Origin of the sequence: Actinophytocola gossypii, assembly GCF_025165815.1 — a bacterium.
Lineage (GTDB): Bacteria > Actinomycetota > Actinomycetes > Mycobacteriales > Pseudonocardiaceae > Actinophytocola > Actinophytocola gossypii.
Genome location: NZ_JAFFZE010000029.1, coordinates 1 through 57,671 on the forward strand (window position 1 = coordinate 1; position 57,671 = coordinate 57,671).

Here is a 57,671-nt window from a genome sequence, read left to right on the forward strand (position 1 = left end):
TCCGCCGTCCGCACCGCGCCACCCGGCACCTCAGCCGCCTCCAACACCAGCACATCCCACCCCGCGTCAGCCAGCACATTCGCCGCCACCAACCCGTTCGGACCCGCACCCACCACCACCGCGTCCGCCACCTCGGTACGTGTCATCTGCTCGGCATACCCGGCCGGACCGGGACCAACCGCACCCGATCTTCACCACCACTTGCCTATGGTTCTATAGTACTAGGCAACTAGGTAAATGGAGGAAGTCGTGATCGAGTTCCATCTGGACGGCGGGTCCGGCCTGTCGCCGTACCAGCAGTTGGTCCGACAGGTGCGGCACGCGTTGCGGTTGGGTCTGCTGCACGAGGGCGACCAGCTGCCGAAGGTCAAGGACGTGGTGGCCGCCCTCGCCATCAACCCCAACACGGTGCTCAAGGCCTACCGGGAGCTGGAGCACGACGGGCTCGTCACCGCGCGGCCCGGCGTCGGCACGTTCGTGACGGCCACGCTCGCCGGCGGCTCGCTGCCCGCGCTCGGGCCACTGCGCCAGGACCTGCGCCGTTGGCTCGGCAAGGCCCGCCGCGCCGGGCTCGACGAGGAGAGCATCGAGGCGCTGTTCATGACCACGTTTCGCTCCTCGGCCAGAGAGGACATAGCGTGACCGTGCTGCGCGCCCAGGGTCTGGGCAAGAAGTACAAGCGCCGCTGGGCACTGAGCGGTTGTGCCCTCGACATCCCCGCCGGCCATGTGAGCGGCCTCGTCGGCCCGAACGGTGCCGGCAAGTCGACCCTGCTGAACCTCGCCGCCGGCATGCTCACGCCGACGGCCGGCACCATCGAGGTGTGCGGCGGCGTGCCGGGCAGCGGCCCGGGACAGCTGGCCAAGGTCGGTTTCGTCGCGCAGAACACGCCCGTCTACCCCGGCCTGACCGTCGCCGAGCACCTGCGCCTCGGCGCGCACCTCAACCCGCGCTGGGACGACGCGCTCGCCCGCGACCGGGTCGACCGGCTCGGGCTCGACCCGGCCCAGCACGCCGGCAAGCTCTCCGGCGGCCAGCGCGCCCAGCTCGCGCTCACCATCGGGCTCGCGAAACGCCCCGAGCTGCTGCTGCTCGACGAGCCGGTGGCCGCGCTCGACCCGCTCGCCCGACGGGAGTTCCTGGCCGACCTGATGGAGGCCGTCGCCGAACACGGGCTGTCGGTCGTGCTGTCCTCGCACCTGGTCAGCGACCTGGAACGGGTCTGCGACCACCTCATCGTGCTGGTGGACTCCCAGGTGCGGGTCGTGGGCGAGGTCGAGGACCTGCTGGACAGCCACCTCCGGCTCACCGGCCCGCGCCGCGACCTCGACACGCTGCCGGCCGACCAGCACGTCGTCTCCGCGAGTCACACCGACCGCCAGACCACCGTCCTGGTCCGCGCCGAGGCACCCGTGCTCGATCCCACGTGGACGGTCGGCCGGCTGACGCTGGAGGACCTGGTCCTGGCGTACATGAGCAACCCGACCGCCGCCCGCCCCGCCCTGGAGGTGCTCCGATGACCTGGCTGACCTGGCGCCAGTTCCGCGTGCAGGCGCTGTCGGTGTTCGCCGCCCTGGCCGCGGTCGTCGTGGTGCTCGCGATCACCGGCCCCGACCTGGTCGGGCGCACCAGCTTCACCGACGTGGACTTCCTCTTCGGCGGCACCATGCTGCTGATGTACCTGCTGCCGGCCGCCCTCGGGGCCTTCTGGGGCGTGCCGATGGTCGCCCGCGAGCTGGAGACCGGGACGCACAGCCTGGTCTGGAACCAGACCGTCACCCGGCGACGGTGGCTCGCGACCAAGCTCGGCACCGGCGTGCTGGCCGCCACCGTCGCGGCGGCACTGCTGAGCGTCGCGGTGACCTGGTGGGCGAGCCCGATCGACGCGCTGGCGAGCGCGGAGCGCCAGTCCTCGATGCTGAACCGCATGGCACCCCCGGTGTTCGGCGCGCGCGGCATCGTGCCGGTCGGGTACGCCGTGTTCGCGTTCGTACTCGGGGTCGCGGCCGGGATCGTGCTGCGCCGCACCATGGCCGCGATGGCGGTCACCCTCGTCGCGTTCGCCGCCGTGCTGCTGGCGGTCCCGTTCCTGGTCCGCCCGTACGTGCTGCCCCCGACCGACGAGACGGTGCCGATCACCGAGCAGAACCTCAAACAGATCATCGGCGACGAGTCGGGCGTGCTCGAGGCGGTGACGGTCGAGGAGCCGGCCGGCGCGTGGGTCCTGACGAACGAGACGGTCGACGCGTCCGGCGACCCGGTACGTCCGCTGCCCGCCGAGGTGCAGCACTGCATACCGGCGCCGGGCGAGGGCGAACCGCCGGACCGGCAGAGCGTCGTCACGTGCGTCTCCCAGCTGGGCGACCTCGGTTACCAGCAGCAGCTGACCTACCAGCCGGGCAGCCGGTTCTGGCCCCTGCAGTGGATGGAGACCGGGCTCTACCTCCTGCTGTCGGCCGCACTGAGCTGGTTCTGCTTCCGCCACCTCCGCCGACTGTCCTGAGGAGACACCGTTGCGCACGCTCGCTCTCGCCACGCACTGACCGTCGCGCTGTCGTCGACGCCGGCCGTCGCCGAGACCCCGGTGCCACACCTGCCCGACCCGACCGGGCGACACGAGGTCGGCGTCACCTCGGTCTACCTGAACGACACCTCCCGACCGGACCCCTGGATGTCCGATGTGGACTCGAGGGAGCTGATGGTCTCCCTGTTCTACCCGACGGCGTCCACGGCCGGGCCGGTCAAGAAGTACCTGACCCCGGCGGAGTCCCGCGCGCTGCTGGCCGACGGCGGGATCACCACCGTGCCGCCGGACGCGCTGAGCACGGTGCGGACCAACGCCGTCGTCGACGCCCGGCCGTCGGGCCGGCCGCGCAGCCGCCCGCTGGTGGTGCTGTCGCCGGGGTTCAAGAAGCCCCGGGCCACGCTCAGCTCGATCGCCGAGGACCTGGCGAGCCACGGCTACGTCGTCGCGGTCGTCGACCACACCTACGAGAACGTGGTCACCACGTTCCCCGACGGCCGGGTCACCGATTGCGCCGCGTGCGGGCAGTACGACCTCCCGTTCTGGCGGAAGCTGTCCCGCGGCCGGGCCGCCGACGTGTCGTTCGTCCTCGACGAACTGACCGGCCCGCACCCGCGATGGCGCGGCGCTCACCTGATCGACCCGAGGCACATCGCCATGGGCGGCCACTCCGTCGGCGGAGCCAGCACGATCGACGCCATGCTCGCCGACCACCGGATCCGGGCCGGCGTCGACATCGACGGCACGCTCGACGCGCCGATCCCCGATTCCGGTCTCGACCGCCCGTTCATGTTCCTCGGCCGGGCGAACACCTACACGCCCGGCACCCCGGGAGGGGCGGCCGAGTCGTGGGAGCAGAGCTGGCCGCGGCTGACCGGGTGGCGACGCTGGCTGGTGGTGGCGGGCATGGAACACGCGTCGTTCACCGACATCGGGGTGCTCGCCGAGCAGTTCGGGCTCGACCTGGGCGCGGACACCGGGGGCGACCGCGGCGCGGCCATCACCCGCCGGTACGTCCGGGCCTTCTTCGACCTGCACCTGCGCGGCGAGCGTCAGCCGTTGCTGGAGCGGCCGTCGTCGCGGTTCCCCGAGGTGAGCGTCGTGGGGTGAGGTAGGTGGACGGTGAACGTGGTGGGGGTGCTGGTGACCTCGACGGTCCCATGGTGGGCTTCGACGATGTGCCTGGTGATCGCCAGGCCGAGGCCGGTGCCGGTGGGATGGGCGCGGTAGTGGCGGTCGAACACATGCGGCAGGTGCTCGGGGGCGATGCCGGGGCCGGTGTCGGTGACGGTCACCGAGACGGGGTCGGCGGTGACCGTCACCTCGACGATGCCGCCGGGGGCGTGGCGGAGGGCGTTGGCCACGAGGTTGCCCAGTGCCTGCCGCAGCCGGGCGGGGTCGGCGCGGACCGGGACCGGACCGGGGACGGTGAGCCGTAGGTCCACTTCGGACGCTTCGGCACGGGCGCGGTGGGCGGACACGGTCCGGGCGGCGAGGTCGGCGAGGTCGCTGTCCTCGAGGTGGACGGGGAGGGTGCCGGACTCCGCCGCGGAGAGGTCGTGCAGGTCGGTGACGAGCCGGTCGAGGAGGATCGACTCCTCGATCAGGGAACGCACCAGGGCGGGGTCCATGGGGAGCACACCGTCCTGGGCGGCTTCCAGGTGGGTGCGGACGTTCGTCAGCGGGGTGCGCAGCTCGTGCGCCACGTCGCCGAGCAGGGCGGTGCGGTGGCGGGTGCGCTCCTCGATCGCGGCGGCCATGGTGTTGAAGGTGACGGCGAGGCGGGTGACCTCGTCGTCGCCCCGGACGGACACGCGGGGGGCGTGGTCGCCGGACGCGAGGCGGCGGGCGGCCGCGGTGACGGCCCGGACCGGGCGGAGCAGCCGGCGGGTCGCGGGGACGGTGACGGCCGCCGCCAGCAGGAGGATCGCGGCCATCGTGGCGAGGGTGTGCCAACGGGTGTCGGGGGCGAGGGGGTCGAACCGGTCGCCGACGCCCAGCCACAGGTCGGCCGGTGGGGCCACATAGGACTGTCGGGCCGACTGGACGCACTGGGCGTCCTGGCAGGCGGCGACCTCGGCGGCGAGGCGACGGCCGGCCGCGGACGGGGCGTGCAGCTCGGACGGAACACAGGGGTCCCCCGACGGACGGGCCGCGGCGGTCGGCCGGTGGTGGACGCGGGTGGGGGTGGTTCCGTCGCGGCGTAGGCAGTCCGCTGCCTCGGCGGCCAGGGTCTCGCGGTGGCGGCGCTCCTCGTCGGTGAGTTGCCAGACATAGAAGCCGAGCTGGAACCCGGCGGAACGGGCGACGACGGTGGGGCGCGGGGTGACGTCCCGGCCCGGCGGCGCGGAGGCGTCGATGCGGGCAGCCGGCGTCGAGGGCAGTGCGGCGACCGGGGCGGAGTCGGCGATCCGTTCCCCGTCCGGGGTGGTGAGGGCGATTCGGCGGCCGGTGCGGTCGGCCAGCGCGCGGACCAGGGGCTCGACGCCGTTCCAGCTCCGGTGCTCGTTCGCGTGGGTGAACAGCGCGTCCCGGATCTCGGCGTCGGTGGACAGGAGTGGGGTGTCGTCGCCGGGATCGCGGGTGGTCAGCAGGGCGGTGCCGACGGCCGCGATGGCCGCCACCGCGAGTGACCGGCCGAGCAGCCGCGGCAGCAGGCTACGACGCACCGGACACCCCGTCCCCCAGCTTGTAGCCGACGCCGTACACGGTGAGCACGTACCTCGGCCTGGCCGGCACCGGCTCGATCTTGCGGCGCAGGTTCAGCACGTGCGTGTCGATCGTGCGGCGGGTGACCTCGCGGTCGAAGCCGCCGAGACGTTCCAGCAGCAACTGCCGGGTGAACACCCGGCCAGGCGCGGCTGCCAGGCACGCGAGCAGGGCGAACTCGGCGGGTGTGGTGCGCACCGGCTCACCGCTGACCTCGACCTCGTGCCGGGCGGTGTCGACGAGCAGGCCGCCGATCCGGTACCGCTCCGGACCGACGCGGCCGGACCTGCGCAGCACCGCCTGGACCCTGGCCAGCAGCTCGCGCGGGCGGTACGGCTTGGTCACGTAGTCGTCGGCGCCCGTGGTCAGACCGAGGACCAGGTCGTCCTCGCCGGCGCGGGCGGTGAGCACGACGATCGGCAGGTCGCGCTCGGACCGCAGGGTTCGGCACACGTCCAGGCCGTTCACCGCCGGCAGGGTCAGGTCGAGCACCAGCAGGTCGGGCGCGCACCGCCGGGCGTGCTCGATGGCGGCCCGGCCGTCGTGCACGACGGTGGCCAGGTGGCCGTCGCGTTCCAGGTAGCGGCGGATCAGGTCCGCCTGCTTGCGGTCGTCCTCGGCGACCAGGATTCGGGCTGGCATGCCGGGAAGTCTCACGCACGTACCTGAGAATCAGCCGTGAGAGCCGCGTTCCTGACCAGATCCTGACCTGCCGCGGACAGCCTCGCTCCTGTCCGGAACCCGAGGAACAGGAGCCGAACCCATGACCGAACACCACCGTCCGTCCCGGCGGACCGTCCTCGCCGCGCTCGGCGCCGCCCCGCTCGCCGGCGGCGTGCTTGGCGCGTCCGACGCCGCGGCAACGACCGGGCGGATTCCCGACGAGCTGCGGCCCGGCGGCGAGTTCGACCGGTACCTCGCCGAGCTGGCCGCCGAGGACCGGTTCGCCGGCACGGTGCTGCTGACCCACCGGGACCGGCCGGTGCTGGCGCGCTCCCACGGGTTCGCCGACCGGGCGCGGCGGATCCCCAACGGGCCGGAGACCCGATTCATCCTCGGCTCGATCACGAAGGTGTTCACCGCGCTCGCGATCGCCCAGCTCGCCGAGCGCGGCGAGGTCGGATTCGGCGAGCGGGTCGGCGCCTATCTCGACGGGTTCGCTCCCGAGGTCGCCGACCACGTGACCGTGCACCAGCTGCTCACGCACACCTCCGGGCTCGGCGACTTCCACAGCCAGGAGTACCTGGAACAGTCCCGGCACTGGGACAGCGTCGAGGAGTTCTGGGACAACACGCTGGAGTTCGTCCGCCGCTGCGAACTCCAGGCGCCGCCGGGAAACGCCTCGATCTACAGCAACGCCGGGTACTTCATCCTGGGCGCGATCGTGGCGAAGGTCGCGCGGCGGTCCTACTACGACCACGTCCGCGAGCACGTCTTCGAACGCGCCGGAATGACGAGCTCCGACTTCTACACCAAGCCGAGGTGGCGTGCCGACCGCGGGTTCGCGCACCCCTACCACCGCGACGAGTCCGGCGCGCTGGTCGACGGCCTCGAGCTCGCGCCGTTCGTCGGCGCGCCGCCCGGCGGGTCGTTCGCCGACGCGGCGGACCTGGCCCGGTTCGCGAAGCTGATGGGAGGCAATCGTTTGCTCGGCGTGGAATTCCGGCATCTCGCCGGCAGCCCGAAGGTGCCGCTGTCGCCGGACAACACCAGGTTCCACAGCTACCTGACCGCGGTGGAGCGGCTGAACGGCGAGTGGATGGTCGGGCACAGCGGCGGTGCCACCTACGGCGTCTCCTGCAACCTGGACTGGTTCCCCGAGTCCGACTGGGTGGCCGTGATCCTCGGCAATTACGGAGATCGGAGCACCAAGCCGATCGCGGAGAAGGCGCACGAACTGATCAGCCGGCACGCGCGCGGCTGATCAGTTCGACAGCACCTCCCGGTCCTGTCGGCAAGATTTTCACCCGACGGCCGGACGAAATCGCCGCGATTTATCGCGCGCTGACTGTTCCCACGCGAGCACGGGAGGTCACTTGTCGGATTTCGCGTAACGCGGCGGGATTTTCCGCGATGCACTCGGACGTCATATGTTCCGCGCATTCCTGGAGTGTTTCGTGGTCGAGAACTCGTCGGTTGGTTTGGTCATGGTGGGGTCCGAGGCGCAGGTCACCGTCACCGGGGAGAACCAGCACCAGGCGGCGCTGGCCCGGTACCGTCCCGGGGCGACGGTCGCCGTGGAGCTGGGCTGGTGCACGATCCGGTCCGGGAAGTACCGCGGGGAGCGGGCGATCGAGGTCCGGCTCGACGGCCAGCGGGTCGGGGAGCTGACCCACCTGATGACCCAGCGGTACGGGTCACTGGTGTCGCGGGTGGCCGCGGGCGGCGGTCGACCCGGGGCGGAGGCGACGATCCACTCCGGCGCCCGCGGGCTGGAGATCACCCTCCGGATGCCGAAGGACCCGGACGCGTTGCCGGTGACGCCGGCCGACGAGCCCACGGTGGTCCTGGGTGCGGTGCGGCCACCCGTCCCGGCCGCGCCGGGGCGGAAGGTCGGGCGGCCGCTCTGGATCGGGGCCGCGGTCTTCGTGCTCGTCGTGTTCTTCGCGGCGCTCGGCGGCGGTGAGGACGAGGAGGCCCCGTCATCGGGCGTCGCGGCCGACAGTACGACGACCGCACCGGTCACCACCACCACGACCACGCCACCGCCGACCACGACGACCACCACGCCGAAGCCCAAGCCGAAGCCGAGGACCACCGACCAGCCGGCTCCGCCGCCGGAGCCGAAGCCGAAGCCCGAGCCGGAGCCCGCCCCCGAACCCGAGCCGGAGCCCGAACCGGCCTGCGATCCCAACTACAGCGGGTGCGTCCCGATCGCCAGTGACGTCGACTGCGCGGGCGGCAGCGGCAACGGTCCCGCCTACGCCAACGGCCCGGTCCAGGTCGTCGGCGAGGACGTCTACGGCCTCGACCGGGACGGCGACGGCACCGCCTGCGACGGCTAGGACCGGCGGCGGCGGAACGGGCCGGTGACCGCCCGGTAGGCGGCGCGCACGAGCCACACCACGAACGCGATCTGCAGCCCACGCAGGATCAGCCCCAGGATCGCCGCCATCACGCCCGCGCCCGCCATCCACACCCGGCCCGGCGCGAACGCGGCGAACATCAGCGCGAGGGTGAACACCACCAGCACCACACCGAGCAGCCGTTGCGGCCAGCTCATCCGTCCGGGCAGGCCACGCAGGTGCCGGCGCGCCCCGGCCGGCAGGTGCCGCAGCGTCAGCCACGCCACGAACGTGTACGCACCGAGCTGCACCACTCCGACCGACGCGCGCACCCACCAGGTGTCGACCTCGCTCGCGAGGAACACCACCATCGGCAGGACCCCGGTCACCAGCACGACCACCAGCAGCCGGCCCATCAGCCGCAGCGCCACCGCGTCCAGGTTCCGCCGGAGCGTCTCCTCGGTCGGGTTCAGCCGCAGGCCCGCCGTCACCGCCCGGGCCGCGCGGCCGAGCCGGGCGCGGTCGATGTCCATGGCGGCCAGGTTGTTCAGCGCGTCCGAGGACTCCGGGTCCAGCCGCAGCGCCTCCTGGTAGGCGGCCCGCTCCTCGGACCTGCGCCGCCGGGCCCGCGCGGCCACCCCGAGCATGAGGTGCGCGTCGGCCTCGTGCGGCGCCAGCTCGACCGCGCGCCGGGCCGCGTCGTGGCCGCCGCGGGCGTCCCCCGCGGCCAGCAGCGTCCGGGCGTGCACGTAGTGGTTCAGCCACTCCTGTGCGTCGGTGCGGACCGCCTCGACCGCGGTCGCCGCCGCGTCCCGGTGGTCGCCCCGGGTGGACAGGGCGAGTGCGCGCAGGCGCAACGCCCAGCCGGACTCGGGCTCGGTGGCGAGTGCGCGGTCGGCCGCGTCCACCGCCGCGTCGGCGTCGCCCAGGCGCAGCTCGCAGCGGGCGAGCAGGCACAGCGCGGTCACCGAGTCCGGCTCGCCGGCCAGGTAGCCGGTGATCTCGGTGCGGGCCTCGGCGTGCCGGCCAAGGTCGATCAGGGCGTTGGCCTTCGCCAGGGTGGCCACCTACGCCAGCCGGTTCTTCTTCAGGTACCGGAGCAGCTCGTCGTACTCGCCGCCCTCGTTGGCGAACAGCGCCACGTTGCGGGCCGAGTCGAACCACGGCCGCGCCGACGGCCGCACCTCGCCGAGCGCGGCCTCGAGGTCGCGCATCTCGATCATGCGGGCGTTCCCGCTGCGCACCGAGTCGAGCAGTGCGTGCTCGGCCGCGGTCTCGCAGACGTGTGCCAGGTCGGCGCCGGTGAATCCGTCGGTGCGCTTGGCGAGGCCGCCGACGTCGATGCCCGACACCGGCCGGTGCCGCAGGTGGTAGCGCAGGATCGCCTCGCGCGCCTGCCGGTCCGGCGGGAGGACCAGCAGCGTGCGGTCCAGCCGGCCGGGGCGGCGCAGCGCGACGTCGACATCCCATGGCGCGTTGGTGGCGGCCAGGACGAACACGCCCTCGTTGCCGGCGGTCACCCCGTCCAGCTCGGAGAGCAGCTGGTTGACCGTGGAGCGCATGGCGCTGTTGCGCAGGTTGGTCCGCTTCTGCCCGATCGCGTCCACCTCGTCGAGGAACAACACGCACGGCGCGTTGCGGCGGGCCAGCTCGAACAGGTCCCGCAGGTTGCGTTCGCTCTTGCCGATCCACATCTCCAGCACGTCGGCGAGCGAGACGGAGATGAACCGGGCACCGAGCTCGCCGGCAACGGCCTTGGCCAGGAAGGTCTTGCCGCAGCCGGGTGGGCCGTAGAGCATCAGGCCGCCCTTGAGGCTCTTGCCGTAGAGCCTGCGCAGCTCGGGGTTGCGCATGGGCGCGAGGAACGCCGCCTCGAGCCGTGCCTTGACCTCCGCGAGGCCGCCGATGTCGGCCAGCGTCACGGTCGAGCGTTCGACCTCGTGGGCCGGCTCGTCGGTGCTCTCGGCGTCCTCGTCGACGAACATCGGCGGCGTGACGTCGCCCAGGTCCTCCTCCGCCCGGCGCCAGTCGAACCCGGGCGGTTCCGGCGAAGGAGCGGGCGGTGCGGGCGGTGCGGGCGGTGCGGGCGGTGCGGCACCGACCGCCCCCACCATCAGCGCGCGGGCCCGCTCGTTGCCCGGCTCGGCGGCGAGCACCACGGCGAGGTGCGCCACCGCCTCCTCACCCAGGCCCTGGTCGACCAGCAGGCCGGACAGGTGCAGCCGCAGGGGCAGGTCGTCCGGGGCGGCCTCCACGGCTCGCCGCAGGCTCGCGAGCAGGGCATCGGTCACGGCGCTCTCCCCCGTTCGGCTACGCCGCGAATCCTAGGGAGGGTGTCAGCAGGTCTCGTAGAGGTACCCGTCGGCGTCGTCGGGTACGACGTACTCGTCGCGCCGGACGGTGCTCAGCTCGTCGCCCCAGCCGTCGCAGGCCCTGGTCAGTCCCGCTCCGGTGGTGGCGGTTCGACCACGGCGCCGGACGCGGTCACCGCGGACGACACGGTCGTTGCGGCCAGCACAAGGACACCGACGAGGATTCCCCTGCTCACCCTCGACCGGCCCTGACCTCGATGAACGCCCGGATACCCGCCACGATGCCGTCCAGCGGCACGGGCATCGTGGTGTTGGCCGCGATGTCGGCGAGCACCGTGGCCGGCAGCTCCGGCGCCCCGGTGAGGTCGGCGGCCACCCAGGCGACCGTCCGGCTGGTCACCTTCGGTAGCCGGGTGAGACCCTCGGCGATCGCGGCCAGCTCACCGCTGGCGATCGCGGCCTCCGACGCAGCCTCCTCGCCGCCCCGGCGCGGGCGGCTGATCCGGTCGTCGGCCTGCTTGCGGAGCACCACACCCTTGGCCGCCGGCAGCGCCACGATCGGCTCCGCGCACACCGAGCAGCCGGTGGCGACCCGGCCGAACGGGCCCCGGACCACGCAGCTGGTGCGGTCCGGCGCGGTGCTGAGGAACCAGAACGACCAGCAGGACTGGCAGCAGAACACGTCGGTGCTCGCGCCGTCCCACCGCTTGGCCGCCTCCAGCTCGGCGGCGGCCAGCTCGGCGGCCTCCCGGTCGGCCTCCAGCCGGGCGGCGTCGGTGGCCTCGGCGACCTCGGCACGCAGCGACTCGTTGGCCATGGTCAGCTCGGCGTTGGCCGCGATCAGCTCGTCGACCCGCGCGCGCAGCTCCTCGGCCCGCTCGTCGGCCCGGCGCAGCGCGCTCCGGTGCCGCTCCCGCTGCCTGGTCAGCGCGTCCTCGGTGGTGTCCATGACGTGGTCCACCGCGACCTTCACCTCGCGCCGCACCGCCTCCTGGGTAGGAGCGAACTCCAGCAACCACATCCAGACCCGCCCAGCCATGGCGCAACGGTAGCGCGCCCGTCTCGCAATGTGAGCGGGTAACGGCTCCCGATTACGGTCCGATACCATCGGGAGACGGGTCGAGAGGCGCTGCAACGGACGCGGCACCGGGGCCGGGTCCGCCACGCTCGATCCGAAATCCAGTACTTCTACAAGGGCGCCTCCCATGATGAGACTCTGGGAGGTACCGCATGACCAGCGACCGTCACCAGGCCCTTCGGGCACTGTTCGACCAGCGGATCGGGGTGCTCGACGGCGCATGGGGAACCATGCTCCAGGGTGCGGGCCTCACCCCAGAGGACTACCGCGGCGACCGGTTCACCGACCACACCCACGACGTCACCGGCGACCCCGACCTGCTGAACCTGACCCGCCCGGACGTCGTGCTCGACGTGCACCGGCAGTACCTCGAGGCCGGCGCGGACATCACCACGACCAACACGTTCACCGCGACCTCGATCGGGCAGGCCGACTACGGTCTGCAACACCTCGTGCGCGAGATGAACGTGGAAGGTGCCCGGCTGGCCAGGCAGGCCGCCGACCAGTTCGACAACCGGTTCGTCGCCGGTTCGATCGGACCGCTGAACGTCACCCTCTCGCTGTCGCCGAAGGTGGAGGACCCGGCGTACCGCGCGGTGTCGTTCGACCAGGTCCGGGAGTCCTACGCGGAGCAGATCGCCGGGCTCGCCGAGGGCGGGGTCGACCTGCTGCTGATCGAGACGATCTTCGACACGCTCAACGCCAAGGCCGCGATCGCCGCCGCCCGCGAGGTCGCCCCCGAGCTGCCGCTGTGGATCTCGGTCACCATCGTCGACCTGTCCGGACGCACCCTGTCCGGGCAGACCGTCGAGGCGTTCTGGCGGTCGATCGCGCACGCCGAGCCGCTGGTCGTCGGCGTGAACTGCTCGCTTGGTGCGGAGGAGATGCGCCCGCACGTCACCGAGCTGGCCCAGCTCGCCGGCACCTACACCGCCTGCCACCCCAACGCCGGCCTGCCGAACGCGTTCGGCGGCTACGACCAGACCCCGGACGAGACCGGCGCGCTGCTGCGTGAGTTCGCCGACGCGGACCTGGTGAACGTCGTCGGCGGCTGCTGCGGCACCGGCCCGGCGCACATCGCCGCGATCGCGGAGTCGGTCCGGGGCATCGCGCCGCGGCCGGTGCCCTCGCCCGAGGCCGCGTCCCGGTTCTCCGGCCTTGAGCCGTTCGAGATCGGCGCGGACACCGGGTTCGTGATGATCGGCGAGCGGACCAACGTCACCGGGTCGGCGAAGTTCCGCCGGCTGATCGAGGGCGGCGACCACCAGGCCGCCCTGGACGTGGCGCTGGAGCAGGTGCGCGGCGGCGCGAACCTGCTCGACGTCAACATGGACGCCGACCTGCTCGACAGCGAGCAGGCGATGACCACGTTCCTGAACCTGGTCGCGACCGAGCCCGAGGTCGCCCGCATCCCGATCATGATCGACAGTTCCAAGTGGACCGTCCTCGAGGCCGGGCTGAAGTGCGTGCAGGGCAAGGGAGTCGTCAACTCCATCTCGATGAAGGAGGGCGAGGAGCAGTTCCTCGCCCAGGCACGCAAGATCCGTGACTACGGCGCGGGCGTGGTCGTGATGGCCTTCGACGAGCAGGGCCAGGCCGACACCACCGACCGCAAGGTCGAGATCTGCGCCCGCGCCTACGACCTGCTGACCCGGGAGGTCGGGTTCCCGGCCGAGGACATCATCTTCGACCCGAACGTGCTCGCCGTGGCCACTGGCATCGCCGAGCACAACGGGTACGCCAAGGCGTTCATCGACGCGCTCCCCCGGATCAAGGAGCGCTGCCCAGGAGCGCACATCTCCGGCGGCATCTCGAACCTGTCGTTCTCCTTCCGCGGCAACAACGTCGTGCGCGAGGCGATGCACTCGGCGTTCCTGCTGCACGCGGTGCGCGCCGGCCTGGACATGGGCATCGTGAACGCCGGCCAGCTCGCGGTCTACGAGGACATCCCGAAGGACCTGCTCGAGCTGGTCGAGGACGTGCTGTTCGACCGGCGCGAGGACGCCACCGACCGGCTGGTGGAGTTCGCGGAGACGGTGAAGGGCTCCGGCACCAAGCGGACCGTCGACCTGTCCTGGCGCGAGGGCACCGTCGAGGAGCGGCTGTCGCACGCGCTGGTGCACGGGATCGTGGACTTCATCGAGGACGACACCGAGGAGGCCCGGCAGAAGCTGCCCCGGCCGCTGGAGGTCATCGAGGGTCCGCTGATGGACGGCATGAAGATCGTCGGCGACCTGTTCGGCTCCGGCAAGATGTTCCTGCCGCAGGTGGTGAAGAGCGCGCGGGTGATGAAGCGCTCGGTGGCCTACCTGGAGCCGTTCATGGAGGAGGAGAAGGAGCGGCTGAAGGCCGAGGGCAAGATCGACACCGGTCGCGGCCAGGGCAAGGTCGTGCTCGCCACGGTCAAGGGCGACGTGCACGACATCGGCAAGAACATCGTCGGCGTCGTGCTGGGCTGCAACAACTACGAGGTGATCGACCTCGGTGTGATGGTGCCGGCGGCGAAGATCCTGGACACCGCGCTGGCCGAGGGCGCCGACGCGGTCGGCCTGTCCGGGCTGATCACGCCGTCGCTGGACGAGATGGTCACGGTGGCCACCGAGATGCAGCGGCGCGGGATGGACCTGCCGCTGCTGATCGGCGGCGCCACCACGTCCCGCCAGCACACCGCGGTGCGGATCGCGCCGAGCTACGAGCAGACGACGGTGCACGTGCTGGACGCCTCGCGCGTGGTGGGCGTGGTGTCGAACCTGCTCGACGCCGACCGCGCGCAGGAGCTGGCGGTGGCGAACCGGGCCGAGCAGGCGAAGCTGCGGGAGGCGCACGAGCACAAGCAGCGCACGCCGCTGCTGTCGATCGAGCAGGCCCGCGCGAACCGCGAGCAGGTGTCCTTCGACGACCTGCCGACGCCCGAGTTCACCGGCCTGCGTTCGGTCACGCCGACGCTGCCCGAGCTGCGCGAGATGATCGACTGGCAGTTCCTGTTCCTGGCCTGGGAGCTGCGCGGGAAGTTCCCGGCGATCCTGGACCAGCCGGTGGCCCGCGAGCTGTACGACGACGCGAACGCGATGCTCGACGAGATCATCGCGAACAACAGCTTCCAGGCGCACGGCGTGTACGGCTTCTGGCCGGCGCACTCCGACGGCGACGACATCGTGCTGGAGGACGGCACCCGGTTCGCGATGCTGCGCCAACAGACGAAGAAGCCGGCCGGTCGCCCGAACCGCTGCCTGGCCGACTACGTCGCCCCGGCCGGCGACCACCTCGGCGGGTTCGCGGTCGCGATCCACGGCGCCGAGGAGCTGGCCGCGCGGTACGAGGCGGCGAACGACGACTACAAGTCGATCATGGTGAAGGCGCTGGCGGACCGGATGGCGGAGGCGTTCGCCGAGTACATCCACCTGGCCGCGCGCCGGGCGTGGTTCGAACCGGACGCCCAGCCGGAGCTGGCGGACCTGCACGCGGAGCGGTTCCGCGGCATCCGCCCGGCGCTCGGCTACCCGGCCAGCCCGGACCACAGCGAGAAGGACATGCTGTTCGACCTGTTGCGGGCCAAGGAACTCGGCCTCGACCTGACCGAGTCGTACGCGATGACCCCGGCGGCGAGCGTCAGCGGGCTGATCTTCGCGCACCCGGAGTCGCGGTACTTCACCGTCGGCCGGGTCGGCCGCGACCAGATCGAGGACTACACGGTCCGGCGCGGCCTCGACCGGTCCGAGGTGGAGCGCTGGCTGCGGCCGAACCTGGCCTACGACCCGGAGTAGGCCAGCGACACCGGCGTCGTCTGGTCCGGCCACGTACCGGTCAGCACGGCGCCGGTCGCCTCGGTCTCGACACCGGCTCCGGCGCCGAGGCGGCGGCGGACGACCAGCTCGACGGTGTCCGTCCTGATCCGCGCCGGGTCGGCGTCGGTGACCTCCAGGACGGCGTTGACCGTGGGCGCGTCCCCGCGCCCGGTGCTGGCCACGTCCATGGTGAGCGGGTTGACCTCGAACCGGCCGTCGACCTCCCGGAGCTCCTCGGCCTGGCCGGTGTTCGCGAGGACCGCGGCGGCCAGTGCCGGCGGGTACACCGGGTCGCCGAGCGCGTCGTAGACCCAGCGCTTGCCCAGCACCGAGTGCTCGGCGGTGCCGATCAGCCACTCGTCACCGCCGGCGAGCGGCTCGGCGCGGTAGGTGAGGGGCACCTGGAACACCGTGCCGTCGGCGGTCCGGACGAGGAGGGTCTCGATGCCGACCTCACCGGCCGGGTCGTCGAACCGGTAGCCCGCCACCTTCGTCAACTCGCCGACCGGGCCGGTGCACCAGCCGCGGCTCGGCAGCCACTTCGTCAGGAGTTCGAGCTTGGTCGGCTGGATCGTCGCCCGGTGGATCAGTGCCATGGCGTCACCCTAGCCGCGAGCCGGCGCGGGCGGCCCAGTGTGCCGGCCGGTCCACCGCGGCCGGCAGCAGGGTGGCGGTGTCGCCGCGAGTCGCGTTGGCCTGGAACTGGGTGAGGAACAGGGCGGTGGACAGGTCCGCGCCGCACACGGTCGCGCCGCGCAGGTCGGCGCCCGTCACGTCGGCGAGGCGCAGGTCGGCGCGGGTGAGGTCGGCGCCGATCAGCACGGCCCCGCGCAGGTTCGCGCGGCGCAGGTCGGCGCCGGCGAGGTCGCGGCCGGCGAGGTCGGCGCCTCGGTGGTGCGGGCCGCGGCGGCCGCGCACGGCCTCGCTGGCGCGGGTGAGCAGCGCGTTCACCCGGCCGCGGTGCGCGTGCACGTCGACGGCCGCGAGCGCGTCGGGGTCCTGGCCGGCGAGCCGGTCGGTCTCGGCGTACGCCGCTCGCAGGTCAGCGCGCAGGGCCGCCGGGGCGCGGTCCAGTGCTTCGGCGAGGTACCAGAGCAGTTCGTGCAGGTCCCGCACGACCGGGAACGCGGCGAACATCGGCCGGGCGACCGCCGGCTCGGTTCGCCAGTCCCGGCCGTCGAAGGTCTCCCGCGTCACCCGCTGCCCGGCACCGAAGCAGTCGAACACCGCGCACCCGCGGAACCCCTTGTCCCGCAACGAGTCGTGGATCCCGCAGCGGTGGTCGGCGAGCAGGTTCGCGCACGGCGTGCCGGCCGGCTTGTCCACCGCGAAGTCGGCCGACGCCGCGAACGCCGGCGCCACGCAGCACAACCCGACACAGCTCCCGCAGTCCGCCCGCAACTCCCGCACCCGGCCACGATATGCCCCCGAAAAGGTGACCTTCGAGACGCCCGGCGTCCCGAAGGTCACCTTCTGGACGGTTACCCGACCACCGTGCAGGTCGCCGTGGACGTCCTGGTCGGGTCGCTCTCGGACGTGGCCGTGAGGGTGACGTTGGCCCAGTTCGGGCCGGCGCCGTCCTTGCGCGCGTGGACCGGCACCCGCACGTACTGCCCGAACCGCGCGGTGGCCAGGTGGTTGGGCACCTTGACCGCCCAGCCGTCGGTGGCGGTGGCCTCCACCCGGTACACGTCGCTGTTCAGGTGCTTGCGCACGTCCTCCGGGTGCTCCCCGAACGCCGGGGTCCGCTCGCCGGTGTTGCCGAGCTGGAACCGGCACGTCGCCAGCCCGTCCCGGTTCGGCACCGCCGAGGTCGGCAGCACCCGCACCCCGCGCCGCTGCGGGCCCGGCCCGTCGAGCGAGCGGACCGCGACCGTGTAGCTCAGCTCGCCGTGGGCGTTGCGGCGGAGGTTCAGCACGTAGAAGTGCAGCCGGTTGGCCTCGTCGACGTACTCGTACTCGCTGCCGGAGTCCGCGCCGGCGTGGAACAGCGCGTCGGACAGCTGCCGGTAGTCGCCGATCGTGATGGGTACCTCGGTGCCGTCCGGCAGGACGTAGTCGGTCATGCCGATGTCCTGCGGGTTGGCGTCGATCACCCACTCGAACGGCGCCCGGTCCTCGTTCTTCGTCTTGGCCAGCAGCACGCCGGCGTCCGGGGTGAACGAGTCCGCGCCCATCCGGTCCACGACCTCGACCGTGTAGTTGTCGTAGTTCCCGCCGTCGCAGAACGGGTCGGTCCTCGGGTCGCAGGCGGGCGCGAGGTCACCGCCGTCGAGCTGGATGTTGATGCCGGACAGCCCGTTGCGGCCCGGCTGGACCACCCGCGCGGTCACGTCCGCGACCACCAGCCCGGAGTCGGCGAGCGCGTCCCTGGACAACCGGAGCACGTTCCGCTCGTCGACCATCTCCAGCTTGATCTTGTTGCGCAGCATGTGTTGCGCGCCCATCGACGAGCCGCCGGTCGCCGGGATCGCCCAGCGGCTGTGCGGTCCGCCCGGCCCGTTGAACGTGCCTCGGGAGAGCATCTCCCAGATCCCGGAGTACGACCGGCGCGGCGGGTTGCCGTACGGGTTGTTGTAGTTGTCCCCGATGCCGAGGATGTGGCTCAGCTCGTGGGCGTAGGTGCTCATGCCGGAGCTCTCGGCCTGGGTGGACGACCCGCCGCCGGCGTTTGGCCAGATGGTCGCGGCCGACGCCCACGAGGTCCAGTCGACGTACCGGGTGTCCGCCCAGTTCGGCAGGCTCACGTCCGGCGGCCCGAACTCGTCGGTGACGTCCTCGGGGGTCGGGAACTTCATCATCCCGAACTCCTGCCAGGTGGCCGACTCGTCCTGCCCGGCGGAGAGGAAGAAGACGAAGTCGAAGCCCGCCGGCACCTCCTGGCCGACGTCGGCGACCCACGCGGCGCGCCCGTCCGTGCGGATGTTCCGGTCGCAGTTGTCGCCGGCGGGGCAGGCGTCGTCGCCCTGGAACTCCATCGCGTACTCGTGCGACTTGCCCGGCATCTGGTAGGGCCCGAACGCGGTCAGGTCGACGCCGTAGCGGCCGCCGGAGTCCTCCATCCACCACTCGTGGATGGTGTGGCCGCGGTTCAGCTCACCGGGCACGTTGAGGAAGTCGTGGTAGAAGTCGGCGACCTCCTCGCGGGGGACGTCGTGTGCCTCCGCGCTCGGGTTGCCGAACACGGTGGAGTTCTGCGGCTGGGTCACCGCGAACGGCTGGTTCGGGTAGTCGAGCAGGACGAGCGCGCCCTTGAAGTCCCGCACCGACCCGTCGACGTTCGGGTCGGCCCAGTTCGTGTTCGGCGGCTTGCGGTAGTCCGCCCACGTCATGTGGTCGGGGTTCTCCCAGTCCTGCGGGTCGATCGGCGCCGGGAAACCGGCCTGGGTCGCACGCCGCGCCTCGAACGGCTGGGCGTCCGGCGCGGCCTGCTGCCACGGCTGCTGCCGGGGCCAGTGGTCGTACTGCCAGGGGTGCTCGGGGGCGGCTGGGGTGTCCGGGGGCGCGGCGGAAGCGGGGCTGGTGGCAACCCCGGCGACGAGCGCCGCGGCCGACAACAGCGCCGCCGCCAGCAGGGAATGGCGGGTCACGGATCGACGCTAGCCCGGCCGTGGACCTACATCAAGACCGTTCGGCATCGGCTGGGTTTCCCGAGTGAGCGCGTCGGGCCACGTTCCTCTCCCGGCAGGCAGGCCAGGTACCTGCTGGCCGACAGCTACCGCCTGCTCGGCGACTCCCGCACGGCGCTGCGCGAGTACCGGGTGCTCGCCGACGGTGACGGCGCGGCCGTGAGGATCAGGGCAGCCCGTCGAGGAACGGGGCGTGGCTGTTCTGGAACTCCCAGCCGTAGTAGCGGTCCCAGTTGATCGACCAGGTCATCAGGCCGCGGATGGCCGGGGACGCGCCGCCGCGCAGGGTGTAGCCGCCGCAGTCGGTGTTGCGGGCCAGGCAGTCGAGGGCCTGGTGGACCTGGGCGGGCGGGGTGTACCCGTTGCCGGCGCTGACCGCGGCCGGGGCGCCGAACGCGATCTGGTCCTCGCGCAGGCCGGGGAACGTGTGGCCGGTGTTCCCGACCGGGAAGCCGGCCTTGACCATGTCGGTCATCGCGATGTGGAAGTCGGCGCCGCCCATGGTGTGGTACTGGTTGTCCAGGCCCATCACCGGGCCGGAGTTGTAGTCCTGGACGTGCAGCACGGTCAGCGCGTCCCGCAGCGCGTGGATCACCGGCAGGTACGAGCCCCGGCGGTTGTCGCCGCCGTTGCCCGCGCCGTAGAACTGGTAGCCGACCTGGACGAAGAACGTCTCCGGGGCCATGCTGAGGATGAAGTCGTCGCCGTAGCGGGACTTCAGGGCGCGCAGCGCGTCGATCAGGTTGACGATCACCGGGGTCGTGGGGTTGCGGAAGTCGGTGTCGCCGGGGTCCAGGTACAGCGAGTGGCCCTCGAAGTCGATGTCCAGGCCGTCGAGGCCGTACCGGTCGATGATCGCCGACACCGACGAGACGAACCGGTCCCGCGCGGCGGTCGTGGTGAGCTGAACCTGGCCTCCTGCGCCGCCGATGGAGATCAGCACCTTCTTGCCCTGGGCCTGCTTCGCCTGGATCGCGGCGGCGAACTCGGCTTCCGACTCGACGTTCGGGCACTCGGCGGCCGGGCAGAGCTGGAAGCGGATGTCGCCGGAGGTCGGGGTGGTCGGCTCGCCGAAGGCCAGGTTGACCACGTCCCACTCGGCCGGCACGTCGGCCATCCGCAGGTAGCCGGACCCGTTGGCGAAGCTGGTGTGCAGGTAACCGATCAGCGCGTGCCGGGGCAGGTCGGCGGCCTGGCAGCCGGCGGTCGTCGCGGTCACCGGGGCGCTGCGGGCCGACTCGCCGGCGGCGTTGTGCGCCACCACCGCGTAGGTGTGGGTGGAGCAGGCGGCGAGCCCGGTGAGGACGGTCGAGGTGCCGGACACGCTGGCGCGCGAGGACGTTCCCTCGTACACGCGGTAGCCGTCCGCGCCGGACACCGCGGGCCAGGACAGCGCCACCGACGACTCGGTCACCGCGCCGACGGTCGGGGCTCCCGGGGCCGCGGGCGTGCCGGGTTCGCTGCCGCCCGGACCGTCGAGGGCCACGTCGTCGGCGTGGTAGGTGCCGGCGCCGTACCAGCCGTGCAGGTACAGCTCCGCCGACGTCTGGTCGGCGCCGCTGGTGAAGGTCAGCGACAGCTCGGTGTACGCGGTCGCCGCGGTCCAGGTCGACGGCCCGCCGGCGACGCCGAGGTACACCGGGTTCCCGCGCACCCAGGCGGAGACGGAGTACGTCGTGTTCGGTCGGACGGCCACGGTCTGGGCGCAGCGGGCGTGGTCCGAGGCGGTCGCGGTGGCGGCGAGCGCGTGACCGCCCGAGCGGACCGGGCCGGTCACCACCGATCCGCCCGAGCACGTCCAGCCCGCGAGCGTCCCGGTCTCGAAGCCGGGGTTGGTCACCAGGTTCGCCGCCGAGACGGGGGTGGCGAGCCCGAACAGGACACCGAGGGCGGCGAGAACCGCGAGTACTCGCCGCCTCATGGCAGCGTGTCCAGGTGCGGCGCGACCGTGCGGGCGAAGTTGTTGCCGTTGGTGACGTCCCAGTTGATCGACCACGTCATCGCGCCTCGGATGCCCGGATAGGTCCTGGGTGGTTGGAACGAGCCGCAGTTCGTGCCGCGGGCCAGGCAGTCCAGCGCGTCGGTCACTACCGAGGGCGCCACGACCCCGCCGCCGGCCGCGCCCGGTCCGGCTGGCAGGCCGACCGCGACCTGGTCGGGTCGCAGCCCGTTCTCGAGCTGGATGCAGGCGAGCGCGGTGATGAAGTCGACGCTGCCCTGGTGGTAGGCCTGCGCCTGGTCGCAGCCGAGCATCGAGCCGGAGTTGTAGAACTGCGTGTGCACCACGGTCAGGATGTCGCGGATCTCCAGCGCCAGGGCGAAGTACGAGCCGCTGGTGGACTGCATGTCGATGGTCTGCGGGGCCATCGTGATGATCAGGTCGGAGCCGACCTGACCGCGCAGGTCGCGCAGTGCCTGGGCCATGTAGGTCGGGTTCAGGCCGTTCTCCAGGTCGATGTCGACCCCGTCGAAGCCGTACTCGGCCATGATCGAACGCACGCTGTTGGCGAAGTTCGTGGCCGAGGCGGAGTCGCCGACGCTCACCCGGCCCGCCTCGCCGCCGACCGACAGGATCACCTTCTTGCCGCGCGCCTGCAACGCGGCGACGTCGGCCTTGAGCTGGGCGTTCGTGTACCCGCCGAGCGCGGTCGACAGCTCGGGGTCGACCCCGAACGTGACCTGCCCCGGCGTCGAGGTCGCCTCGGCGAACGCGACCGCGATCAGGTCGTAGGAGTCGGGCACGTCCGACAGGCGCAGCTCGGTGGCCGGGTTGACGAAGTTGTGCCAGTACCCGGTGAGGAAGTGGCGGGGCAGGTCGGCCTGCGGGCAGCCGGCCGTGGTGGCCGTGACCGGCGCGCTGCGGGCGGACTCCCCGACGTCGTTGAAGGCGGCGACCGTGTAGGTGCGGGAGGTGCACGCCGCCAGCCCGGAGACGGTGACCGAGGTGCCGGTGACCGTGGCGCGCACGGTGTCGCCCTCGTACAGCCGGTACCCGCTGGCCCCGGCGACCGCGTCCCAGCCCAGGGTGATGGCCGACGTGGTGGTCCCGGTCACCCGAACGGTGCCCGGCGTGGCCGGAACGCCCGGTTCCGGATCGGTCCCGCCACCGCACGACTGCCCGTTGACCAGGCAGTTCGTCGGCGCGCCCGGTCCGGAGCCGATGAACCCGAAGCTCACCGAGGCGCCGGGCGCGATGGTGCCGTTGTACTCGCGGTTGGTGAAGGTGTGGTGGTTGCCGTTCGAGGTCAGCAGGGCGTCCCAGTAGGTGCCCAGCGAGGTGCCGGCGGGTAGGTCGAACTCGACCCGCCAGCCGTTGATGGTGCTGGTACCGCCGTTGGTGACGGTGATCCGGCCTTCCCAGCCCGACCCCCAGTCGGACGTCTTGACGAAGGCCGCCCGCTCCCCGGCCGCGCTCGCGACCGGCGCGACGGTACCGAGACAGGCGAGAACCATGGCGAGAACCAGAACGAGGGGACGCTTCATCGCTGACCTCCACGAGTACGCGCGGCGAGCAGGGAGGCACCGCACGTTAGCTAAATGTCTAGACCAATGACCGGCCGTTGTCTAGTCCAATTTGCCCCGGGAATGCCGGACTCGGGATGCTTGTTGACGGGGGTAGTTGAAGACGCAACTAGTTGAGGGTGATGAGAGTGATGCAGTTCGGGATCTTCACGGTCGGGGACGTGACCACGGATCCGACGACCGGGCGGACGGTCAGCGAGTACGAGCGGATCAAGTCGATGGTGACGATCGCCCTCAAGGCGGAGGAGGTCGGGCTGGACGTGTTCGCGACCGGCGAGCACCACAATCCGCCGTTCGTGCCGTCGTCGCCGACGACGATGCTCGGGTACGTCGCGGCGCGGACCGAGCGGCTGATCCTGTCCACCTCGACCACGCTGATCACCACGAACGACCCGGTCAAGATCGCCGAGGACTTCGCGATGTTGCAGCACCTCGCCGACGGGCGGGTGGACGTGATGATGGGGCGGGGGAACACCGGGCCCGTCTACCCCTGGTTCGGGCAGGACATCCGGCAGGGGATCCCGCTGGCGATCGAGAACTACGCGCTGCTGCACGAGCTGTGGCGCAAGGACGTCGTCGACTGGGAGGGGCGGTTCCGGACCCCGCTGCAGGGCTTCACCTCGACTCCGCGCCCGCTCGACGGCGTGCCGCCGTTCGTGTGGCACGGGTCGATTCGCAGCCCGGAGATCGCCGAGCAGGCCGCCTACTACGGCGACGGGTTCTTCGCCAACAACATCTTCTGGCCCAAGGAGCACTACATGCGCCTGATCGGGCTGTACCGGCAGCGCTACGCCCACTACGGGCACGGCACCCCGGAACAGGCCATCGTCGGGCTCGGTGGGCAGGTGTTCATGCGGAAGAACTCCCAGGACGCGGTGAACGAGTTCCGGCCGTACTTCGACAACGCGCCGGTGTACGGGCACGGACCATCACTGGAGGACTTCATGGCGCAGACGCCGCTGACCGTCGGCAGCCCGCAGCAGGTGATCGACCGGACGCTCGGGTTCCGCGAGCACTTCGGCGACTACCAGCGGCAGCTGTTCCTGATGGACCACGCCGGGCTGCCGCTGAAGACCGTGCTGGAGCAGCTGGACATCCTCGGCGAGGAGGTCGTCCCGGTGCTGCGCGAGGAGTTCGCCGTCGGGCGGCCGGCCGAGGTGCCGGACGCGCCGACGCACGCCTCGCTGAAGGCCGCCGCGCGGGAGGTGTCGGTCGGATGAGGACGCTCGCCGTGGTGTCGGCCGGCGTGACCGTGCCGTCGTCGACCAGGCTGCTCGCCGACCGCCTCGCCGCGGCGGTCGGTGGGCAGACCGAGGTGTCGGTGGAGGTGGTGGAGCTGCGTGAGCTGGCCACCGACATCGCGCAGAACATGGTCACCGGGTTCCCGAGCCCTCGGCTCGCGGCCGCCATCGAGCAGGTGACCGGGGCGGACGGGGTGATCGCGGCCACCCCGATCTTCACCGCCTCGTACTCGGGGCTGTTCAAGTCGTTCTTCGACGTGGTCGAGCACGACGCGCTGGTGGGCAAGCCGGTGCTGATCGCGGCGACCGGTGGCACGGCCCGGCACTCGCTGGCGCTGGAGCACGCGCTGCGGCCGATGTTCACCTACCTGCGCGCGGTCGTGGTGCCGACGGCGGTGTACGCCGCGTCGGAGGACTGGGCGTCCGCGGGCGGCGACGACCTGGCGCACCGGATCGCCCGCGCGGCCGGCGAGCTGGTCGAGCTGATGACCGGGCGCCCGCCGTCCGCCGCCCCGCCGGAGGAGCAGGTGATCCCGTTCGAACAGCAGTTGGCCGCCCTGCGGCTGCCGCGCGAGCGGGAGTGACGGAGGCCGGGGCGGGCGCCGCCCCGGTCTCGAACACGGTCAGAAACTGGTCTCGCCGGGCAGGCCGAAGTAGTCGTGCCACTTGGCGCCGCCGAGGAAGCCGGTGCCGTTGGAACGCGCCGTGTAGACGTCGGCCAGGTCGTTGTGGGTGAACGTCACGATGTCGTCCAGGCCGTCGCCGTCGAAGTCACCGGTGTACGGGAACTCGCCGGCCAGGCCGAAGAAGTCGTTCCACTTCTGCTCGGTGCCGGTGAAGCCGGAACCGTTCGACATGGCCACGTACACGTCCGCCGCCGCGTTCGTGGTGAATGTGGCGATGTCGGCCATGCCGTCGCCGTTGAAGTCGCCGACCCTGGGCTGCTCGCCGCCGACGGCGAACCAGTCGTGCCACTTGGCGCTGCCGCCGAAGCCCGTTCCGGTCGACAGGGCCACGTAGACGTCGGCGAGCGTGCCGCGGGTGAAGACCACGATGTCGTCCCGGCCGTCGCCGTTGACGTCGGCCACGCCCGGGTACTCGCCGGCGATGCCGAAGAAGTCGTGCCACTTCACCCCGGGGCCGAACGACGTGCCGTTGGACAGGGCCACGTACACGTCGGCCGCCGCGTTGCGGGTGAACGTGACGATGTCGTCCAGGCCGTCGCCGTTGACGTCACCGACCGACGGGACCTCGCCGTTCAGCGAGAAGTAGTCGTGCCACTTGACGCCCGGCCCGAACGACGAGCCGTTCGACAGCGCGACGTAGACGTCCGCGAGCGAGCCGTGGGTGAACGTGACGATGTCGTCCATGCCGTCGCCGTTGAAGTCCCCGGTCAACGGGGTCTCGCCGGACAGCGCGAACCGGTCGTGCCACTTCACCGACGTGCCGGAGAAGCCCGAGCCCGACGACAGGGCGACGTAGACGTCGTCCAGCGGGCCGTGGGTGAACGTGACGATGTCGTCCATGCCGTCACCGTTGAAGTCCGTCGACGATCCCGTGTAGACACCGGACGACGAGCTGCCGCCGTTCACCAGGTCCAGGTAGTAGTCCCAGTTCCAGTGCGGGCCAGGGTCGGTGTGGTCGTTGCCCGGCACCTCGTTGTGGCCGACGATCCCCTGGCGGTTCTTCGGGATCCCGTGCCGGTCGGCGAGCCAGCGGGACAGCGCCGCCGACGACCGGTACATCGAGTCGGTGAACCACGACGGGTTGTCGACGAAGCCCTCGTGCTCGATGCCGAGCGTTCTCGGGTTCGCCGAGCGCGCGTGGTACGCGGTGTCGCCGTCGCGCACCATCTGGGTGACCTCGCCGTTGGACGACTTCACCACGTAGTGCGCGCTGACCCCGGACGCCGGGTTCTGGAACCAGCTGATCGTGCCGGCGTACGAGCCCTGGGTCACGTGCACCACGATCTGGTCGATCGCCGCCGACCGGCCGTTGGCGTAGTTGCCGCTGTGCGCGGGGATCCACCGGGAGTCCGGGTAGTCCATGCCCTGCGCCGACACGTCCTCGCGGGCCGCCGGGGCGGGCAGCCCGGGGTGCGCCGGCACGCCGACCAGCTCGCCGTCGGGCGTGCGGGTCTGCAGGCCGGCGCGGAGCAGGTCGTACACGGTGCCGGCGTACATCGCGGCCACCGAGTCGTCGGCGGCGCCGCTGTAGTCCTCGACCACCGGGAGCCACGCGGCCAGGTCGTCGCGGTCGGCGCCGGACATGCCGGCGTCGTCGGCGAGCGAGCGCAGCACGGCGGCGCCGCCGCGCACGTTGGCCGCCCGGTCGGCCTTCAGCTCGGCGACCGGCTCGCCGGTCAGCTCAGCGGCCAGTTCGAGGGTCTGCCGCTTCGGGTTGCTCACCAGGTGCATCACGCCGTACCCGTTGTCCTGACTGGGTTTCCCGGCGTGTCCGTCCAGGTGCGTCTCGCCGTGGCCGACGGCGACGAGCAGGTCGCGCGGGACGTCGAACTCCTCGGCGGCGCCGGCGAACGCGGCGTTCAGGCCGTCGGCTTCAGCGGCCTGGGCTGGCCAGGCGGCCAGGCCGAGCGTGGTCAGGGTCGCCGCGCCGAGCGCGAGCAATCGTCTGCTCATGGGAACCTCTCTCAGAAGCTGGTCTCACCAGCGAGGCCGAAGAAGTCGTGCCACTTGGCGCCGCCGAGGAAGCCGGTGCCGGTGGAGCGCGCGGTGTAGACGTCGGCGAGGCTGTTGTGGGTGAACGTGACGATGTCGTCCAGGCCGTCGCCGTCGAAGTCGCCGGTGTAGGGGAACTCGCCGGCGAGCGCGAAGAAGTCGTTCCACTTCTGCTCGGTGCCGGTGAAGCCCGAGCCGTTCGACAGCGCGACGAACACGTCGGCTGCGGCGTTCGTGGTGAACGTGGCGATGTCGGCCATGCCGTCGCCGTTGAAGTCGCCGATCCGCGGCAGCTCCCCGCCGACCGCGAACCAGTCGTGCCACTTGGCGCTGCCACCGAACCCGCTGCCGTTCGACAGCGCCACGTACACGTCGGCGAGGTCGCCCCGGGTGAACACCACGATGTCGTCCCGGCCGTCGCCGTTCACGTCGGCCACGCCCGGGTACTCGCCGGCCAGGCCGAAGAAGTCGTGCCACTTGATCCCCGGCCCGAACCCGGAGCCGGTGGACAGCGCCACGTAGACGTCGGCCGCCGCGTTGCGGGTGAACGTGACGATGTCGTCCAGGCCGTCGCCGTTGACGTCACCGACCGACGGGACCTCGCCGTTCAGCGAGAAGTAGTCGTGCCACTTGACGCCCGGCCCGAACGACGAGCCGTTCGACAGCGCGACGTAGACGTCCGCGAGCGAGCCGTGGGTGAACGTGACGATGTCGTCCTTGCCGTCGCCGTTGAAGTCCCCGGTCAGCGGGGTCTCGCCGGTGAGGGCGAACCGGTCGTGCCACTTCACCGAGGTGCCGTCGAACCCGGCTCCGGTGGACAGGGCGACGTAGACGTCGTCGAGCGGGCCGTGGGTGAAGGTCACGATGTCGTCCCGGCCGTCGCCGTCGAAGTCGGTCGACGAGCCGGTGAACACCCTCGGGCTGATCATGCCGGCCGCCTCGGCCAGCATCGCACGAGCCTTGCCCTCGGCCTGGTCGTAGCGCTCCGGGCAGCACGAGCGCTGCACGCTCTGCGCGAGCTGGCCGGCGGTGTAGTGCGGGTACTTCGGCTCGTTGGCCTGGGCCTGGATGAAGAACTGGGTGGCCGCGTACGGCACCTGCATGATCTGCTCCGGCGTGCCCCAGCCCTGGCTTGGCCGCTGCTGGAACACGCCGAGCGAGTCCTTGTCGCCGCACGGCAGGTTGTTCATGTGCGACTCGACCCAGCCCGCCTCGAACGCGGCCAGCATGACCTTGTCCGAGACGTTCCGGTCGAGCCCCACCTGGTAGACGGTGCGGATGACGTTCGGATCGTGGTTGGGCGGGATGCTGGGGCAGGCATGAGGGTTCACGCTCAGCGGCACGTGGTCGCCGGTCGGGGGCGCCGGCGGTGGTGCGGCGGTCGCGGGGGCGGTGAGCATGCCGAGGACCAGTGCCGCGGCCGCCAGCGCGGTCACCGCTCCCCGGACGGGTCTGTACCTGGACATGTGCAGGGTGTCCTTCCAGGAAATCGTTTACGTCAGAAGGAGCGTTCGCCGGGCAGACCGAAGAAGTCGTGCCATTTCTGTTCGGTGCCGACGAACTCGGACCCGTTCGACAGCGCCACGTACACGTCCGCGGAGGCGGTGTGGGTGAACGTCACGATGTCGTAGAGCCCGTCGCCGTTGAAGTCACCCGTGTACGGGAACTCCCCGGCGAGCGCGAAGAAGTCGTGCCACTTCCGTTCCGTGCCGACGAACTCGGACCCGTTCGACAGCGCCACGTACACGTCGGCCGCGGCGTTCGTGGTGAACGTGGCGATGTCCGCGCGGCCGTCGCCGTCGAAGTCGCCGACGCGGGGTTGTTCGCCGCCGACCGAGAACCAGTCGTGCCACTTGACGCCCGGCCCGAACCCGGTGCCGGTGGACAGCGCGACGTACACGTCGCCGGTGGTGCCCCGGGTGAAGGTGATCAGGTCGTCGCGGCCGTCGCCGTCGACGTCGCCGAGGGCGGGGAATTCCTCGCCGATCGCGAAGAAGTCGTGCCACTTCTGTCCGGCCCCGAACGACGTGCCGGTGGACAGCCCGACCCACACGTCGCCCGCCGCACCCCGGGTGAACGTCACGATGTCGTCGAGGCCGTCGCCGTTCACGTCGCCGACGGCGGGGATCTCGCCGGTGAGCGCGAACCGGTCGTGCCACTTGGCCGACGGTCCGAACCGCAGACCGTCGGACGCCGCCACGTACACGTCGTCCAGCGGGCCGTGGGTGAACGTGACGATGTCGTCCCGGCCGTCGCCGGTGAAGTCCCCGGTCAGCGGGGTCTCGCCGGCCAGGCCGAAGAAGTCGTGGGCTTTGACGCTGGCGCCGAACCCGGTGCCGGTCGACGGCGCGGTGTAGACGTCGGCGAGTTGGTTGACGGTGAACGTGACGATGTCGTCCTTGCCGTCGCCGGTGACGTCGGTCGGCGAGCCGCCGAACAGCCCGCTGCCGCCACCGCCGCAGTTCCCGCTGGTGTGGTAGCGGATCGCACCGCTGTAGGGCAGCGCGACACCGTCGATCACGATCGGCTGGTTGGCGCCGTCGGCCTCCTGCTCGTAGTGCAGGTGCGGGCCGGTGGAGTTGCCCGTGCTGCCGACCTTGCCGAGTTCGGTACCGGCCGCCACGTACTGGCCTCGGGACACCGAGAACGCGGACAGGTGCGCGACCATGCTGGTCCAGCCCCCGCCGTGGTCGACCCGGACGTAGTTGCCGTAGCCGGCGTGGTTGGGCACCACGTCGATCACGGTGCCCGGCGCGGACGCGAGCGCCGGCGTGCCGAGGTCCTCACCGCCGGCGATGTTGAAGTCGAGCGCGTTCACCACCTCGCTGGAGTGGTGGTAGTACTGCCGCTGCTCGCCGCACGGCCAGGGCGCGCGGAAGTTCGGCCGCGGCCCCGCCTGGATCGTCGCGGGCGGTGTGTCGTCGACGATCCGGGGCTGGGCCGCCTCGGCGGCCGGACCGTCCTTCGGGGTGGCGGTGGCTGTTGCGGTGGCTGTTGCGGTGGCGGTGGGGACGACGACGGCCGAGGTGACCGCCGCCGCGATGACGAGTCTTCGCCAGCGGGTCATGGTCGTCCTGCTCTCAGATCAGGCTGGGTCGGGGGATGGCGGTGCCGGCCGCGAGCTGGTCGTGCCACTTCGCGGAGGTACCGAAGGACGACGCGGTCGAGGTCGCCACCCACACGTCGGCGGCGGCGCCTCGGGTGAAGGTGAGGACGTCGGTACGACCGTCGCCGTTCACGTCGCCGAGGCCGGGCGCCTCGCCGGCGGTCGCGAAGAAGTCGTGCCAGCGCCAGGCGTTCTGCACGAACCGGCCGCCGTCGGACAGCGACACGTACACGTCCGCCGTGTCGCCCCGGGTGAACGTGACCACGTCGTCGCGGCCGTCGCCGTTCACGTCGCCGGTGCCGGCCAGCTCGTCACCGATGGCGAAGTGGTCGTGCCAGCGCCAGACCTCCTGCACGAACGCGACGCCGTTGGACAGCGACACGTACACGTCGCCCTGCGCGCCGCCGGTGAACACGGCCACGTCGTCGCGGCCGTCGCCGTCGAAGTCGCCGACCGCCGGGCGTTCGGCGCCGTAGCCGAAGTTGTCCTGCCACTTCACGCCCGGCCCGAACCCGTTCCCGGTGGACAACGCCACGTACACGTCGCCAGCGGTGCCGAGGGTGAAGGTGATCAGGTCCGCGCGCCCGTCGCCGTTCACGTCGCCCAGTTCGGGGTGCTCGGTGCCGATGGCGAAGTGATCGTGCCACTTGGCGGACGGGCCGAAACCGTCCCCTGTGGACAGCGACACGTACACGTCGGCGGCCGTGCCCCGGGTGAACGTGACGATGTCCGCGCGGCCGTCGCCGTTCACGTCGCCGGTGCGCGGCACCTCGCCGTCGACGGAGAAGTAGTCGTGGCCCTTCACCGGCGCGCCGAAGGCCGACCCGGTGGACCGCGCGGTCAGCACGTCGGCCGCCGCGCCCTGGGTGAACACCACCGCGTCGTCCCGGTTGTCGCCGTCGACGTCGCTGGTGTTCCGCGCCTCCACCCGCGCGCTCACCGCTGCGGACACGGGCCCGGCGTTGCCCGCGCGGTCCACGGCCACCACGCGGTAGTACCGCTGCGCGCCCGCCGGCAGCGGGCCGTGCCGGAACACCGGCGAGGTCGTGGTGCCGACCAGGCCGCCCGTCGACCCGGGCGATGTCGACGCGTACACCCGGTACCCGGCCACGCCCACGTCGTCGGTCGCCGGGCTCCAGCTCAGCGGGACCGCGTGCGTGCGGCCCTGTCCGACCGCGAGCCCGCCGACTCCGCTGGGCGCGGTCGAGTCGGTGAACGGCGCGACCAGGTTCAGCGCCTCGTACCGGGACGCCGTCCAGCGCGGGCCGTTCGGCACCAGCCGCACGGTGATCGTGGACTTCCCGGCGGTCAGCGCCGCCGGCAGGGTGAAGTCGTCGTCGAGCCAGCGCTGGAACGTGTTGCCGAGCGCCTGGACCCAGGTACCGGCCGGCCGCCCGTCCACGGTGACCGCCGCCGACTGGTACGCGGTGTTCTGGTCGCTCGTGCGGCGCAACCGGACGCCCTGGTTGCCCGGGTCGACGGCGAGCCGGAAGCTGACCGCGCCGCCGGTCGAGCGGACCTGGGCGGTCAACGCGTCGTGGTCCTCGTCGCCCTCGTACACCGCGGTCAGCCCGTACTGGTCGGCCCCACCCGATTCGGTGTAGGCGTGCGCGGCGCGGCTGCCGGCATCACCGACGACGACCGTGTCGGTCGTGCGGCTCGCCACGTCCTGGCGGGTGTAGAGGAACGCGGTGCTGCTCTCGGCGACCGGCATGTCGTTCTGCGGCCCGTGCTCGATGCCGAACCGCAGCCCGGCCGTGTACGACACCGCGTCGCCGATCTGGATCCGGTACATCGAGTCGCACTCGACCGCGCACGAGCCGGTGCGGATCCGGTGTCCGGTGTTGCCGGTGAACACGCCGGAGTACTCGCCTCGGTTGTAGTACCAGCCGGACTCGTAGTAGTCCTCGGTACCCGTGCCGTGAAACTGCGGGCTGCGCGAGCCGTCGACGTGGATCCGCTCGTCGCCCTCGAGGTAGCCGCGCTCGTTGCCACCCGGCACGGAGTTCCGCACGGTCTGGGAGACGCCGAGGAACCGCCCCCGGCCCGGCTGGTCGGCCACGATCCAGTCCCTGGCCTGCGTGGTCTCGCCATGGCGGGAGTCGGTGGTGAAGTGCCCGGAGCCGCCGCCCGGGCCGAGCTCGGTGGCCCAGCGGGCGTTCGGCGCGTGCGTGATCTCCGCCTCGATCCCGGAGATCCGGCCGCCGGTGGTGTTCACCAGCCGCACGGTCGCGCTCGACGCGTACGGCATCATCCACCACGCGCTGTACCAGCCGCCCGGGTTCGGGTCCATGCCGAACATCAGCGCGCGCACGTCCCGCTCCCCCAGGCCCGCGCCGAAGAACTCACCGACCGGGGAGTCCACTGTGGTCCGTCCGTCGAAGGTGATCCGCAGCCGCAGCCCGGCGAGGTTCGCCTCGGTGTCGGCGGAGTCGGGCACCCGCAGGCGCAGCCCGGTGATCGCGGCCGGGCCGTCGAGGTCCGCCAGCGTCGCGGTCGCGCCGGGACCGGGTGAGACGGTCGCGGTCTCGGTGCGCGCGCCCGGCTGCGCCGGTTTCGGGTCGAGCCGTCCGGCCTGGCGGAGCGTGTTGACCACGTCGGTGGCGGGATCGTCCTGGTCGAACCGGGCGACGCCGTCGGCGGTGGCGAACTCCCGGTAGCCGACGTGGTAGAAGAGCGGGTTGTTCGTGGTGGTGACGAGCATCGACTCCCGGTAGGGCATCGGCACCTTGATGGTGACGCCGCCGGAGGTCTGGTCGGCGTTGGTCACCAGCGGCCAGACGAACGGCGCGCCGAGGTCGCCGTTCACGACGCGCTGCAGGTTGGTGTCGAGCACGGTCACGCCGTCCAGCACGATCCGGATGTTCCCGGTGGCGGTGACGTCGCCGTTGTCGCGGGTGAACCAGATCGACTGGAGCTCACCCGGTCCCCGGTCCTCGGCCAGCACGCAGCCGGGGCCGCCGGTGCGCAGGCAGGAGTAGCGGCCGACGAAGCCGTCGTCGTTGCTGCCGTTGCGGGCGAAGCTGGAGAACTGCTTGGTCTGCGAGCCGGACGCCAGGTCCGGCAGCAGGTCCAGCCGGCGGTAGGTGTCCCAGCCGACCGGACCGTTGCTCGCGGCCGGGCCGGTGTCGGCTGCCGCGCTGGGGACGGTGACCATTCCGGTCACCGCGAGGGCGAGTGAGGAAACGACGGCGAGCAGGGATCGCCGGATTCTCCGCATCGTGGGCCACCTTCCGGTCCGGACGCGCGAGTAAACGATTACTCGCAGTGTGCGGCTGGTACTTACTCACGTCAATAGACCGGGTGGCGGTACCGATTCACGAACCGAGACCGTCGAACAAGGGTATTGCCGGATTGTCCTACGACACGTAGCGTAAGCAGTTACCCACAACCGGCGAGAGATGGGACGTGATCCCCATGACCTCCGCTCGAAGCGCCGTGGAACCCAGGGCGCTACGCCGTGCCTACGCCGCGAGCCTGTCCGGGACCGCGCTGGAGTACTACGACTTCGCGGCCTACTCGGTCGCCGCCGCCACGGTGTTCGGCGACCTGTTCTTCCCCTCCGGCGACGACCTGGTCGGCACGATGGCCGCGTTCTCCACCTACGCGGTCGGCTACCTCGCCCGCCCGCTCGGCGGGTTCGTGTTCGGCCGGCTCGGCGACGTGCTGGGACGCAAGAAGATCCTGGTCCACACGCTGCTGCTGGCCGGGATCGCGACGTTCCTCATCGGCCTGCTGCCGACGCACGCGGCGATCGGCGGCCTGGCCGCGGTACTGCTGGTGCTGCTCCGGTTCGCCCAGGGCGTCGCGGTCGGCGGCGAGTGGGGCGGCGCGGTACTGCTGTCCAGCGAGTACGGCGATCCGCGCCGACGGGGTTTCTGGGCGTCGGCCGCGCAGATCGGACCACCGGCCGGCACGCTGCTCGCGAACGGCGTGCTGGCGCTGCTGTCCGGGACGATGTCGGAGGCGGCGTTCACCTCGTGGGGCTGGCGGATCGCGTTCCTGCTGTCGGCCGTGCTCGTCCTGTTCGGACTGTGGATCCGGCTGCGGCTTGAGGAGACGCCGGTGTTCCAGCGGATCGCCGACCGGGGCGAGCGGCCCAGCGCGCCGGTGTCCGAAGTGGTCACCACCGAGCGCAGGGCGCTGGCCGCCGGGATCCTCGTGCGGGTCTGCCCGGACGTGCTGTACTCGCTGTTCACCGTGTTCACGCTCACCTACATCACCCAGGAGCTGGACATGTCGCGCAGCGAGGGCTCCACCGCGGTGATGATCGGCTCGGCGTGCCAGCTGCTGCTGATGCCGGCGTTCGGCGCGCTGTCCGACCGGATGAACCGGCGCCTGCTCACCCTGGTCGGCACGATCGCGGCGGCGATCTGGCCGTTCCTGTTCTTCCCCATGCTCGGCGACGGCTCGTTCGGTCTGCTGGTGCTCGGCACCGTGGTGGCGCTGGCGATCCACGCGATGCTGTACGGCCCGCAGGCGGCGCTGCTCACCGAGCAGTTCTCGCCCCGGCTGCGCTACACCGGCTCGTCGCTGGCCTACACGCTCGCCGGCGTGATCGGCGGCGCGCCCGCGCCACTGATCCTGACCGCGCTGCTCGCGCTGGTCGGCAACTGGTGGATCCTGGGGGCGTACGTGGTGTTCAGCGCGGTGCTGACCGCGATCGGGCTGTGGCTCGCCCGCGACCCGGTGGTGGAGTCCGAAGAGGAGACGACCCGTGAGGTGGCGACCACATGACTGACGACATGACACCATCTGTCCTCAACCCAACCCGCGCTGTCCCCAACCGCACCTCAGGGGAACGTGACGCAACCCGGCCACAAGTACGTGACCAAACAGAACCTTTCGTCCCCCAAAGTGACCCCAACCAAAAAATCCGGGGAGGCGGAGAAGGCATCGACCTGAACTGTGATGTGGCGGAGGGTTTCGGGGCCTGGCGCATCACCGACGACGACGCGCTGCTCGGCGTGGTGTCCAGCGCCAACATCGCGTGCGGCTTCCACGCCGGTGACCCCGGGACGATGCGGCGGGCGTGCGAGACGGCGGTGCGCAACGGGGTGGCGATCGGCGCGCACGTCGGCTACCGGGACCTCGCCGGGTTCGGCCGGCGGTACGTCGACGTCCCGCCGGCGGAGCTGACCGACGACGTGCTGTACCAGCTCGGCGCGCTGCACGCGTTCGCGGCGGCGGCCGGTGGGTGGGTCGGCTACGTCAAGCCGCACGGCGCGCTGTACGGGACCATCGGCCGCGACGACGCCCAGGCGGGCGCGGTGGTCGAGGCGGTCCACCAGTTCGACGCGACGCTGCCGGTGCTCGGGCTGCCCGGATCGCGCTGGCTCGCGATCGCCGACAAGGCCGGGCTTCCCGTGGTGCGCGAGGCGTTCCTGGACCGCGGGTACACCCCGGACGGCCGGCTGGTGCCGCGCCGGTCGCCGGACGCGCTGCTGTCCGACCCGGCCGCGGTCGCGGAGCGGTGCGTGCGGCTGGCCGAGGCGGGCGAGATCGTCGCCGTCGACGGGACCGTGCTCACGGTCGACGCGCGGTCGGTGTGCGTGCACGGCGACACGCCTGGCGCGCTGGAGCTGGTCACGGCGGCCCGGGAGGCGCTGACCGGGGCCGGGGTGACGGTGCGGAGCTTCGTGTGAGGGTGCTGCCGTGCGGGGACGCGGCGCTGCTGCTCGACACCGAGGCGGCGCTCGGCCTGTACGCGGCGCTGGCGGACGCGCCGCCGGCCGGGGTCACCGATCTCGTGCCGGCGGCCAGCACGCTGCTGGTCCGGTTCGACCCGGCCGAGGTGTCCGCCGAGGAGCTGGCACGGGAGCTGGCGGCGGTCGAGCCGGTGTCCCGGGTGTCGGCGGCGGGCGAGCTGGTGGAGGTGCCGGTCCGCTACGACGGCGAGGACCTGGCTGAGGTGGCGGCGCGCACCGGGCTCGGCGTGGCCGGGGTGGTCGAGGCGCACGCGGCGCCGGAGTACGTGGTCGCGTTCTCCGGGTTCGCACCGGGTTTCGGCTACCTGACCGGCCTGGACGACCGGCTGCGGCTGCCGAGGCGGGACACGCCCCGGGTGCGGGTGCCGGCCGGCTCGGTGGGGGTGGCCGGCGAGTTCACCGGGGTGTACCCGCGCTCCTCGCCGGGCGGCTGGCACCTGCTCGGCCGCACGACCGTGCCGCTGTGGGACGCCGGCCGGACGCCGCCGGCCCTGCTGCGCCCGGGCAACCGGGTGCGGTTCGTGCCGGTGGACTCCCTCGACCCCGCTCCTCCGTCCACTGTGGAGCGCCCGGAGCCGGCCGCGGGGATCGAGGTGGTCCGGTGTGGACCGCTGGCGACCGTGCAGGACCGGGGGCGGCCCGGCTTCGGCTCGATGGGGGTCGGCCGGTCCGGCGCCGCCGACGCGGGGGCGGCGGCGCTGGCGAACCGGCTGGTGGGCAACGCCGAGCACGCGGCGGTACTGGAGCTGACCCTCGGCGGCGCGACGCTCGTGTTCCGGGCCGCCACGCTGGTCGCGGTGACCGGCGCGCCGTGCCCGCTCGACCGCGACGGCCGGGCCGAGGCGCCGAACGCGCCGTTCACCGTGCCCGCGGGCGGTCGCCTGACGATCGGGGCGCCCGAGGTCGGCCTGCGCGGCTACGTCGCCGTCCGGGGTGGCGTCGCGGTGCCGCCGGTGCTCGGGTCCCGCGCCACGGATGTGCTCGCCGGCCTCGGCCCGGACGCGCTGTCGCCCGGCACCGTGCTCCCGGTCGGCACCGACCACGATGGACCGCCGCCGGCGGTCGAGGTGGCACCGGTGCCCGCGCTGGAGTCCGGCGACCTGGAGGTGCGGGTCGTCCCCGGCCCCCGCGCCGACTGGTTCACCCCCGACGCCCTGGACACCCTGCGCCGAGGACGGTACGTGGTCACCGCGGACAGCAACCGCGTCGGCCTCCGCCTGGACGGCCCCGCGCTCGCCCGGGCCAGGGACGGTGAGCTGCCCAGCGAGGGCATGGTGGCCGGCGCGATCCAGGTGCCGCCGTCCGGGCAGCCGGTGCTGTTCCTCGCCGACCACCCGGTCACCGGCGGCTACCCGGTGATCGGGGTGGTGCACACCCGCGACCTGGGGATCCTCGCCCAGGCCCGGCCCGGCCAGGCGGTCACCTTCCGGGTGGTTCAGCGGGCGGCGGCCCGGTAGACCGCGACGAGCTGGTGCTCGGAGTCGCTGAGGTAGGTGCGCAGGAGACGTTCCGCCTCGGGGCCGTCGCCGGTCTCGACGACGGCCAGGATCTCGCGGTTGCGCTCCAGGTACGGCTCGTGCAGGCCGCGGGGGTCGTTCACGGTGTGGAAGTGCAGGCGCAGCTCGGCGAGTACGCCGCGCATCAGGTCGTCCATCCTCGGACTGCCGGCCAGGGCGGTGATGGCCTGGTGGAACAGCATGTTCGCGGTGCCGAGGCCGCGCCAGTCCCGCGCACGCACCGCCTCGTCGCCCTGCGCGACCGCGGCCGCCATCGCCGACCCGTCCGGCGGTGCGGTCAGCTCGCGGACCACGCCGCACTCGAGCAGGGTGCGCAGCCGGTAGAGGTCGACCAGGTCGTCGAGCGTGAGCCGGCGGACGAACACGCCCCGGTTGAGCTCGTGCACCAGCAGCCGCTCGTGGGTCAGCAGCCGGAACGCCTCCCGCACGGTGTTCCGGGAGACCTTGAGCGCGGTCCCGATCGAGTCCTCGGCGAGCCGCTCCCCCGGCGCGAAGAACCCCTCGGTGATCCGGGTGCGCAGCACGTCGGCCAGCCGCTCCACCGTGCTGGTCCGGCCGAGCAACCCCCGGTCGGCAGCGAGCTCCAGGTCCGCGCTCACAACACTCCCACCATCTCCGACCTGCGGTTTCCACCTCGATTGTATCGCCTTCCGGCACCCCGGGGCGCCAGGGGATTTCGCGGATTTCTTGGCCGCTTTCGGCCTACTCGGAAAAGTGGCCAGTATGCACCAGGAATGGACAGTTGCTGGACCCGGTCGGCTACTTCCCAGTAAGGCTGGACAGGCACCGCACGGCTTGGCAAAGTGCCCGGCACACACCGGGCACTGACATTCGTCATACCGAAGGAACCTGTATTCGTGACCAAGATATTCATCAACTACCGCACGGCCGACGAACCCTACGGCGCAACGCTTCTTGATCAGGAACTGAGCCGGCACTTCGGCCGGGAAATGGTGTTCCGGGACGCCGAGTCCATTCCGCTGGGCGCCGACTTCGAGACCGAGATCATGGCCGCGGTTCGCGACTCGGACATTCTGCTCGCGGTCATCGGCCCGAACTGGCTGACCGCCGCCGACGCCGCAGGAAATGTCCTGCTCGACAACGAGCGGGACTTCGTTCGCCGGGAGATCGCGACCGCGCTGGAGCACGGTGTCCGGGTGATCCCGGTGCTGATGAACGCCACCCGGATCGTGCCGGGCGCGCTGCCCGCCGACATCGCCGGGCTGGCCAGGTGCCAGGACGTCCGGGTGGACTTCCGGAACAGCACGTTCGACCTCGGGGCGCTGGTGGACCGGCTGCGCGAGCTCACCGGGAAGCCCATCCCGTCCCCCGAGCCCGAGCGCGCGACGATCAAGGCGCAGTTCAACGACCAGGTGACCGTCCAGCGTGACTTCGTCATCAACTGAGGCCGAGAAGCCGGCGGCGGAACCGGCGGCCGAGGAACAACCCGAGCCCCGCACCGCCGCGCCGAGCCAGGAGCAGGCGCTCTCCCAGCTGAAGGCCGACGTGGGCGAGCGCACCGACCACGCCAGGGCCAGAGAGATCACCTCCCGGCGGATGGACAAGGTGATCAACGCGGGCGCGGTCTTCAACGCGCCCGTGACGATCGCCGGCGACTTCGGCGTCGGCTGGCGGCCGCCGGCCGGCGCCACGTCGGGCGGGACACCCGTACCGGACGGACACTTCTACGAGCGGCTCCGCGGCTACGTCGAGGCACCCGGCTTCCGTGCCGCAGAGCGAGTCCTGCGCACCGGGCACCTGGTCGTACTGGCCGCGCCGAGCCGGATCGGCCGCGAGACCACGGCGTTCAAGCTGCTCGACGGGCTCCTGCCCGGCGGGCGGCCGTCGGTGTTCGAGCTGCCGTCGACGATGCTGGGCAGCGCCGTGTGGCAGGTGCCGGCCGAGGGCGCCGGCTATGTCGTGCACGACCGCTCGCCGGCGAGCGTGCACCGCCGCACCTGCGCCGCGGACGCCGTCGACGACGCCTGGCTGACCAGGACCAGCGAACTGCTCAAGGCGGCCGGCAGCTTCCTCGTGGTGATCACCGGCGCGGTGGGCGGCCAACTCGCCGCGGCCACCCGGCGCGACGAGTTCGTCATGCCGCACCTCGGACCGCCGGAACTGGCCGAGGTGGTCCGGAACCGGGTGCTGGTCAGCGGCATGGAGATCCATCCCGACGCGCTGGACCGGCGGCTCGCCGAGCCCGAGGTGGCCGGCGTCCTCGCCGAGGTGCTGGCCGAGCGGCCCCATCCGAGCTTCGCCGTGCAGGTCGCCGACGCCGTGCTCGGCGCGCTGCGCGACCGGCGCGACCTGGCCGAGGCGCTGGAGTCGCTGCGCGAACCCGACGCGCAGGCCCGCGACTGGCTGGCCGGCGAGCTGCCGCCCGCGGAGGTGGCGTTCGCGCTGGCCACGGCGGTCCTTGAGGAGTCCAGCTACCTCACCGTGTCCGACGCGGCGGTGCGGCTCGCGCGCTCGTTCGTCGACGAGCTGGACGACGAGGCGCTGCGCTACCGCCGGGCACTCGTCGCCGACCACAGCTGGATCGAGCTGGCCCCGCCGGATCCCGACGGCGGGTCGGCGGTGCGCGAGGTGGTCCGGTTCCGCGGGCCGCGGCTGCAGCAGGCCGTGCTCAGCCACGCCTGGTACGAGCTCGACGGTATGCGGACGAAGATCCTCGCCTGGCTGGCGGACCTGGCCGGGCACTCCGACGTGGAGGTGCGGGCCAGGGCGGCGACCGCCGCCGGCATGCTGGCCGTGCTGGACTTCCAGCACGCGCTGCACCGCTACCTGCTGCCCTGGGCGAAGAGCACGGACCCAGCCCGCCGGCACAGCGTGGCGATCGCGCTCGGCGTGGCCGGCCGGCTCGACCAGCACACCGAGCGGGTGTGGACGCTGCTCGACCAGTGGGCGGCCGACGTGTCCGACGAGGACAGCCGACTCCCGTCGACGGCCGCGCTGGCCGCCGGCGGGCCGCTCGGCCTGGCCGCGCCCGACCGGGCGGTGCGGCTGCTGCGCACGCTGGCGACCGAGGGGACCTGGGGGCTCCTCGAACCGGTGGTGCTCGGCGGCCTCGCGCTGGTCGAGGCCGGCCAGGCCGGGCGGGTGCTGCGGGCGCTGCTCGACTGGAGCGAGCCGCAGGACGACAGCGACCAGGTGGTCCGGGCGCTCACCGTGTTCGCCTACGCGCTCGGCGCCACCACCGACGGCGCCACCACGCCCGTGCTGCTGGCCGAGGCGCACCGGCACGCCGACGAGCTGCCCGAGCTGTGGGGCCGGGCGCTGTCCTGCCCGCCGGTGCGGCCGCTCGCGCTGGACGCGCTGCGGGACTGGCTGCGGGTGGCCGACCGCGATCCGGCCGCACACGAAGCCGTGTTGGACATCGTCGCGGGGATCGTGGACCGCGGTCCGACCGACCTGCGGCGCCTGCAACACCACCTGGAGCGGTGGGCCACCGACGAGGACGACCCGTCGCCGGCCGCCGCGCACATCTTCGATCAGCTCGCCGAGGCGGGAGAGGACTGACGTGCCGGAGCAGAAGACCTACGACCCGATCCTGGAGACCACCGAGCTGCCACGGCTGCGGCTCGGCGCGCTGACCCCGCCGAGGATGGGCACCGCCCTGGTGCTCGAGCCGGCGCGCGGCGAGCCGCTGGTGGTGCTGCCCGGCGAACGGGTGCCCGACCGCGTGTTCGGCAACTACCGCCGCTCGCACCTGGTCGACCTGGGGAACTACGGGCTGGAGCTGACGGTGGCGCTGCCCAGCCAGGACCCGTCGTTCCGGTTCGACACCACGGTGTCGTTCAACTGCCAGGTGACGAACCCGGTGATGGTCACCACCAACAACATCCGGGACATGACCTCGGCCGTCCGGCCCCGGCTGGTCAAGATCCTGCGCGCGGTGTCGCAGCGCTACGACGTGCTGGACGTGGCCGCGGCCGAGGCGGCGATGAACTCCGCGCTGGACCGGTACTACGGCAACTCGGCGGCGCGGCTCGGCGAGTTCACCGTCGAACTGGAGACGGGCGGGACGTCGGCGATCCACGAGGTGCGCCGGCAGGCGCGGCTGGGCGGCATGCGGCGCGGGGACATGCGGCAGGTGGTCGATGGCGGCAAGAACGAGATGTTCGCGCAGTGGCTCGCGCTGCACGACGGCGATCCGGACGCGTTGTTCGCGCAGGAGGCCGACGGCACCGAGCTGGAGCGGATGTTCCAGCTCGAGGCGATGCGGATGTACCTGTCCTCCGGCGACGACGTGGAGGCGTTCGACAAGAGCCGGGTGCGCGAGTACATCGCCGAGCGGGTCCTCGGCGACAAGATGGGTCCGAAGCCGGACACCGGGAAGCGACTGTCCAGAAGGGACCGGATCCGCGCCTCGCTCGCCGCCGCGGATCAGGAGTCCGGAAAGGACACCCCGAAGGACGCACCGCCGGCCGTCGGTGAGCCGGAGGAGGATCGGTGACCGTTCCCCTGACGGTCTGGTCCTGCGCCGAGTGCGAGACGAACAACACGCTGGACTCGGCCGCCTGCCGGATCTGTGACGGCGATCGGACGGCGCTGTGCCGGGTGGTCGAGCCGCCCGTGCCGATGCCGTGGCGGCAGCTCGAGCCCGATCAGCGGTTCGGCCCGTCCCGGGAAGCCGTGCGGGCGTTGGAACGCCCGTTCGGCGGCACCCCGCCGGACCGCGCACCGGCCTCCCCGCCGGCACCGGCACCTCCGGCGAGCGACGGCGGGGTCCGCCGAGTCGTCGGCGTGTTGTCCGTGGTCGCCGCCGTCGGAGTCGGCGTGGCCCTGCTGGTCCAGCTGTTCGGCGGGCTGGCACCGGACGACGACGGAACCGCGCCGGCCGAGCCCGCCGGCGCCCCGGTCCCCTGCCCCGAGCCGGTGGCCCGGCACCTGCCGGAACCCGGTGCCACGCTGGTCGCCGCCTACCGGACCGACCGGCACCTGGTCACCCTCTGCCGGCTGCCGGGCGGCCAGGTGTTCTACGACGGCCGGCGCAGGGGCCGGCCGGCGACGCCGGAGAACGTGATCTCGCTGCGGGCCGGCCAGCGGCCGGACGGCTGGCTGGCCCGCAACGGCGCCACCACCTACCGGGTCACCGGGGACACGCTCGTGGTGTCCGACGGGAAGACCGTGCTCCTGCGGGACCGGCTGCGTCCGGTCACTCGGTGACCACATGCGTCCGCGCGCCCGCCGCCCCGTCGCCACCGCCGGCCGGCGCGTCGGTTGGCTGCCCGAGCAGCAGCGCGCCGGCGAGCACCCCGACGACGACCAGCCAGAGAGCGATCCGAAGAACCGTCGAGAACGAGACCACGACCGTCATGGCGAATCCCTTCCACCGGGCCCGATTTCCCTCGGGCCGTTGTTCGGTGAAATCCATGGTCCGGGCCCGGAGCGCCGGGCGGCAACGGGTTTCCTGTTTCCCACCGGAACCGGAAACGAGGCGGACCACCTTCGGGCCGGCCGAGTCGCCCGGGCCACCGAGCGCGCGGGATTACCGCCGCTATTATCGGCCGCCATGAACGCCAGATCCGACGGAAAACCGGCGGTTCGCCCCTTCGGCACCGAACCGTCCGCCGGGCACCTCGAGATCATGCGTGTACTCGGGCGCTCGGAGCGCGCCACCAGCGTGGTCGACCAGATCCTGGTCTCGGTCGGCACGGCCATTGTGGAGTCCAGGCTGCACCCGGGCGACGACCTGAACTCCGTCGAGTTGGCACGGATGTTCCAGAGCAGTCGCACCCCGGTCCGGGAGGCGTTGCTGACCCTGGAACGCGAGGGTTTGGTGGAGATCAACGCGCACCGCAGACCCAGGGTGCGGCGGCTGTCGCTGGACGAGGTGCGGGATATCTACGAGCTACGTTCCACGCTGTATGCATTGGTGAGCCGGCGTATTGTGGAGAATGCGACGGAATCCGAACTCGGCACGCTCCGGGACCTTCAACACCGGCTCGAACAAGCCGCCGACGCGGGCGATGTCGACCGGTACTTCTGGCTCAACGTCGACTTCCGGAACTACGAGGCGTCCATCGCGGGCAACCGCACGGTCCGCCGTGTGCTGGACGGCGTCGGCGTGCGGACCCTGCAGCTGCGGCACCTGAGCCTGTCGCTGCCCGGCCGGCTCGGCGCCTCGGTCGCCGACCACGAGCGGCTGCTGCGCGCCTACGAGGACCGCGACGCCGACCTGGCCTCGGCACTGACCCAGACGCTCGTGCGCCGTGGCCTCGCGGCCATCGAGACCTCTGGCTGGACGGGGCGCGGCGACTCCTAGGATCGAGCGCGATGAACGACGTACTGGCCACCACGCTCACCTTCGTCGCGCTGGGTGCGGCGTTGTGGGCGCTCGTGCTGGTGATCGCCGGGCAGCCGGTGCGGCCGGACCGGTGGCACGGGCTGGGGGCGCTCGCCGTGGTGGCCCTGCTGGAGCTGGGTCTGCTCGCGCAGGCGGTCGCCGGCATCGTGGCGATGGTCACCACCGAGCGTGAGCTCGACGGGCTGTCGTTCGTCGGTTACCTGGTCGGCCCGGTGCTGATCGTTCCGCTCGCGGCCTTCTGGGGGCTCGTCGAGCGCACCCGCTGGGGTCCCGGCGTGCTGGTGATCGGCTGCCTCACGGTGCCGGTGATGATCCTGCGGCTCGGTCAGGTCTGGAACGCGCATGGCTGACGTGGCGGCCCGCACCCGCTCCGGGCCAGGCCGGCTGCTGATCGCCGTGTACGCGGTGTTCGCGCTGGCCGCGACCGCGCGCTCGGCGGTGCAGCTCGGCACCCGCTTCGGCGACGCGCCGCTGGCGTACCTGCTGTCCGCGTTCGCCGCCGTGGTCTACGTGCTGGCGACCGTGTGCCTGGCGCGTGGCGACCGCACGTCCCGGACCGTGGCCACGGTGTCGATCGTGGTCGAGCTGGTCGGGGTGCTGGCCGTCGGCACGTTCAGCCTGGTCGACCCGGCGGCGTTCCCGGACGCCACCGTGTGGTCGGACTACGGCCGGGGCTACGGGTTCGTGCCGGCCGTGCTGCCACTGCTCGGCCTGTGGTGGCTGCGCGTCTCGGGCCGATCTCTGGAACGATCGGCGGGGAGTCGGTGACGTCGGTGAGAAGAGGTACGCATGCCCGAGGCGAGGGTCGAGCACAATCCGGAGAAGTACCGGTACGAGCTCCACGTCGGTGACCGGGTCGCCGGTTTCGCCCAGTACCACGACAGCGGCAACCGCATCGTGTTCACCCACAGTGAGGTCGACGACGAGTTCTCCGGCCAGGGCCTTGGCAAGGTCCTGGCGGGCGGCGCGCTGGACGACGCGGTGGTCCGGGAGAAGGTGATCGTGCCGGTGTGCCCGTTCATCGCGCGGTACCTGAGCAAGAACCGCGAGCGCTACGAGGGCCACGTACAGGCGCCGCCCGACGACGCCCGCGAGTGAGCTGAGAACACCCTGTGAACCTGCCCGACCTGGGCACAGACGCGGTTACCGAGGCGTTGTGCCGGGTAGGACTTTCTTTTCACAGGAGGTGAATCCGACATGACGACAGCATTCGCGCCGACGCCGTCGCCGACGAACCTGCCGACCCTGCCGGATGGCTGGCCGATCGGTTCCTACGACACCTACTCGGAGGCGCAGCGGGCGGTCGACCACCTCGCTGACGAGAACTTCCCGGTCCAGGAGGTGACGATCGTCGGGGTCGAGCCGATGGTGGTCGAACGGGTCGCGGCCCGGTTGACCTGGGGCCGGGTGCTCGGCGGCGGCGCCGCGTCCGGTGCCTGGCTGGGTCTGTTCGTGGGTCTGCTGCTGAGCCTGTTCACGCCGGGTGCCGGGCTGGGGCCGATCCTGATCGGTCTCGGCTCGGGTGTGGTGTTCGGCCTGGCGTCGGCGGCGATGCGCTACGGCGCGACCCGAGGACAGCGTGACTTCGTCTCGCACAGCCAGCTGGTCGCCCGCCGCTACGACGTGCTCAGCAAGCCTCGGCACGCCGAGCAGGGCCGGGACCTGCTGGCCAGGTTGGCGATGCGGCCGGTGGACGCGCGCTAGTCCGGAACCGGTTTCGGAAATCATGGTCCAGACCTTGTGAGCGTGGTCTGGACCATGGCATCTTTGTTGCTACCAACAACAAAGCGATTCGTCGGTGGTGACAACGATGTCCACACACCCCTGCTCACGACGACTCAGATTCACCGCCCTCCTGACGGCGCTGTCCTCGGCCGTGCTCGGCTCCGCCGTGGCGCTGAGCTCCCCGGCGGCCGGGGCGCCCGGTCCGGCGGCGACACCCGATGCGGGGGTCGCCGCCGTGACATTCGCGGACGAGTTCAACCTGCCGGCCGGCACTCCCGTCGACACCTCGAAGTGGCAGCTGGAGACCGGCGACAACGAGAACAACCACGAGCGGCAGTACTACACGAACTCCACCCGCAACGCCGTGCACGACGGCCAGGGCAACCTGGTGATCACCGCGCGGCGGGAGAACCCGAACAACTACCAGTGCTGGTACGGCCGCTGCGAGTACACCTCGGCGCGGCTCAACACCGCGGGCCGGTTCACCCAGACCTACGGCACGTTCGAGGCCAGGATCAAGATGTCCCACGGGCAGGGCATGTGGCCCGCGTTCTGGATGCTGGGCAACGACATCGGCAACGTCGGCTGGCCGCAGAGCGGCGAGATCGACATCATGGAGAACATCGGCCGCGAGCCCAACACCGTGCACGGCACCATCCACGGACCCGGCTACTCCGGCTCCGGCGGCATCGGCGCCGCGTACAACGGGCCCCGGTTCGCCGACGGCTTCCACACGTTCACGGTCGAGTGGGCGCCGAACCGGATCACCTGGTCGGTCGACGGGAACGTCTATCAGACCAGGACCCCCGCCGACCTCGGCGGCCGGCAGTGGGTGTTCGACAAGCCGTTCTTCATGATCCTCAACCTCGCGGTCGGCGGCTACTGGCCGGGTGACCCCGACGCCAGCACCCCGTTCCCGAACACCCTGACGATCGACTACGTCCGCGTCACCGACGAGTACGGCGGTGGTGGGGGCGGCGGCGGCCCGATCCGCGGCCTGGCCGGCAAGTGCGTCGACGTGGCCGGCGCGAACAGCGCCAACGGCACCCCGGTGCAGCTCTGGGACTGCAACGGCACCGCCGCCCAGCAGTGGTCGGTCCCCGGCGACGGCTCGATCCGCGCGCTCGGCAAGTGCCTCGACGTCACCGCGGGCTCCACCGCGAACGGCGCCAAGGTCCAGCTCTACGACTGCAACGGCACCGGCGCGCAACGCTGGGCGATCAGCGGTGCCAACGACATCGTCAACATCGCGGCGAACAAGTGCCTCGACGTGACCGACAACAACCCCGCCAACGGCACCCGGCTGCAGATCTGGGAGTGCGGCGGCACCGCCAACCAGAAGTGGACGGTCGGCTAGACCGGTTCCAGTAGCACCGTGAACTCCGTTTCGGACAGGAACAGCTCGTAGTCGGGCAGGGTGCCCGGTCCGCAGGACGCCGTGCCGATGCCGTGGTGGCCGGCGTCGAGGGTCAGCTCGACCGTCGGGCCGGGTACCAGCTCGGTCGGGTGCCGGGCGTCCGCGAGGGCCGTCGGCGTCCAGCGGCGGACGGTCAGGCCGAACAGCGGCAGGCCGGTGATCCGCAGGCCGCGCCCGGACGGGTCGGTCACCGTCGCCCAGCGGACCCCGCCCCGGCGCCCGTTCTCCTGCGGGCGCACGTACGGGGTCTGCATGTCGTCCACGGTGGACTCGAAGGTGTCGATCCGCGCGGCCGAGCCGGTGTCCGGGTAGGACTCGCCGGGGCCCTTGCCGAACCAGCGCACCCGGTCCAGGGTCGGCGGCAGCGACAGCGACACCGCCAGGGTCGCGATCGGCTCCGGCCACTCGCCCTCGGGGGTGACGTGCACCGCCAGCAGCAGGCCGTCGCGCAGGGACTTCCAGTCGTAGTCGACGCGGACGCCGCGATCGGTGCCGGCGGGGGCGACCCGGGTGCGGGCCAGCAGGTCCTGGCCCACCACGACCTCGTCCACCCGGTGGGTGAGGCGGTGCAGGCCGTTCGCCGTCCAGGTGTCGTGCAGCCGGGCGAGGCGGTCGTTGTCGGTGGGCGCGCGCCACAGTTCGAGCCGGGGCGTGCCGACCGGGAACCCGGCGAACGACGTCAGCCTGCCGGTGCGGTCGAACTCCCCCGGGCCGAACGTGATTCCGTCCTCGATTCGCGATGGGCGGACGCCGGGCCAGTGCTCGCGCAGGCCGGCCGGGTCGCAGAGGCGGTGCTGTGCCCATGCCACCTCGTGCCCGCGCTCCGCCCACGGCGTGTCCGCGGCGAGTACCGCGCGCACGGTCAGCCAGGTCTCCTCCGCGGTCTCCGGCACGGGCGGCAACGGGACGGTTCCGCCCTCGGCCGGCAGGTCGAACTCGCCGGTGGTGCCGTCCGGCATCGTCCACTCGACGCGCAGGCCGGACAGGTCACCGCGTTTCGGAGTGACGGTCAGCGTGTCGTCGGCGAAGGCGAACCGGACCGGCTCGTAGACCTTCTTCACGTCCAGCAGCCCGGGTGACGGCGTGCGGTCCGGGAACAGCAGGCCGTCGATCACGAAGTTCCCGTCGTGCACCGGCTCGCCGAAGTCGCCGCCGTAGGCGTAGCCGTGCTCCGGGTGCCGCAGGCCGTGGTCGATCCACTCCCACACGAACCCGCCGGCACACCGGGGATGCCGGTCGAACAGCTCGACGTACTCCACCAGCCCGCCCGGCCCGTTGCCCATCGCGTGCGCGTACTCGCACTGCACGAACGGCTTCCCCGGCGTGGCACCGATCTCGTCGGTCTCGGCGTGGCTCGCGTACATCCGGCTGTAGACGTCCACATAGGAGCAGTCGGCGTCGCCCTCGTAGTGCACCGGACGGGACGGGTCGCGGTCGCGCGTCCAGTCGGCCATCGCGGCCAGGTTCGCGCCGGTGTGGCTCTCGTTGCCCAGCGACCACAGCACGATGCTGGGGTGGTTCTTGTCCCGCTCGACGGTGCGCCGCATCCGGTCCAGATAGGACGCCAGCCATGCCGGGTCGTCGGACGGGTTGTTCCGCCAGCCGACGAGCTCGAACCCGTGGGTTTCCAGGTCGCACTCGTCGACGACCCACAGGCCGTACTCGTCGCACAGGTCGAGGAATGCGGAGTCCGGCGGGTAGTGGCTGGTGCGCACGGCGTTGATGTTGTGCCGCTTCATGGCAAGCACGTCGTCCAGCATGGTGCCCCGGGGCAGCGCGCGCCCGTGCTCGGTGTGGAACTCGTGCCGGTTCACCCCGCGCAGCGCCAGCGGCTCGCCGTTCACCAGCAGCACACCGTCCACGATGGACACCGTGCGGAACCCGACCCGTAACCGCACGGTCTCCCCCACGGTGGTGACCGTGGCGTCGTAGAGCGTCGGCGACTCCGCCGACCACGGCGACACCGGCACGGTCACCGGCGCGCCGGTCGGCAGCGCGGCGAGCCCGAGCCCCGGCACGGACACCGTGGCGGGTACCGGCGTGTCGACCCGCAGCGTTCCCAGGCCCGTGGTGTGGTCGTAGTCGGCGTGCACGAAGACGTCGTCGAGCCCGCCGGCCGGGCGGCGCTGGAGCGTGACCGCGCGGAAGATCCCGGGCAGCCACCACATGTCCTGGTCCTCGAGGTAGCTCGCCGCCGACCACTGGTGCACCCGCACGGCGAGCACGTTGCGCCCCGGCCGCAGCAGCGGACCGACGTCGAACTCGGTGGGTAGCCGGCTGCCGGTGAAGAAGCCCAACTCCGTGCCGTTGAGCCAGACCCGCGCGCAGGAGTCGACGCCGTCGAACCGCAGCACGGTCGCGGTGTCCGCCCAGCCGTCCGGTAGCTCGAACTCACGGCGGTGGTCGCCGGTCGGGTTCCGCTCCGGCGGGTGCGGCGGGTCGACCGGGAACGGGTACACCACGTTCGTGTACGCGGGCGCACCGTACCCGTGCAGCGGCCAGTGCGACGGCACCGGGAGCGTGTCCCACCCGGAGTCGTCGAACTCCGGGGCGGCGAAGTCGTCCGGCACGTCCACTGTGGACGAAAGGCGGAACCGCCAGTCCCCGCTCAGGTCCAGCCGGGGCGCGTCGGAGCTCAGCGCGGCCCTCGGCGCCCGCGTCCCGGACGATGGCGCGTAGTCGTCGTGGTAACTCATTCAACCCCCGCATCTCGGCTGTCCTCAGGATAGATCGAAACGGTGTCGAGCAGGCGGGCGAGAACTTTCGAACGGTTCGCCGGGGACCAGGCGAGTGCCAGCTCCCAGAGCGGGAGGTCGTCGGTCAGCGGCCGGAAGACCACCGCGCGCTCGTCGCTGTGCGGGGTCGGCGCGATCAGCAGCGACACCCCGACCCCGGCGGCGACCAGCGCGACGATCGTCTGCACGTCCAGCGCGTCCTGGGTGATCCGCGGGGTGAACCCGGCGGCCAGGCAGTGCCCGACGATCCGGTCGTACACCGACGGCCCGGACTCGCGGGAGTAGCACACGAACTCCTCGCCGGCGAGGTCGGCGAGCGCGATCCGGTCGCGGACGGCGAGCGGATGCCCGGCCGGCAGCGCGGCCACCAGCGGGTCCCGCGACAGCGTGCGGGTGGCGATGCCCGGCTCGTCGAAGAACGGCCGGAACAGGCCAGCGTCGAGCGACCCGTCGCGCAGCGCCGCCTTCTGGCTCAGCGTGGTCATCGCGGTCACCCGCACCTCGACGTCCGGGCACACCTCGCGGAACCCGGCGAGCAGCCGGGGCAGCGCCCGGAACGTCGCGGACTGCACGAACCCGACCCGCAGCACCCCCAGCTCGCCGCGCTGGGCCCGGCGGGCGCAGTCGACGAGCGTCTCCGCGCGCCGGACCAGACCCCGGGCGCCCTCGACGAACTCCGCACCGGCCGGGGTGAGCGCGAGCCGGCGGCGGGAGCGGTCGAACAGCGGCACCCCCAGCTCCCGCTCCAGCGCGGCGACCTGCCGGCTCAGCGTCGGCTGGTTGACCGCGAGCCGCTCGGCGGCCCGGCCCATGTGCAGTTCGTCGGCGACCGCGACGAACGCGCGGACGTGCCTGGTGTCCATGACCACGGATCATGCGCCATCCGTATCGGACGAGTCGAGTCCGCGCATTGGACGTATCGGTCGGCGTCCTTCTAGCGTCCTCACCATGCGGACGATCGAACTGGGGCGCACCGGCGAGCAGGTCAGCCAGCTCGCTCTCGGCGCCATGCTGATGGGCACGATGACCGGAGAGGAGGAGTCCCGCCGGATGCTCGACCACTACCTCGACGCCGGCGGGTCCTTCGTGGACACCGCGAACTGCTACGCCTGGTGGACCGAGCCCGGCCGGACCGGCGGGGAGAGCGAGGAACTGCTCGGGCGCTGGCTGGCCGGCCGCCGGCGCGAGGACGTCTTCCTCGCCACCAAGGGCAGCGCCTGGGTGCCCGACACCGAACGCTGGCGCGACAACCCCGGCGCCGCGACCTACTCCGGCGCCGGCGCCGCGACCCTGCGCCGCGAGCTGGACGAGAGCCTGCGGCGGCTCGGCACCGACCACGTGGACCTGTACTACGTGCACGTCGACGACCTGGACACCCCGCTGGCGCAGACCCTCGACGCACTCGCCGGCCTGGTCGCCGCCGGGAAGATCCGGTACCTCGGCTGGTCGAACGTACGAACCTGGCGGCTGGAACGGATCCGCGCCCTGTGCGACCGGCACGGCTGGCCCGCGCCGGTGGCGCTTCAGCAGCAGTACTCGTACCTACGACCGCGGCCGGGCGCGGATCTGCGGTCCATCGTCGGTGACGAGCAGCTCCACCACCTGCGGCACAACCCGGACCTGACGCTGGTCGCGTACTCGCCGCTGGTCAAGGGTGCCTTCGGGAACCCGGCGAAGCGGGCCCACCACATCATGGACTCGTTCCGCGGCCCGGACGCCGACGCCCGGTTCGCCGCCGTCGAGGAGCTGGCCGCCGACCTCGGGGCAACGCCGAACCAGGTGGCACTGGCGTGGTTGCTGCACCAGACCGGGCCGGCGGCGGTGAGCCTGGTCGGGCCGCGCACGTTCGCGCAGTTGACGGAGGCGCTGCCCGCCCTGGAGCTGAAGCTCTCGGACGAGCAGCTGACCCACCTCGACTCCGTCTCCGGCTAGTTCACCGGCTGGCGCGGGCCGCCGCCACCAGGTTCGCCAGGGCCCGGTCGACCTCGGCGTAGCCGCGGGTCTTCAGGCCGCAGTCCGGGTTGGCCCACAGCCGGTCGGCCGGAACCACCCGCAGCGCGGCGGCCAGCAGGTCGGCCACCTCCCCGGTGGACGGCACGTTCGGCGAGTGGATGTCGTACACCCCCGGCCCGACGCCGCGCCGGAAGCCGATGGCGTGCAGGTCGTCGAGGACCTCCATCCGGGAGCGGGCGGCCTCGATCGTCGTGACGTCGGCGTCGAGGCCGTCGATGGCCTCGATGACGTCGCCGAACTCGGAGTAGCACAGGTGGGTGTGGATCTGGGTGGCCGGCGCGGCACCGCCGGTGGCGAGCCGGAACGCGTCGACCGCCCAGGCCAGGTACGACTTGCGAGCTGACGTCCGGAGGGGGAGCAGCTCGCGCAGGGCGGGTTCGTCGACCTGGACGACGCCGATCCCGGCGGACTCCAGGTCGGCGATCTCGTCGCGCAGGGCCAGCGCGACCTGCCGCGCGGTGTCGGCGAGCGGCTGGTCGTCGCGGACGAACGACCAGGCCAGGATCGTCACCGGCCCGGTCAGCATGCCCTTGACCGGTGCCGTGGTGAGCGACTGCGCGTAGGCGCTCCACGGCACGGTGATCGGCGCCGGCCGGGACACGTCGCCGTGCAGGATCGGCGGGCGCACGCACCGCGAGCCGTAGGACTGCACCCAGCCGTGCTCGGTGGCGGCGAACCCGTCGAGGTGCTCGGCGAAGTACTGCACCATGTCGTTGCGCTCCGGCTCGCCGTGCACGAGCACGTCCAGCCCGAGCCGCTCCTGGTCGCGGATGACCCGCTCGATCTCGGCCCGCATCCGCGCCTCGTACCCGGCCCGGTCCAGCCGGCCGGCGCGCAGGTCGGCGCGGGCCCGCCGGACCTCGCCGGTCTGCGGGAACGAGCCGATCGTGGTGGTCGGCAGCGGCGGCAGGCCGAGCCGGTCGCGCTGCGCGGCCGCGCGCTGCGGGTACGGGGCGCGGGACAGGTCGGCCGGGGTGACCGACGCGGCCCTGGCCCGCACGGCGTCGTCGCGGCGCGGCGCGACGGACCCGACCGGCGGCGGTGTCGCACCCGGCTCGCGCAGTGCGCGGGCGAACGCCACGACCTCGCCGACCTTCTCCCTGGCGAACGCGAGCCGCGCGCGGACGGCCGGGTCGAGCCCGGTCTCGGCGGACAGGTCGTAGGGCACGTGCAGCAGCGAGCACGAGGTGCCGACCGACAGGGCGCCGACCGACCCGAACATCGACGCGCACGCGGCGAGCGCGCGGCCCGGGTCGGTGCGCCACACGTTGCGGCCGTCGACCACGCCGAGCACGACCTCCTTGTCCCGCAACGCGGGCACCGAGGGGATCTCGTCGAGCACCTCCGGCGCGGCCACGGCGTCCAGCGCGATCGCCTCCACGCCGGTGCCGGCGAGTACCGGCAGCGCGGGCCCGAACCCGCCGAAGTACCCGGCGACCAGCAGCCGCGGCCGGTCCGGCACGGCGGAGAGCCGGGCGTAGACCTCGCGCAGCGCGGCCAGCTCGGCGTCCGACCGGTCGGCGACGAACGCCGGCTCGTCGAGCTGCACCCAGTCCGCGCCGGCTGCGGCGAGCCGGCCGAGCAGCTCGACGTAGCGGTCGACGAGCGGTTCCAGCAGCTCGAGCGGGGCGAACCCGGCCGGGGCGCCGGGCGCGGCCTTGGCCAGCAGCAGGAACGTCAGCGGGCCGAGCAGCACCGGCCTGGTGCGCACGCCCTGGTCCAGGGCCTCGGTGAACTCGGCCACCGGCTTGTCGCCGGCCAGGGCGAACACGGTGTCCGGGCCGAGTTCGGGGACCAGGTAGTGGTAGTTGGTGTCGAACCACTTGGTCAGCTCAAGCGGCGCCACTCCGTCCCGGCCGCGGGCCATGGCGAAGTAGGTGCCCAGCGGGGACAGGCCGAGGTCGCGGAACCGCGGCGGTACCGCGTCGAACAACACCGCGGTGTCGAGCACGTGGTCGTAGTGGGAGAACGTGTTGCCGGGCACCGAGTCCAGGCCGGACGCGGCCAGTTCCGCCCAGGTGTCGGCACGCAGCCGGGCGGCGACCTCGGCGAGCGCGGCCTCGTCGGTGCGGCCGGCCCAGTGGTCCTCCAGCGCGCGCTTGAGTTCCCGGCGCGGGCCGATCCTGGGATAGCCGAGCACGGTGGCGCCGACGGTCGGACTTGGGGTCGAGTGGGTCACTGCTCTCTCTCCTCGCGAGCTCAGTTCACGCCGACGGCCGGCGGACGCGCGAGGGCACCACAGACGGGCACCGCCCGGCCCACCCGCGAGGCCGTCGGACTCCGCGCACCAGGCGGCACACGGACCAGTGGCAGGTCTTCGGACTCGCGGGCACCACCAGAACCCTGGCGACCTACTGACCGTCGCTTCCCAGACAAAAAACGTCCAGTGCACCTGACGGCGGTCGTTCCCACTCACCGCTGCGGGGCAGTCCCGGAATCACACCGGGTTCCCTCTTGCCTCACCCCGAGCGGGGTGAACCACCAGCGAGCCCGACCCTACCCGCCGCCGACCGCGCCGCGCACGAACTCCGGGTCGTCGCCGACGGCGATCGCGGCCGCGCGCACTCCCTCGAACGCCGCCCGGTACCGGTCCACCTGGTCGCCGCGCCCGTAGTAGTGGCCGTCGACCAGCGTCTCGACGTAGACCGCGCCCGTCTCCTCGCCGGAGCCGTCGAGGTGGGGGAAGGACAGCACGGTGAACGGCAGGGAGATCCCGCGCCGGCCGGCGTCCAGCGGCAGCACCCACAGCTCGAACCCCGGCCGCGCGGCCAGCTCCACCAGGTACTCGGCCTGTGCCGCCATCACCTCGGGCGTGCCGACCGGCCAGCGCAGCGCGGCCTCGCCGAACAGCAGCGACACGGTCGCCACGTCACCGTCCAGCACCTCGCGCTGCCGGCAGACCAGCAGGTCCACGCGCCGCTCGACCTCCTCGGCCGCGAGGTCCGGCTCGGTGGCGCGGAGCAGCGCGGCGGCATACTCCGGGGTCCTGGCCAGCTCGGGGACCTGCATCGGGTCCCACGCCTCGACGCGCTCGGCGGTCGCCTCGCCGCCGAAGAACAGCGCCCGGTAGGCCGGTACCGCCGCGGCTTTGCCCTGCCACCAGTCGACACTGTTCCTGGCCCGCTCGCGGAGCTCGAGGTAGTGCGGGATGCGTTCCGGAACGCCGTAGTGGGCCAGTAGCTTCTCCAGTTGCAGGCCGTTGGGCAGCGACCGGGCGGTCTCGATGTGGCCGACGGTCTGCACGCTCGCGCGGATCACCGTGGCCGCCTCCTCGCGGGTGACCCCGGCCTGTTCACGCAGGGCACGCAGACCGGCGGCGACCTGGTGCCGCAGTGCGGTCCTCGCCATCACGTCTCCTCTCGACGCTCTCAGCTTGCCGATAGACGGCTCAGGTTGTCACCACTCGAAAGGAGGACTTCACATCCGAGCGGACAACAACGTAGCGTTCTACATGTGACTGAGGGATACAAGGTGATCGAGCCGGGGCCGGTCGAGCACTCGGTGCAGCTGTCGTCGTGGGTGGGCATCCCGGTGGACGCGCACATGGAGTGCCGGATCAACCCGCACCGCGACTTCGAGTTCAGCGTCGGCACCTGGCAGGTCGGCGTGGAACTGGTCTTCGAGCGCCGCGCGCTGCAGCGGTTCGTCGACCTGGCCACCCGCGCGCTCGCCCAGCCGGAACGGGGCGATCCGAAGTCCGAACGGGTCTTCTCCTCCCAGGCGTCCTGACCTGCGCCGGCCGGCACGGACGCTCGGTAGGACAACCGCCCGAACGGGCGAGGCCACTCCGGTGACGAGCACTCGCCCACTGTTTCGCAGAAACCACCCGAGTGCCGAATTAGGTTGCCCGAGTGGAGTAACGTTCCGTCCGTGACTACGCACAGTGGAGTCGTTTCTCACCGTACCGCGTGATCATTTCTCGACTTTCTTTCCAGTCGAATTACGAACATTTCTCACTCTCTTGGGCGACTGCCCGGGAGAGGCCGGACCGTGCACATTGGAGGCCGCCCTTCCGAAATCCCGATTGGTGGTGTGCGTTGTGACGGTGACCGAGCCAGTGGCGCCCGGACTGCAGGAGAACGGTGCGAGCCAGCAACAGAGCCTGGCGACGACCGCCGCGCGGAACCTGGCTACGACCAAGAAGTCCGTGCCGCAGATGCAGGGCATCTCGTCCCGCTGGTTGCTCCGGATGCTGCCCTGGGTCGAGGTGTCCGGCGGCACCTACCGGGTGAACCGCCGGCTCACCTACTCGGTCGGCGACGGCCGCGTGACGTTCGCGAACACCGGTTCGGACATCCGGGTGATTCCCGCCGAGCTGTGCGAGCTGCCGCTCCTGCGCGGCTACGACGACCAGGAGGTGCTCGACGCCCTCGCCGGCCGGTTCGAGCGACGGGAATACGCCGCCGGCGACGTCATCGTGGAGTTCGGCCACGAGTCCAACGAGGCGTTCCTCATCGCGCACGGAAAAGTGAACAAGGTCGGCCCGGGGCATTACGGGGACGAGACCGTGCTCGGCACGCTCGCGAACGGCGACTATTTCGGCTCGGCGTCGCTCGCCGATCCGCAGAGCATGTGGGAGTTCACGGTCAAGGCCGTCACACCGTGCACCGTGCTCATGCTGCCGCAGTCCGCGTTCGACGAACTGCTCGACCGGTCCGAGACGCTGCGCACCCAGCTCGAAAACTTCCGAAGTGGACAGTTGGCCGCGCAGAACCCGCACGGCGAGGCCTCGATCGAGCTGGCCTCCGGCCACGACGGCGAGCCCGACCTGCCCGGCACCTTCGTCGACTACGAGCTGGCGCCGCGCGAGTACGAGCTGTCCGTCGCACAGACCGTGCTGCGTGTGCACAGCCGCGTCTCGGACCTCTACAACGACCCGATGGACCAGGTCGAGCAGCAGCTGCGGCTGACCATCGAGGCGCTGCGCGAGCGCCAGGAACACGAGATGGTCAACAACCCCGACTTCGGGCTGCTGGCCAACGCCGACCTCGGCCACCGCCTGCACACCCGCAGCGGCCCGCCGACCCCGGACGACCTGGACGAGCTGCTCTCCGTGGTGTGGAAGAACCCGACCCTGTTCCTGGCCCACCCGCGCACGATCGCCGCGTTCGGCCGAGAGTGCAACAAGCGCGGCGTCTACCCGGACACCGTGGACGTCGGCGGCCATCGCATCCCCGCGTGGCGCGGCATCCCGATGTTCCCGTGCAACAAGATCGGCATCTCCGAGACCCGCACCACGTCGATCATGGCGATGCGAGTCGGCGAGGAGCAGCAGGGCGTGATCGGCCTGCACCAGACCGGCCTCCCCGACGAGTACCAACCCGGCCTGTCCGTGCGGTTCATGGGCATCAGCCCGAAGGCGATCGTGTCCTACCTGGTCAGCGCGTACTACTCGACGGCGATCCTGGTGCCGGACGCGCTCGGGGTCCTGGAGAACGTCGAACTCGGCCGGGAGGACTGAGATGAGAGATCTCGCAACCCGGCCACAGGTACGTGACCAAGCCGAACGCACGCTCCCCAACGCGACCACAAGGGATGAATCCGGGGAGGCGGAACTGTGACCACGGTCGAGACGGACGTCCGGATCGAGGCGACGGTTCGGCGTAGCCTGAGCACCAGGGCCGCGCGCAACCTGACCACCACAACCAAGACCGTGCCGCAGATGCGCGGCATCACTCCGCGCTGGCTGCTGCGGATGCTGCCCTGGGTGGAGGCCAAGGGCGCGGTCTACCGGGTCAACCGGCGGCTCAACCTCGCGATCGGCGACGGGCGGCTGACGTTCGTCAACGTCGGCACCGACATCCAGGTGGTGCCGGCCGAGCTGCGCGAGCTGCCGCTGCTGCGGGACTTCACCGACGACGCGGCGCTGGCGGCGCTCGCCGGACGGTTCGAGCAGCGCGAGTTCGAACCGGGCGACCTGATCGTCCAGAAGGGACAGCGGCGCGAGGAGCTGTTCCTGCTGGCGCACGGGAAGGTGCAGAAGCTCGGTACCAGCGAGTTCGGCGAGACCGTCGTGCTGGACGTGCTCGCCGACGGCGCCCACTTCGGCAGCGACGTACTCGCCGGCACGGAGTCCACCTGGGACTTCACCGCGAAGGCGATCACCCCGTGCACCGTGCTCGTCCTGCCCGGCCAGTCGTTCCGGCAGCTGAACGGCCAGTCCGACGCCCTGCGCGCGCACATCGCCGCCGAACTGGCCAAGCCGGCCGGCGCGCAGAACAAGCACGGCGAGGCGTCGATCGACCTGTCGTCCGGGCACGCCGGCGAGGTCGACCTGCCCGGCACCTACGTCGACTACGAGCTCAAGCCGCGCGAGTACGAGCTGTCGGTCGTGCAGACCCTGCTCAAGGTGCACTCCCGGGTCGCCGACCTCTACAACGACCCGATGAACCAGACCGAACAGCAGATCCGGCTGACCGTCGAGGCGCTCCGCGAACGGCAGGAGCACGAGATGATCAACAACCCGGACTTCGGTCTGCTGCACAACGCCGACCTCAAGCAGCGGATCTTCACCCGTACCGGCCCGCCGACCCCGGACGACCTCGACGAGCTGCTGTCCCGGCGGCGCAAGACGAAGCTGCTCCTCGCCCACCCGCGCACGATCGCCGCGTTCCGCCGCGAGTGCACCGCCCGCTCGATCTACCCGGCCAGCAT

Annotated in this window: 46 protein-coding genes, 2 pseudogenes and 1 riboswitch (1 of these 49 running past the window's edge); of the genes and pseudogenes, 27 read left to right on the forward strand and 21 right to left on the reverse strand. The window is 71.9% G+C overall.

The annotated features are described in order from the left end of the window. Positions 1-149 (reverse strand): annotated as a pseudogene (locus JT362_RS32715) (FAD-dependent oxidoreductase); the annotation flags it as partial. Between the two features lie 100 nt (positions 150-249). On the opposite strand from JT362_RS32715, the gene JT362_RS32720 reads away from it, so the two are divergent. The 4 genes from JT362_RS32720 (at position 250) to JT362_RS32735 (ending at position 3,634) form a co-directional block, all read left to right on the forward strand. Then, positions 250-642 (forward strand): GntR family transcriptional regulator, encoded by a 393-nt coding sequence (locus tag JT362_RS32720; protein ID WP_260195756.1) that lies wholly within the window; start codon positions 250-252, stop codon positions 640-642. Beyond that, positions 639-1,520: an ABC transporter ATP-binding protein gene (locus JT362_RS32725; protein ID WP_260195757.1), complete on the forward strand. Its 882-nt coding sequence runs from the start codon at positions 639-641 to the stop codon at positions 1,518-1,520. Before JT362_RS32720 ends, JT362_RS32725 begins: the two co-directional genes overlap by 4 nt. Further along, entirely contained in the window at positions 1,517-2,503 is a 987-nt protein-coding gene (locus JT362_RS32730; protein WP_260195758.1) for an ABC-2 membrane transporter-related protein, read from the forward strand. The genes JT362_RS32725 and JT362_RS32730 overlap by 4 nt, the downstream gene beginning before the upstream one ends. A gap of 81 nt (positions 2,504-2,584) precedes the next feature. Further along, entirely contained in the window at positions 2,585-3,634 is a 1,050-nt protein-coding gene (locus JT362_RS32735) for an alpha/beta hydrolase family protein (protein ID WP_260195759.1), read from the forward strand. Here the strand turns inward: JT362_RS32735 and JT362_RS32740 are convergent. Then, positions 3,577-5,193 (reverse strand): sensor histidine kinase, encoded by a 1,617-nt coding sequence (locus JT362_RS32740; RefSeq protein ID WP_260195760.1) that lies wholly within the window; start codon positions 5,191-5,193, stop codon positions 3,577-3,579. The two genes, JT362_RS32735 and JT362_RS32740, sit on opposite strands and share 58 nt — an antisense overlap. Further along, on the reverse strand, positions 5,183-5,875 hold the full coding sequence (locus JT362_RS32745; protein WP_260195761.1) for a response regulator transcription factor: 693 nt from the start codon (positions 5,873-5,875) through the stop codon (positions 5,183-5,185). The genes JT362_RS32740 and JT362_RS32745 overlap by 11 nt, the downstream gene beginning before the upstream one ends. Positions 5,876-5,996: 121 nt before the next feature. Here JT362_RS32745 and JT362_RS32750 point away from each other — a divergent pair, with 121 nt between their 5' ends. Both JT362_RS32750 and JT362_RS32755 read left to right on the forward strand, forming a co-directional pair. Continuing rightward, positions 5,997-7,157: a serine hydrolase domain-containing protein gene (locus JT362_RS32750; RefSeq protein ID WP_260195762.1), complete on the forward strand. Its 1,161-nt coding sequence runs from the start codon at positions 5,997-5,999 to the stop codon at positions 7,155-7,157. A gap of 223 nt (positions 7,158-7,380) precedes the next feature. Further along, positions 7,381-8,238 (forward strand): hypothetical protein, encoded by an 858-nt coding sequence (locus tag JT362_RS32755; RefSeq protein ID WP_260195763.1) that lies wholly within the window; start codon positions 7,381-7,383, stop codon positions 8,236-8,238. On the opposite strand, the gene JT362_RS32760 is transcribed toward JT362_RS32755, so the two are convergent. The 3 genes from JT362_RS32760 to JT362_RS32770 all read right to left on the reverse strand — a co-directional run bounded on the left by JT362_RS32760 (position 8,235) and on the right by JT362_RS32770 (position 11,589). Then, positions 8,235-9,305, reverse strand: a complete 1,071-nt coding sequence (locus JT362_RS32760; protein WP_260195764.1) for a tetratricopeptide repeat protein — start codon at positions 9,303-9,305, stop codon at positions 8,235-8,237. The two genes, JT362_RS32755 and JT362_RS32760, sit on opposite strands and share 4 nt — an antisense overlap. Next, entirely contained in the window at positions 9,306-10,529 is a 1,224-nt protein-coding gene (locus JT362_RS32765; protein ID WP_260195765.1) for an ATP-binding protein, read from the reverse strand. 253 nt (positions 10,530-10,782) lie between these two features. Next, positions 10,783-11,589 (reverse strand): bZIP transcription factor, encoded by an 807-nt coding sequence (locus JT362_RS32770; RefSeq protein WP_260195766.1) that lies wholly within the window; start codon positions 11,587-11,589, stop codon positions 10,783-10,785. Positions 11,590-11,780: 191 nt separating this feature from the next. Here JT362_RS32770 and metH point away from each other — a divergent pair, with 191 nt between their 5' ends. Then, a complete protein-coding gene (gene metH / locus JT362_RS32775; protein ID WP_260195767.1) occupies positions 11,781-15,392 on the forward strand; it encodes a methionine synthase in 3,612 nt (1,203 codons plus the stop codon). Here the strand turns inward: metH and JT362_RS32780 are convergent. The 5 genes from JT362_RS32780 to JT362_RS32800 all read right to left on the reverse strand — a co-directional run bounded on the left by JT362_RS32780 (position 15,377) and on the right by JT362_RS32800 (position 22,525). Continuing rightward, the gene (locus tag JT362_RS32780; protein ID WP_260195768.1) at positions 15,377-16,009 is read right to left on the reverse strand and encodes a CG0192-related protein; all 633 of its coding nucleotides are present in this window, start codon (positions 16,007-16,009) and stop codon (positions 15,377-15,379) included. The genes metH and JT362_RS32780 overlap by 16 nt on opposite strands. A 4-nt stretch (positions 16,010-16,013) precedes the next feature. Then, positions 16,014-16,823: a pentapeptide repeat-containing protein gene (locus tag JT362_RS32785; RefSeq protein WP_260195769.1), complete on the reverse strand. Its 810-nt coding sequence runs from the start codon at positions 16,821-16,823 to the stop codon at positions 16,014-16,016. A 71-nt stretch (positions 16,824-16,894) separates the two neighbouring features. Next, positions 16,895-18,745: a M6 family metalloprotease domain-containing protein gene (locus JT362_RS32790; protein WP_260195822.1), complete on the reverse strand. Its 1,851-nt coding sequence runs from the start codon at positions 18,743-18,745 to the stop codon at positions 16,895-16,897. A gap of 463 nt (positions 18,746-19,208) precedes the next feature. Then, complete coding sequence (locus tag JT362_RS32795; RefSeq protein WP_260195771.1) at positions 19,209-20,963, reverse strand: chitinase; 1,755 nt, start codon at positions 20,961-20,963, stop codon at positions 19,209-19,211. Continuing rightward, positions 20,960-22,525 carry a chitinase gene (locus JT362_RS32800; protein WP_260195773.1) on the reverse strand — a complete coding sequence of 522 codons (1,566 nt, stop codon included), beginning with the start codon at positions 22,523-22,525 and terminating at the stop codon, positions 20,960-20,962. The genes JT362_RS32795 and JT362_RS32800 overlap by 4 nt, the downstream gene beginning before the upstream one ends. 170 nt (positions 22,526-22,695) lie before the next feature. On the opposite strand from JT362_RS32800, the gene JT362_RS32805 reads away from it, so the two are divergent. Next, on the forward strand, positions 22,696-23,784 hold the full coding sequence (locus JT362_RS32805; RefSeq protein ID WP_260195824.1) for an LLM class flavin-dependent oxidoreductase: 1,089 nt from the start codon (positions 22,696-22,698) through the stop codon (positions 23,782-23,784). Next, positions 23,781-24,389, forward strand: a complete 609-nt coding sequence (locus tag JT362_RS32810) for an FMN reductase (RefSeq protein WP_260195775.1) — start codon at positions 23,781-23,783, stop codon at positions 24,387-24,389. Before JT362_RS32805 ends, JT362_RS32810 begins: the two co-directional genes overlap by 4 nt. A 39-nt stretch (positions 24,390-24,428) precedes the next feature. On the opposite strand, the gene JT362_RS32815 is transcribed toward JT362_RS32810, so the two are convergent. Genes JT362_RS32815 through JT362_RS32835 form a run of 4 tightly spaced genes read right to left on the reverse strand, consistent with a single transcriptional unit; the run spans position 24,429 to position 32,809 of the window. Next, positions 24,429-26,444 (reverse strand): N-acetylmuramoyl-L-alanine amidase, encoded by a 2,016-nt coding sequence (locus JT362_RS32815; RefSeq protein ID WP_260195776.1) that lies wholly within the window; start codon positions 26,442-26,444, stop codon positions 24,429-24,431. Positions 26,445-26,455: 11 nt separating this feature from the next. Continuing rightward, positions 26,456-27,949: an FG-GAP repeat domain-containing protein gene (locus JT362_RS32820; RefSeq protein WP_260195777.1), complete on the reverse strand. Its 1,494-nt coding sequence runs from the start codon at positions 27,947-27,949 to the stop codon at positions 26,456-26,458. A gap of 32 nt (positions 27,950-27,981) precedes the next feature. Then, on the reverse strand, positions 27,982-29,550 hold the full coding sequence (locus JT362_RS32825; protein WP_311202786.1) for a peptidoglycan DD-metalloendopeptidase family protein: 1,569 nt from the start codon (positions 29,548-29,550) through the stop codon (positions 27,982-27,984). 13 nt (positions 29,551-29,563) lie between these two features. Continuing rightward, positions 29,564-32,809, reverse strand: coding sequence for a DUF2961 domain-containing protein (locus tag JT362_RS32835; protein ID WP_260195778.1), 3,246 nt, complete (start codon positions 32,807-32,809; stop codon positions 29,564-29,566). Positions 32,810-33,006: 197 nt separating this feature from the next. On the opposite strand from JT362_RS32835, the gene JT362_RS32840 reads away from it, so the two are divergent. The 4 genes and pseudogenes from JT362_RS32840 (at position 33,007) to JT362_RS32855 (ending at position 36,754) form a co-directional block, all read left to right on the forward strand. Further along, positions 33,007-34,326, forward strand: coding sequence for an MFS transporter (locus JT362_RS32840; RefSeq protein WP_260195779.1), 1,320 nt, complete (start codon positions 33,007-33,009; stop codon positions 34,324-34,326). 137 nt (positions 34,327-34,463) lie between these two features. Continuing rightward, positions 34,464-35,234, forward strand: a complete 771-nt coding sequence (locus JT362_RS32845) for a LamB/YcsF family protein (RefSeq protein WP_260195827.1) — start codon at positions 34,464-34,466, stop codon at positions 35,232-35,234. Continuing rightward, positions 35,231-35,827 (forward strand): annotated as a pseudogene (gene pxpB, locus JT362_RS32850) (5-oxoprolinase subunit PxpB); the annotation flags it as partial. The gene JT362_RS32845 and the pseudogene pxpB, both read left to right, overlap by 4 nt. Before the next feature lie 30 nt (positions 35,828-35,857). Further along, the gene (locus tag JT362_RS32855) at positions 35,858-36,754 is read left to right on the forward strand and encodes a 5-oxoprolinase subunit C family protein (RefSeq protein WP_260195828.1); all 897 of its coding nucleotides are present in this window, start codon (positions 35,858-35,860) and stop codon (positions 36,752-36,754) included. Here the strand turns inward: JT362_RS32855 and JT362_RS32860 are convergent. Next, positions 36,733-37,413 (reverse strand): GntR family transcriptional regulator, encoded by a 681-nt coding sequence (locus JT362_RS32860; RefSeq protein WP_260195780.1) that lies wholly within the window; start codon positions 37,411-37,413, stop codon positions 36,733-36,735. The two genes, JT362_RS32855 and JT362_RS32860, sit on opposite strands and share 22 nt — an antisense overlap. A gap of 258 nt (positions 37,414-37,671) precedes the next feature. On the opposite strand from JT362_RS32860, the gene JT362_RS32865 reads away from it, so the two are divergent. The 4 genes from JT362_RS32865 to JT362_RS32880 are packed head-to-tail and all read left to right on the forward strand — an operon-like array spanning position 37,672 to position 41,986. Beyond that, on the forward strand, positions 37,672-38,220 hold the full coding sequence (locus tag JT362_RS32865; RefSeq protein ID WP_260195781.1) for a toll/interleukin-1 receptor domain-containing protein: 549 nt from the start codon (positions 37,672-37,674) through the stop codon (positions 38,218-38,220). Further along, positions 38,201-40,336, forward strand: a complete 2,136-nt coding sequence (locus JT362_RS32870; protein WP_260195782.1) for an NACHT domain-containing protein — start codon at positions 38,201-38,203, stop codon at positions 40,334-40,336. The genes JT362_RS32865 and JT362_RS32870 overlap by 20 nt, the downstream gene beginning before the upstream one ends. A 1-nt stretch (position 40,337) precedes the next feature. Continuing rightward, entirely contained in the window at positions 40,338-41,273 is a 936-nt protein-coding gene (locus tag JT362_RS32875) for a hypothetical protein (RefSeq protein WP_260195783.1), read from the forward strand. Continuing rightward, the gene (locus JT362_RS32880; protein ID WP_260195784.1) at positions 41,270-41,986 is read left to right on the forward strand and encodes a hypothetical protein; all 717 of its coding nucleotides are present in this window, start codon (positions 41,270-41,272) and stop codon (positions 41,984-41,986) included. The genes JT362_RS32875 and JT362_RS32880 overlap by 4 nt, the downstream gene beginning before the upstream one ends. Here JT362_RS32880 and JT362_RS32885 read toward each other — a convergent pair. Then, the gene (locus tag JT362_RS32885) at positions 41,976-42,137 is read right to left on the reverse strand and encodes a hypothetical protein (protein WP_260195785.1); all 162 of its coding nucleotides are present in this window, start codon (positions 42,135-42,137) and stop codon (positions 41,976-41,978) included. The genes JT362_RS32880 and JT362_RS32885 overlap by 11 nt on opposite strands. 195 nt (positions 42,138-42,332) lie before the next feature. On the opposite strand from JT362_RS32885, the gene JT362_RS32890 reads away from it, so the two are divergent. The 6 genes from JT362_RS32890 to JT362_RS32915 all read left to right on the forward strand — a co-directional run bounded on the left by JT362_RS32890 (position 42,333) and on the right by JT362_RS32915 (position 46,209). Then, on the forward strand, positions 42,333-43,085 hold the full coding sequence (locus JT362_RS32890; protein WP_260195786.1) for a GntR family transcriptional regulator: 753 nt from the start codon (positions 42,333-42,335) through the stop codon (positions 43,083-43,085). 11 nt (positions 43,086-43,096) lie between these two features. Further along, positions 43,097-43,477, forward strand: coding sequence for a hypothetical protein (locus JT362_RS32895; RefSeq protein ID WP_260195787.1), 381 nt, complete (start codon positions 43,097-43,099; stop codon positions 43,475-43,477). After that, a complete protein-coding gene (locus JT362_RS32900) occupies positions 43,470-43,895 on the forward strand; it encodes a hypothetical protein (RefSeq protein WP_260195788.1) in 426 nt (141 codons plus the stop codon). The genes JT362_RS32895 and JT362_RS32900 overlap by 8 nt, the downstream gene beginning before the upstream one ends. A gap of 21 nt (positions 43,896-43,916) precedes the next feature. Next, positions 43,917-44,225, forward strand: coding sequence for a GNAT family N-acetyltransferase (locus JT362_RS32905; RefSeq protein ID WP_260195790.1), 309 nt, complete (start codon positions 43,917-43,919; stop codon positions 44,223-44,225). Between the two features lie 99 nt (positions 44,226-44,324). Continuing rightward, entirely contained in the window at positions 44,325-44,831 is a 507-nt protein-coding gene (locus tag JT362_RS32910) for a YflT domain-containing protein (protein ID WP_260195791.1), read from the forward strand. Between the two features lie 106 nt (positions 44,832-44,937). Then, positions 44,938-46,209 carry a ricin-type beta-trefoil lectin domain protein gene (locus tag JT362_RS32915; protein ID WP_260195792.1) on the forward strand — a complete coding sequence of 424 codons (1,272 nt, stop codon included), beginning with the start codon at positions 44,938-44,940 and terminating at the stop codon, positions 46,207-46,209. Here JT362_RS32915 and JT362_RS32920 read toward each other — a convergent pair. Next, a complete protein-coding gene (locus JT362_RS32920; RefSeq protein ID WP_260195793.1) occupies positions 46,206-48,965 on the reverse strand; it encodes a glycoside hydrolase family 2 TIM barrel-domain containing protein in 2,760 nt (919 codons plus the stop codon). The two genes, JT362_RS32915 and JT362_RS32920, sit on opposite strands and share 4 nt — an antisense overlap. Beyond that, positions 48,962-49,867, reverse strand: coding sequence for a LysR family transcriptional regulator (locus JT362_RS32925; RefSeq protein WP_260195794.1), 906 nt, complete (start codon positions 49,865-49,867; stop codon positions 48,962-48,964). The genes JT362_RS32920 and JT362_RS32925 overlap by 4 nt, the downstream gene beginning before the upstream one ends. A gap of 85 nt (positions 49,868-49,952) precedes the next feature. Between JT362_RS32925 and JT362_RS32930 the strand changes: the two genes are divergently transcribed. Beyond that, positions 49,953-50,936, forward strand: coding sequence for an aldo/keto reductase (locus JT362_RS32930; protein ID WP_260195795.1), 984 nt, complete (start codon positions 49,953-49,955; stop codon positions 50,934-50,936). A gap of 1 nt (position 50,937) precedes the next feature. On the opposite strand, the gene metE is transcribed toward JT362_RS32930, so the two are convergent. Then, positions 50,938-53,196, reverse strand: coding sequence for a 5-methyltetrahydropteroyltriglutamate--homocysteine S-methyltransferase (metE, locus tag JT362_RS32935; protein WP_260195797.1), 2,259 nt, complete (start codon positions 53,194-53,196; stop codon positions 50,938-50,940). A gap of 112 nt (positions 53,197-53,308) precedes the next feature. Then, positions 53,309-53,515, reverse strand: a riboswitch (cobalamin riboswitch). Then, on the reverse strand, positions 53,514-54,365 hold the full coding sequence (locus JT362_RS32940; protein WP_260195798.1) for a helix-turn-helix domain-containing protein: 852 nt from the start codon (positions 54,363-54,365) through the stop codon (positions 53,514-53,516). It overlaps the preceding riboswitch by 2 nt. Positions 54,366-54,470: 105 nt before the next feature. Here JT362_RS32940 and JT362_RS32945 point away from each other — a divergent pair, with 105 nt between their 5' ends. From JT362_RS32945 to JT362_RS32955, 3 genes are all read left to right on the forward strand, one after another. After that, the gene (locus JT362_RS32945) at positions 54,471-54,746 is read left to right on the forward strand and encodes a hypothetical protein (protein ID WP_260195799.1); all 276 of its coding nucleotides are present in this window, start codon (positions 54,471-54,473) and stop codon (positions 54,744-54,746) included. A 310-nt stretch (positions 54,747-55,056) separates the two neighbouring features. After that, on the forward strand, positions 55,057-56,478 hold the full coding sequence (locus JT362_RS32950) for a family 2B encapsulin nanocompartment shell protein (protein WP_375546592.1): 1,422 nt from the start codon (positions 55,057-55,059) through the stop codon (positions 56,476-56,478). Between the two features lie 96 nt (positions 56,479-56,574). Further along, positions 56,575-57,671, forward strand: partial view of a family 2B encapsulin nanocompartment shell protein gene (locus JT362_RS32955; RefSeq protein WP_260195800.1) — the 5' portion only. 304 nt of this gene lie beyond the right edge of the window; 1,097 of the gene's 1,401 nt are visible here — the first part of the coding sequence; the start codon lies at positions 56,575-56,577; the stop codon falls past the right edge of the window.

Bases quoted from the DNA above. Each gene is read 5' to 3' on its own strand.
- JT362_RS32730 (WP_260195758.1), top strand. From the start codon at position 1,517: ATGACCTGGCTGACCTGGCGCCAGTTCCGCGTGCAGGCGCTGTCGGTG.
- JT362_RS32745 (WP_260195761.1), bottom strand. From the start codon at position 5,875: ATGCCAGCCCGAATCCTGGTCGCCGAGGACGACCGCAAGCAGGCGGAC.
- JT362_RS32750 (WP_260195762.1), top strand. From the start codon at position 5,997: ATGACCGAACACCACCGTCCGTCCCGGCGGACCGTCCTCGCCGCGCTC.
- JT362_RS32755 (WP_260195763.1), top strand. From the start codon at position 7,381: ATGGTGGGGTCCGAGGCGCAGGTCACCGTCACCGGGGAGAACCAGCAC.
- JT362_RS32770 (WP_260195766.1), bottom strand. From the start codon at position 11,589: ATGGCTGGGCGGGTCTGGATGTGGTTGCTGGAGTTCGCTCCTACCCAG.
- metH (WP_260195767.1), top strand. From the start codon at position 11,781: ATGACCAGCGACCGTCACCAGGCCCTTCGGGCACTGTTCGACCAGCGG.
- JT362_RS32780 (WP_260195768.1), bottom strand. From the start codon at position 16,009: ATGGCACTGATCCACCGGGCGACGATCCAGCCGACCAAGCTCGAACTC.
- JT362_RS32790 (WP_260195822.1), bottom strand. From the start codon at position 18,745: ATGACGTGGGCGGACTACCGCAAGCCGCCGAACACGAACTGGGCCGAC.
- JT362_RS32795 (WP_260195771.1), bottom strand. From the start codon at position 20,963: ATGAGGCGGCGAGTACTCGCGGTTCTCGCCGCCCTCGGTGTCCTGTTC.
- JT362_RS32800 (WP_260195773.1), bottom strand. From the start codon at position 22,525: ATGAAGCGTCCCCTCGTTCTGGTTCTCGCCATGGTTCTCGCCTGTCTC.
- JT362_RS32805 (WP_260195824.1), top strand. From the start codon at position 22,696: ATGCAGTTCGGGATCTTCACGGTCGGGGACGTGACCACGGATCCGACG.
- JT362_RS32810 (WP_260195775.1), top strand. From the start codon at position 23,781: ATGAGGACGCTCGCCGTGGTGTCGGCCGGCGTGACCGTGCCGTCGTCG.
- JT362_RS32815 (WP_260195776.1), bottom strand. From the start codon at position 26,444: ATGAGCAGACGATTGCTCGCGCTCGGCGCGGCGACCCTGACCACGCTC.
- JT362_RS32820 (WP_260195777.1), bottom strand. From the start codon at position 27,949: ATGTCCAGGTACAGACCCGTCCGGGGAGCGGTGACCGCGCTGGCGGCC.
- JT362_RS32825 (WP_311202786.1), bottom strand. From the start codon at position 29,550: ATGACCCGCTGGCGAAGACTCGTCATCGCGGCGGCGGTCACCTCGGCC.
- JT362_RS32835 (WP_260195778.1), bottom strand. From the start codon at position 32,809: ATGCGGAGAATCCGGCGATCCCTGCTCGCCGTCGTTTCCTCACTCGCC.
- JT362_RS32840 (WP_260195779.1), top strand. From the start codon at position 33,007: ATGACCTCCGCTCGAAGCGCCGTGGAACCCAGGGCGCTACGCCGTGCC.
- JT362_RS32885 (WP_260195785.1), bottom strand. From the start codon at position 42,137: ATGACGGTCGTGGTCTCGTTCTCGACGGTTCTTCGGATCGCTCTCTGG.
- JT362_RS32890 (WP_260195786.1), top strand. From the start codon at position 42,333: ATGAACGCCAGATCCGACGGAAAACCGGCGGTTCGCCCCTTCGGCACC.
- JT362_RS32895 (WP_260195787.1), top strand. From the start codon at position 43,097: ATGAACGACGTACTGGCCACCACGCTCACCTTCGTCGCGCTGGGTGCG.
- JT362_RS32900 (WP_260195788.1), top strand. From the start codon at position 43,470: ATGGCTGACGTGGCGGCCCGCACCCGCTCCGGGCCAGGCCGGCTGCTG.
- JT362_RS32905 (WP_260195790.1), top strand. From the start codon at position 43,917: ATGCCCGAGGCGAGGGTCGAGCACAATCCGGAGAAGTACCGGTACGAG.
- JT362_RS32910 (WP_260195791.1), top strand. From the start codon at position 44,325: ATGACGACAGCATTCGCGCCGACGCCGTCGCCGACGAACCTGCCGACC.
- JT362_RS32915 (WP_260195792.1), top strand. From the start codon at position 44,938: ATGTCCACACACCCCTGCTCACGACGACTCAGATTCACCGCCCTCCTG.
- JT362_RS32920 (WP_260195793.1), bottom strand. From the start codon at position 48,965: ATGAGTTACCACGACGACTACGCGCCATCGTCCGGGACGCGGGCGCCG.
- JT362_RS32925 (WP_260195794.1), bottom strand. From the start codon at position 49,867: ATGGACACCAGGCACGTCCGCGCGTTCGTCGCGGTCGCCGACGAACTG.
- JT362_RS32930 (WP_260195795.1), top strand. From the start codon at position 49,953: ATGCGGACGATCGAACTGGGGCGCACCGGCGAGCAGGTCAGCCAGCTC.
- JT362_RS32940 (WP_260195798.1), bottom strand. From the start codon at position 54,365: ATGGCGAGGACCGCACTGCGGCACCAGGTCGCCGCCGGTCTGCGTGCC.